Consider the following 55143-nt stretch of genomic DNA (forward strand, 5'->3'; position numbering starts at 1 on the left):
TAGCGCCAAGGAAGGCGGCAAAGGCGGCGACAACCACGGGGCGCGCATTGTCGAAGGCAGGAATGCTGAACTCGATCGCAAAATAAGCCGTGCCGAGCACATAGCCGAACGCCAGCCAGCGTGCCGACACCCGGCCGGCGTCATAGACCGCGATCGTCATGAAGGCCGCCGCCAGCAGCCCGGCAACGAACAGGTTGATCAGCAGGATGAAATTAGCGCTGCCCATGGCGTTTTGGCACTTCCCCCCGAACAGCAAATCACCAACGCGCGAAAAAGACGTTAATTCGAAGCCGCCGCTGACGCTCAGCCAGCACTGGTCCGATTGGGAAGGACGACCGTTTCAGGCCGCGGATAGGACAGGCATACGCTGTCGCGGCCACTCCTTTTGGCTTTGTAGAGCGCTTCGTCGGCGCGGCGCATCAGCGGGTCCAGCCCTTCGTCGCTGGTGCGGGCGGCCACCCCGAAGCTCGCGGTCACTCTCGTGTCGGGCGGAAGTCCGTCGATTCTGCCCGCCGAATAGACCGTGCGAATGGCTTCGGCAAACAGTCTTGCCGCGCCAAGGTCGCTGAGCGGCAACAGCACGGCGAACTCTTCGCCGCCGATACGGCCGGCAACGCCGCGCGTACCTGCAGCCGACAGAAGCTTGGCAGCGAAGTCGGCGATGACGCGATCGCCGGCCGCGTGGCCATGCTGATCGTTGAGCGCCTTGAAATGATCGAGATCGGCAAGCACCAGCGCAACCGGCAATTGCGCCGTGGCACAGTGCTGCAGGACAAGCATGGCGCGCTCCTCGAAGCCGCGGCGGTTGAGCAGGCCCGACAGCGGGTCTGTCAGGGTTTCGGTCTTCAGGGCCTTCATCACATCGAGCGCGGCGGCGCCGAACAGGCAAAGCGCAATAAGCAGCGACAGCAATGCATGCGATAGCAGAGCCGTCGTCCAGTAGGACGAGGAGTAAAGCCCTTCATAGCTGGTGAACGGCCCATGCGCGATGACGACGGCAAGCGTCCGCGCCAGGAAGTTCAGGCCGGAAAGCAGCGACAGCACGAACAGGATCATTTCTGTCGGGCCGTTGTTGCGCACCACGCGCAACTCGGCGGCGACAACCAGGCTGATGCCGCCGAAGCTGAAATTGATGGCAAGGATGCGCCAGGTGAGATCCGGCCGGGCAAAAAGAAACCACGAAAACGCGGCCAGGCCGCCGCAGGCCAGAATGCCGACCGCCGGGTAAGGCACGCGCCGCCCATAGCGCGCAATGACCGCGCCGGCGAGACAGCAGGTGGCGAAGGTGAAGCACAGGATCGAGATGAGCTTGGTCGGTGCCATGCCGACCGGCAGCGTGAAATACTGGAGCAGGAAGCCTGCGGCCGAGGCCGAGTAGCCCGCCGCCAGCACGCCCAGATAGGGACGGTGGCGCTGATAGAACCACAGCACGAGAAATGCCGCGCCGAGTGTGAGGGCGATGCCTGGATTGAGCAGCGCTATGAGCAGGCCGGTGTCCAAGCGCTGTAATTTCCCCTCGCTTCCCCTTGGAGGACCTTAGAGCGGAAGCCCAAACAAGCGGTTAAGCGAAAGCGAATATACGACAGGTGCGTCGACAAAGCCGCTGGGCGGAACCGCGAACGGCGAGCGGCGTTTCACGACGGCAACCAGGAGACGCTCCGATGGCCGACACGATCATGCTGACCGATTACGATGCAATTCGCTCATGGGCCGCGGCACGCGCCGGCTTTCCGGCGATCGTCGACGTGTCGCCCGAAGCCGGAACGCAGCCCATGCTGAGGCTGGTCTTCGGCCAGCATGCCTACCAGGACCAGGATGAGGCCGAACGCCCGGTCAATGCCGGCGGCTACGAACTGGTCGAATGGAACGAATGGTTCAAACTCTTCGACGAGCGCCAACTGGCGCTGGTCGTCGCAAAGGACCAACCCGGCCGCCGTGAGGGATTCCACGAATTCGTCAGGCGGCCCGACTGAAGAATGCCCGAACCGCATTGCGGCTCGGGCTCCTCATATCCGACTGCGCGCGCCTGCCCTATTTCCACTCGCGGATGTCGACGAAATGGCCGGCGATCGCCGCCGCCGCGGCCATTGCCGGCGACACCAGATGCGTCCGGCCCTTGAAGCCTTGGCGCCCCTCGAAATTGCGATTCGAGGTCGAGGCGCAGCGCTCATGCGGCTTCAGCCGGTCGTCGTTCATGGCAAGGCACATCGAGCAGCCCGGCTCACGCCAGTCAAAGCCGGCGGCGACAAAGATCTTGTCGAGGCCTTCGGCCTCTGCCTGTTCCTTGACCAGGCCGGAGCCCGGCACGATCATCGCACTGACCCGCGGATTGACCTTCTTGCCCTCGATCACCTTGGCTGCGGCGCGCAGATCCTCGATGCGGCCATTGGTGCAGGAGCCGATGAAGACGCGATCGAGTTCGATATCGGTGATCTTGGTGCCCGGCTTCAGGCCCATATAGTCGAGTGCGCGCTGCTTGGAGGTGCGCTTGTTCTCATCAGTGATGTCGTCCGGGTTCGGCACGATGCCTTGCACCGAGACCACGTCCTCGGGCGAGGAGCCCCAGGAGACGATCGGCGGCAGCTTTGCCGCGTCGAGCACGACCACCTTGTCGAAATGCGCGCCTTCGTCGGACTGCAGCGTCTTCCAGTAGGCGAGCGCGGCGTCCCAGGCTTCGCCCTTGGGGGCGCGCGGCTTGTCCTTGACATAGGCGAAGGTGGTCTCGTCGGGCGCGATCAGGCCGGCGCGGGCGCCGGCTTCGATCGACATGTTGCAGATCGTCATGCGGCCTTCCATCGACAGCGCACGGATTGCCTCGCCGGCATATTCGATGACATAGCCGGTGCCGCCGGCCGTGCCGATCTCGCCGATAATGGCGAGGATGATGTCCTTGGCGGTGACGCCTTCCGGCAGTGCGCCGTCGACGCGCACCAGCATGTTCTTGGCCTTGCGCTGGATCAGCGTCTGCGTCGCCAGCACATGCTCGACTTCAGAGGTGCCGATGCCATGCGCCAGCGCCCCGAACGCGCCATGCGTCGAGGTGTGGCTGTCGCCGCAGACGATGGTCATGCCGGGCAGCGTAAAGCCTTGCTCCGGCCCGATGATGTGGACGATGCCCTGGCGGATATCCTTCTCGGAATAATATTCGACGCCGAAATCCTTGGCGTTTTTGGCCAGCGCTTCGACCTGGATGCGGCTTTCCTCGTTCTTGATGCCGAACTTTCGCTCCGGCGAAGTCGACACATTGTGGTCGACCACGGCCAGCGTCTTTTCCGGATGCCGAACCTTGCGGCCGGTTATGCGCAGGCCTTCGAAAGCCTGCGGGCTGGTGACTTCGTGGACCAGATGGCGGTCGATATAGAGCAGGCAGGTGCCGTCGTCCTGGCGGTCGACAACATGGTCGTCGAAAATCTTGTCGTAGAGGGTGCGCGGTGCGCTCATTTGCGTAAATCCGTCGATTTAAAAAGGGAAAACGACGCCGGTCGGACCGGCGAAACAGCCTGGCGAGTCTGCCCTAGCTAAGTCGGCTGGTCAGCGCCCCGCAGACGCGCGCGGAAAATCGCGACGGCAGGCGTTTCCTGTCCTGCAGCACGAAACCTTTATAGGCCGGATCGCCAAAAAGCTCTTCCATGGCGCTGCTCATATCAATGTTTTGGCTTTTCAGCAATCGCGTCTGCCTTCGCAGGCGCTTCACAGCACCTCGAACACGAAGGTCTTCACCAGCGCGTCGGGCTCGGCGATTGCGTAGCAGCGGAACCACGGGCTCTCCTCGACCGGCTGCCATTTTTTCGCCTGCTCCAGTTCGCCAAACACGGCTTGAAACCCGCCGCTTTCAAACACCTGGTCGCGAACCGTGAAGATGGCGTGGCCGCCCGTCCTGGTGATGCGTACCAGTTCATGCAGGCCCGACGCCGGTGCGTGGCTGATGGTGAACACGCCGGTCGAGAAAAAGGCGCGGAAATACCCGTCCGCCCAAGGCAATGGCCCGCCGAGCATCGCCTGTTTCAGCTCGCTGTAGGCCTGCCGGCTGCCGGCGATTTTCAGCATGTCCTGCGACAGGTCGAGCGCGAGTGCCTTCAGGGACGGCCCCGACAGGCCGGTGCCGCAACCGGCGTCGAGCAGCGGCCCTTCGCCCGCCGGCACATGGCGCGCCACCCAGGCGGTGATCAGGAACGGCAGGAGATAGCCGAGCGCCGCGGTTTCGCCGTCATAGGTCGCGGCCCATTGCGCATAGGCCTTGGCGAGCGTCTCAGGCGTGTCGGCCGTATAGACCGCTTCCAGCGCCGCATTGGCCTTGTCGATGATCATGGGTCCTCCCCGGTCGCGTCCGCTCGATGGTAGCGCCGTTTTCGCCTGCCTTCTATTCCCCATGCTGGTGGCGGAGCCGCTTCTCCAGCGCCCGCAAGGCCAACGACAGGCCGACGGTCAGGATGAGATAGATATAGGCGACGATCGAATAGGTTTCGAAGAAGCGGAACGAGCCGGCGGCGTAGATCTTGCCCATCTGGGTGATGTCGGCGACGCCGAGCACCGAGACCAGCGAGGAATCCTTGACCATGGCGACGAAATCATTGCCGAGCGGCGGCAGGATGGTGCGGATCGCCTGCGGAAAGATGACCAGCCGGAAGCGCTGGGTGCGCGTCAGCCCGAGCGCCTTGGCCGCCTCGATCTGCCCCTTCTCGACCGCCTGGATACCGGCGCGGAACACCTCCGAGATGAAGGCGGAATAGCCGATGGTCAGCGCCATGACGGCGCGCCAAAGCAACGACACGTCGCGTACCAGCAGCTCACCGAAGAGGCCGGCGCTTTGCAGCGGCGCCGTCAGCGCGTTCCATGCCGCGACGAAGGCCGGCGCCCCGGCAAAGGCGATCCAGAACAACAGCACCAGCATCGGCACGCCGCGGATGATCTCGACGTAGAAGCGGCCGATCTGGCTGAGCCAGCGTGAGCCCGACAGGCCCATCAGCGCGACGCCGAGGCCGATCGCGCAAGCCAGCGCGAAGGCGACCACCGTGACGAAGATGGTGACGCCGATGCCCTTGGCGACGGTTGCGAAGACCTGGGCATAGAGGTCGCTGGCAGCGATGAAGATGGCGGCGGCCAAGGCGATCGCCACGGCCACGGCAAGCCACCACGGGAAGTCGGATTTGGCTGAGGCGGGAGGCGCCGACGGCATCAAGCGGTACCGATAACAGAGTCACGAAGGCAGCGTTCTGTCACACCCCCCTCTGGCCTGCCGGCGATCTCCCCCTCCAGGGGGGAGATCGGCAGCTTTGACCTCGCGGCCCGTTCTGCAACACTGAAAATTGGCGAAAGCCGATGCGAAATCCGATCTCCCCCCTTGAGGGGGAGATGTCCGGCAGGACAGAGGGGGGTGTACGAGCGCAGAGTCAGCGCGAGTTCCCGCGCACAATCGTCATGAAATGCGCGCAACAAGCGGGCCTACTGCCCCATCTTGTAATCAAGGAACCACTTCTTGTTGAGCGCGTCGAGCGTACCGTCGGCCTTGAGCGCGGCGATTGCCGCGTTGACCGGCTTCACCAGGTCGGAGCCCTTGGGGAAGATGAAGCCGAAATCCTCGGTGCCGAGTGGGCCGCCGATCAGCTTAAGGCCGCCATTGGACGCATCGACATAGCCCTTGCCGGCAGTGCCGTCGGTGAGCACGACGTCGACGTCGCCGGCCTTCAGTGCCTGCACCGTCGCGCCGAACGTCTCGAACAGCTTGATGCGCGGGTTCTGCTCGTTGCCGTCGAGCACGCTGTAGACGGCGGTGTAGAAGGGCGTGGTGCCGGCCTGCGCGCCGATCAGCCCGTCCTTGAAGGCGGCGAACGTCTTTGCATCGGTGAAGCGCTTCTCGTCGCCGCGCACCAGCATGAACTGTTCCGAGCGCATATACGGATCGGAGAAATCGACCTTCTGCTTGCGGTCGTCCTTGATGGTGATGCCGGTCATGCCGATGTTGTACTGATTGTCGGAAACCGCCTGGATCATCGCGTCCCAAGAGGTATTCTGGTACTCGACCTTGAAATTCAGCCGTTTGGCGATCTCGTTCATCGCGTCATATTCCCAACCGATCTGCTTGCCGGTCTTGGCATCGATGAACTGCAGCGGCGGATAGGCGTTTTCGGTCACCACCACCACCTTCTTGCCGCCGAGGTCGGGCAGCGCCTGCGCCAGAGCCGCGACCGGCACGAGAAGGCAAGCCAGCAGGCCGGCCAGCAGCAGTTTCGAATTGATCATGACTATGCTCCCCAGGAACTGAACCGCCTCGATCGACCGAGGCATGCAGGAAATCCGGCGCCGACTTTAGCTTTCCGCAGGCGCCTTGCAAGCCGCTCTGATGCGCCGCTCGGCACGAAAATGAATTCCAATGCTTTCAACGGCGGCAATTACAGAACGATCCGTATCGATTGCGGACCGGCAAAATCGAATCCACCTCGTGAAATAAAAAGGCGGCCGAAGCCGCCTTTCCAAAACCATGAGTTTTGAAGACGCCTTATTCGGCGGCAGTTGCTTCCGCGGCCTTGGCGGCCTCGTCGGCGGCCTTCTTCTCGGCGGCGTCCTGCGCGGCCTTCTCGGCGGCCAGCGCCTGGGCGGCGGCCACTTTCTCGGCCTCGATGCGCGCCTTCTCGGCGTTCAGCGCATCGCGCTCTTCGTCGTTGAGCTTGCGGGCGCGCACGCCGGTGTTTTCCGAAATGCGGGCCGATTTGCCGCGACGGTCTCGCAAATAGTACAGCTTGGCGCGACGCACCTTGCCGCGGCGCACGATCTCGACGCCCTCGACCATCGGCGAATAGACCGGGAACACCCGCTCCACGCCTTCGCCGTAGGAGATCTTGCGGACGGTGAAGTTTTCCTGGAAGCCGGCGCCGGCGCGGGCGATGACGACGCCCTCATAGGCCTGGACGCGGGTGCGGGTGCCTTCGGTCACACGGACCTGGACGCGCACGGTATCGCCGGGCTGGAATTCGGGGAGCTTGCGCTTGGCTTCGATCTTGGCGGCCTGCTCGGCCTCGAGCTGACGGAGGATGTCCATCTCAAAAATCCACTTCTTGTTCTTCCGACAGTCAGAGCGCCCGACACTCGCCTTGCAGTCGCATCGACCGCTCGGCTATGCCCTTCGTTCGAGAACGTCTGTTCGAGAACATCGGGCAGGGGCGACTACACCGTCATTGTTGACGGGCCAGAAGATCGCTCTTGGCAGATTTTTCTTCCGGTTCGGCGCGCACATACAGCTATTTCGGCGCTTTGTCACGTCTTCGCCGTTTCTTTTTTGGGCCGTTTCTTTTTTGCGCTGCTTCTTGGGCTGGCGCCCGCTGTGGCAATCCCGTGATCGCTTGTGGTCCAGGGGGTTGCGCCCGCGCGTCAAGCTTCCTAAGCCGGAAGATAAGCATTTTCCTCCAGCGACGACACCCCTCATGCCAATCTTGGACGCGGTCCTGCTCTTTCTCGCCGGCTTTCTATCAGGCGCGGTCAATGCCGTTGCCGGCGGCGGCACGTTCATAACCTTTGGCGCCATGACCCTGGCCGGCCTGCCGCCGATCGTCGCCAATGCGACATCGTCGGTGACGCAGTTCCCCGGCTACATCACCTCGACGCTCGCCTATTGGCACGACATCAAGCATTTCTGGCGCGGCGCACTGCTGCTCAGCCTCATTTCGGCTCTCGGTGCGCTGTCTGGCGCGCTCATCCTTCTAGGGCTCGACAACCCGTCCTTCCGCGCCTTGGTGCCGTGGCTGCTGCTGGCGGCAACCGCATTGTTTGCTGCCGGGCCATGGCTGAAGCCGGCGCCCAAGCCGGAGCATGAGGCCGCGGTGGGTTCTCTGGTCGGGTCGCTGGCGCAGTTCGCCACCGCCGCCTATGGCGGCTTCTTCGGCGCCGGCATGGGCGTCATGATGCTGGCGACGCTCGGTCTCACCCAGTCCGGCGACTATCACCGGCTGAACGCACTGAAGAACATGCTGGCCGTGGTCATCGCTGCGGTTGCCATCCTCGTCTTCGTCTCGGGCGGCGTCATTGCCTGGCTGCAGGCGATCATCATGATCCCGGGTGGCGCGCTGGGCGGCTATGCCGGCGTCTGGATCGCTAGGCGCGTGCCGCAGAACGCGGTGCGCGGCTTCGTCATCGCCGTCGGCCTGTTCCTGGCTTTCTACTATTTCGACAAGGGCTGAGCGGCTGAAGATCCGGCCGTCGCTCCTTCGTCAGCCTCTCCGCTTCGGCCCGCCGCCAAGCCGCGATCTTCCTGTGATTGCCCGAAATCAGCACTTCGGGAATCGGCCGGCCCTCGAACTCCTGCGGCCGCGTATAATGCGGATGTTCGAGCAGGCCGTTTTCAAAGCTCTCTTCCTCGCCCGATACCGCATTGCCCATGACGCCGGGCAGCAGGCGCACCACGGCGTCGAGCAGCACGAGTGCCGCCGGCTCGCCGCCGGACAGGATGAAGTCGCCGATCGAAACTTCCTCGAGGCCGCGCGATTCAATGACCCGCTGGTCGACGCCTTCGAAGCGGCCGCAGACGATCACCGCACCCGGCCCGCCGGCGAGCTCGCGCACCCGTGCCTGCGTCAGCGGCTTGCCGCGCGGGCTCATCAGCAGGCGCGGACGTGGATCGGCTGCCGGCGAGGCATGGTCGATGGCGCTGGCCAGCACGTCTGCCCGCATCACCATGCCGGCGCCGCCGCCGGCCGGCGTGTCATCGACGGTACGGTGACGATCGCTGGCAAAGTCGCGGATCTGGATCGTTTCGAGCGACCAAATGCCGGTCTCGAGCGCGCGGCCGGCCAGCGACAGGCCAAGCGCGCCGGGAAACATCTCGGGATAGAGCGTCAGCACCGAAGCCGAAAAACTCACCGGTTGCCTCCGGCGTCCCTAGGCCCGCGCGGCCTGCCCTTGGGGTCGAAACCGTCGTCAGCGGGAGGCTCGCCGTCCTCGTCCTCGACCAACCCTGCGGCGGCTGGATCAACGCGGACAAAGCCGCCGGCGATCGACACTTCCGGAACAGCGGCCTGCGTGAACGGGATGAGCACGCCTTTGCGCCCCGCCAGCGTCACGTCGAGAATGTCGCCGCCGCCGAAATTATGCACGGCGACGACCTTGCCGATGATGGCACCGATGTCATCCTTGACCTCCAGTCCGACGAGGTCGGCATGGTAGAATTCATCCTCTTCGCCCTCATCGGGCAACACCGAACGGTCGACGAACAATTCGGTGCCGGCCAGCGCCTCGGCGGCATTGCGGTCGTTGACGCCTTTGAACCGCACCACCACCACGGTGTTGGCGGGCCTGATGTCGACGATCTGGAAGGCGCGGCCATCCCTGGCGTAGAGCGGACCGTAATCGGCCAGCGCCAGCGGGTCGCCGGTAAAGCTCTTGACGCGCAATTCGCCCTTGATGCCATGCGCGGCACCGATCACGGCCATCTGGACGGGGTTTTGCGGCTTGATCATCTGCGGAAAATCCTTTGCCTTGCTCTAACCCCAGCCCGTCGTCATTTCAATGACGCCGCTCTTCACCGCTTCCTAACCCGCGTGCCGGAAGATGGCGGGGAACTGGAAGAGTGCAATGCAGGAATTCCTCATACCGGCAAAACCCGACCTGCAGGCGGCGCGCGAGGCCTGGCTGAAGATGCTGGCGCGCGAACGCCGGCTATCGCCCGAAACCGTCGAGGCCTATGAGCGCGACACGCGCCAGTTCCTGCATTTCCTGACCGGCCATTGCGGCGGCTCGCCCGGCATTTCCGACATCGCCGATCTGCGCCCCGCCGATCTGCGCGGCTTTCTCGCTGCCCGCCGTGCCGAGGGCGCCGGCGCCCGCACGCTCGGGCGCGGGCTGGCCGGCATCCGCTCGCTGCTGCGTTTCCTGGAACGGCGCGGCCTCGCCAATGCGGCAGGTGCGACAGCCTTGCGCGCGCCGCGGCAGCCGAAATCGCTGCCCAAGCCGCTGACCGCAAGCGATGCAAAACACGTCGTCTCGGTGGAAGGCCAACTGGCGGAGGAGCCGTGGATTGCCGCGCGCAACGCCGCCGTGCTGACCCTGCTCTATGGGTCCGGCTTGCGGATCTCCGAGGCGCTCGGCCTGTCGGGCGCCGATCTTTCCTCACCTGGTGATACCGTGCTGCGCGTCACCGGCAAGGGTGGCAAGACCCGGCTGGTGCCGGTGCTGCCGGTGGCACTGCGGGCGATTGCCGAATACCGCCGCTTGTGTCCCTGGCATCTCGATCCCAAGGGCCTGCTGTTTCGCGGTGCCCGCGGCGGCCCGCTCAACCCGGCAATCGTCCAGCGCGACATGGCCAAGCTGCGCTCGGCGCTCAACCTGCCCGACACGGCGACGCCGCATGCGCTGCGCCATTCCTTCGCCACGCATCTGCTAGGGCGCGGCGGCGACCTGCGCACCATCCAGGAGTTGCTCGGCCACGCCAGCCTGTCGACAACCCAGATATACACCGGCGTCGACACCGCCAGGCTGCTCGAGATTTACGAAGCAGCTCATCCTCGTGCGTGATCGATGCATGTGTCGGTGGCCATCTCGCAACAATTTTGATGCGCCGGTTAACCGTTTTGCCGCTTTTTGCGCCTAGAAGCGCAGCATGAAACGCCTCATCGCCATCGCCGACCGCGCGACCCATATGTCGCTGAAGCTGCTCGTCGCGCTCAACGCCCTGTTTTTCCTCTCTTTCCTCATCGTCGCGCTGCTCGCCGCGGGCAAGGCACGCGCCGAGACTTCGGCCTGCGGCGGTAGCGATATGCTGAGCGCGCTGCAAAAGGACGACCCGGCTGCCTACCGCAAGATCGAGGCAGACGCGGCAGCGACGCCGAACGGCAAGGGCCTGCTGTGGAAGCTCGAAAAATCGGGCGAAAAACCGTCCTTCCTGTTCGGCACCATGCACGTTACCGACCCGCGCGTCACCACGCTGCCACCCGCCGCGCAGAAGGCATTCGATGCGGCTGGCACCGTCATCATCGAGACCACCGAAGTGCTCGACAAGCAGAAGATGATGGCAGCACTGCTGAAAGAGCCGGATCTGATGATGTTCACCGACAAGACGACGCTTTCGTCGCTGCTGTCGCCGGAGGATGCGGCGGTGGTCAACAAGGCGCTCGATGCGCGTGGCATCCCGCCAGCGACCGTCGCCAAGATGAAACCTTGGTTGCTGTCGGCGATGGTGGCGCTACCTGTATGCGAAGTCGCCCGCCAGGCTGGCGGTGCGCCGGTGCTCGACGTCAAGCTTGCCAAGGAGGCCGAGGCTTCGGGCAAATCGGTCGAGGGGCTGGAGACAATCGCCGACCAGCTGCGCGCCATGGCTTCGCTGCCGATCGCCTTTCACCTGAAGGGGCTGGTCGATACGCTGAAGCTTGGCGACAAGGTGAACGACGTCAACGAAACCATGATCGTGCTTTACCGGCGTGGCGACACTGGCATGTATGTACCGCTGTTTCGGGCCGTCATCCCCGAACAGGTCGACGACCAATCGGGTTACGCCGAATTCGAGCAGACCATGATCACCAGCCGCAACAAGGTGATGGTCGATCGTGCAGCGCCGATCCTCGCCCACGGCAATGTCTTCATGGCGGTCGGCGCCATGCACCTTCCCGGAGCGCAAGGCTTGGTCGAGGGTTTCCGCAAGACCGGCTATACGGTGACCGCCGTCAACTGAACGACACGGCGGAGTTGCACACCGAATCATTGCCGAGGCGGGACCAGCCCTTACTCGTGGCGCGACGGCGGACCAGCCGCGCTTCGTGCCAAGAAACCGAAAAAGGTTCGGTTTGGCTCGATCGAACCCATTTTGCGGTGGAAATGCATGCCTGCGAGCGATTCCAGATCAGAATTGCCCTGTTTTCGGCGTTTTCAACGCCTAATGTGAAACCGATTCAACGATTGTACGTTGATGGCTATTACTTGATGTTTTTCATCCACGGAGGACACTTTTATGGCGAACACACCCAATCCGAACGACCCATTCACCTCACCGGGTACCGCACGGCCACGCGGCGGCGGCAGCGGCTGGCTGATTGCACTGGTCGTCGTTATCCTGGCAATTGTCGCCTATTATGTTTTTGGAAGACGTAGCGAGGCACCTGCGCCTGCCGAACCGCCCGCAGCCAGCACACCGGCTCCGGCCCCAGCACCTGCCGAGCCGATGAAGCCAGCCGAACCGGCTCCTGCGCCAGCTCCGGCAACGCCCGCTCCGGCTCCCGCTCCGGCAGAGCCAGCACCCGCTCCGGCCCCTGCGCCAGCCCCGGCACCAGCACCAGCACCAGCGCCGGCGCCGGCTCAGTGATCAGACTGCTGATTTAATATATGAACGGCCCGCTGAAAGGCGGGCCGTTTCGTTTTTGGGAGCAGCAGTCGATGCTCTGAGCTGCGATTAGCCATGGGCTAACTTCATCTTCGTCATCCAGCGCGGAGCAGGAGCGAAGCGACATCGCGGAGACCCTGGAATCCATCTGCGTTCAGAATGGAAGCCGTCTGTGGTGATCCTTCGCGCCCCTCTCTGTCCTGCCGGACATCTCCCCCACTTGGGGGAGATTGGCTACCAGCCCGCTTTCGCCAATCGCCACCGTCGCCTGCGATTCAACCGCTCAGATATGGATCGGCTTGAAGAACGTCGCCAGTGCCGCCTCCTTCACCGCTTCCGACATTGTCGGATGGGCGTGGCAGGTGCGGGCAAGGTCTTCCGACGAGCCGCCGAACTCCATCAGCACCGCCGCCTCGTGGATCATCTCGCCGGCGCCGAAGCCGACGATGTGGACGCCGAGCACACGGTCGCTGGCCTTGTCGGCCAGGATTTTCACAAAGCCGTCGGTGTGCAGCATGGCGCGCGCGCGGCCATTGGCGCTGAACGGGAATTTTCCGGCCTTGTAGTCGACGCCGGCCTTTTTCAATTCTTCTTCGGTCTTGCCGATCGAGGCGATTTCCGGCGTGGTGTAGACGACGCTCGGAATCACGTCATAGTTCACATGACCGGCCTGCCCGGCGATGGTTTCGGCCACCGCCACGCCCTCGTCCTCAGCCTTGTGTGCAAGCATCGGCCCGGCGATGACATCGCCGATGGCATAGATGCCAGGCACGTTGGTCCTGAGATGGCCGTCGGTCTTGACCCGGCCGCGCTCATCGACGTCGACGCCGGTCTCCTTCAGCCCGAGAGCGTCCGAATAGGCCCGTCGTCCCGTCGAAATCAGCACCGCGTCCGCCTCGATCGTCTCGGCCGCACCGCCTTTGACCGGCTCGAAGGTGACCGTCGCCCCCTTCTTGGCCTTGGCGACGCCGGTCACCTTGGCGCCCAGCCTGAATTCAAAGCCCTGCTTCGACAGCAGGCGCTGGAATTGCTTGGAGACCTCGCCATCCATGCCGCCCAGGATGGTGTCAAGGAACTCAACCACGGTGACTTTGGCGCCGAGCCGCGCCCATACCGAGCCGAGTTCCAGACCGATGACACCGCCGCCGACCACCACCAGATGGCCCGGCACCTTGTCCAGCGACAGCGCGCCGGTCGACGATATGATCACCTTCTCGTCGAAATCGACCTTGACGCCGGGAATGCCGGCAACGTCGGAGCCGGTGGCGATGACGATGTTCTTGGTCTCGATCTCCTCGACCTTGCCGTCATCGGAGGTCACCGACACCTTGCCGGCCGCAACCACCTTGCCGGTGCCACGAAAACTGTCGATCTTGTTCTTCTTGAACAGGAAGGCGACGCCATTGACATTGGCCGTCACCGTCGCATCCTTGTGTGCCATCATCTTCCCAAGATTGAGCTTGGGCGCGCCGATCTCGACGCCGAGCGCGTCGAAGGAATGGCCGGCCTCGGCAAACATCTCGGACGCATGCAGCAGCGCCTTTGACGGGATGCAGCCGATGTTGAGGCAGGTACCGCCGAAGGTCGGGTTCTTTTCGACTACCGCCGTCTTCAGACCGAGCTGCGCCGCCTTGATGGCGCAGACGTAGCCGCCTGGTCCCGATCCGATGATAACGACGTCATAGGCCATGATACTGTCCCTTTTGCTTTAGCGGCCGCCGCCGATTTCCAGATTGGCGCCTGTTGTGTAGGACGCCTCGTCCGACAGCAGCCAGAGAATTGCGGCTGCGACTTCCTCGGCGGTGCCGACGCGCTGCATGGGCACCACCTTGCGCATTCTCTCGACGCGATCCGGCTGCCCGCCGGAGGCATGAATTTCGGTGTCGATGATGCCCGGGCTGACCGCGTTGACACGAATGCCTTCGCCGGCCACTTCGCGGGCAAGCCCGATGGTGAAGGAATCGACCGCGCCCTTCGAGGCGGCATAGTCGACATATTGACCCGGCCCGCCAAGCCTTGCCGCGATCGAAGAAACATTGGCGATGGCGCCGCCCTTGCCGCCATGCCTGGTCGACATCCGCTTCACCGCCTCGCGGGCGCAAAGCATCGGCGCGATCACATTGATGCGCATCATGCGCTCCAGCCTTGCAGCGCTAAGCTCGTCGACGCGCGCGCTCTGGTCGACCACGCCGGCATTGTTGACGAGCGCGTCGAGTCGACCGAAACGGCCATCGACAGCCTCGAACATGGCCAATACGTCCGTCTCGCTGCCGACATCGGCCTTGACTGTGAAGGCTTCTCCGCCAGCAGCCTCGATGTCGGCGACCACCGTTTCGGCGGCTTTTGCATTCGACGCGTAATTGACCGCAATGCGATAGCCGGCCTTGGCGGCAAGCCTGCATGTAGCGGCGCCAATGCCGCGGCTGCCGCCGGTCACCAGCAGGATCTTTCCGCTCGCGCTCATTCCTGACATCCCTTCAGGGCAAAGACGTCCCAGGGCACCTGGGAAAAGCCGTTGGCGCCATAGGCGGCCGACATCTGCAACGACGCTCCCAAGTCAGGCAAGATCAGCTTCTTCGGCGCATCCTTTCCTTCGCCCGGCAGCAACGCGATATTGCCCTGGTCGTCGGCAGTGTAGATGACGCCCTCCCACACGGTGCAGGCGGCGAGCTCGTCGCCGGTGACGTCGCCGGCCGGGCATTTGTACATCAGCGAGCCATGCGGCCGCGCCGCGCCCTCGGTCCACATGACGATGCCGTCGAGCACGACGCCCTTGTCGAGCACCATCTTGAAGCTGTTGGTGACGGCGGCCGACTCGCCGGTCGGCCTGAAATCGATCTCGGCGGCGTTTTCAGGATCGCCATAGACGGCGAGCTCGAGCGGGCAGGCGGCGAGGGCCGCGGAGACCGTCTGCACGCCGAGTGCGCAGATTGTGACAAACAAACCGGACCGGAAACGAGACGAACTCATCCGGCGGCGCAGATCCATGCTCCGGCTCACGTCGGCCGCCCCTAGAGGTCGAGCACCAGCCGCTCAGGATCCTCCAGGCTTTCCTTGACCCGCACCAGAAACGTCACCGCTTCCTTGCCGTCGACGATGCGGTGGTCGTAGGACAGCGCCAGATACATCATCGGCCGGATGACGATCTGGCCGCCGACCACCACCGGCCGCTCCTGGATCTTGTGCATACCCAGAATGCCGGACTGCGGCGCATTGAGGATCGGCGTCGACATCAGCGACCCGTAAACGCCACCGTTGGAAATCGTAAACGTGCCGCCTTGCATATCCGCAACCGACAGCTTGCCGTCGCGCGCCGCAAGCCCCAGCCTGCCGATGTCCTTCTCGATTTCGGCGATCGACATCTGGTCGGCATTGCGCACAACCGGCACGACAAGGCCTTTCTCTGTACCGACGGCAACGCCGATATGAGCGTAGTTCTTGAAGATGATATCGGTGCCGTCGATCTCGGCATTGACCGACGGGATCTCCTTCAGCGCATGGGTGACCGCCTTGGTGAAGAAGCCCATGAAGCCGAGCTTCACGCCGTGCTTCTTCTCGAACACGTCCTTGTATTTGCTCCTCAGCGCCATCACCGCGCTCATGTCGACCTCGTTGAAGGTGGTCAGCATGGCGGCGGTCGATTGCGCTTCCTTGAGGCGGCGCGCGATGGTCTGGCGCAGCTTGGTCATGCGCACGCGCTCCTCGCGCGACGCATCGTCGGCCGGGGACGGCGCGCGCGCGGCAACGGGTGCCGGTACAGGCGCTGCCTTCGGCATTTCGGCCGGCTGCGACGGCGCGCCCCTGGCGATAAGGTCGAGCACGTCGCCTTTCAGCACCTGGCCGCGCTTGCCCGAGCCCGACACCTGGTCGACTGCGAGATTGTGCTCGGCCAGCAGCTTTGCCGCCGACGGCGCCGGCGGCATGGTGCGCGTCTCGATCGCGCCGGCGTCGCCGGCGATCTTGGCCGTCTCGGCAGCGGCCTGCCTGACGCTCGAGGCCGCAGTCGGAGCCGAGGCCTGCGACACCGCCTCCTGCTTCGTTGCCGGAGCGGCGGCATTGGCTGCCGCGCCGGCGCCTGCCGAAATCGTGCCGAGCAGTGCGCCGACGCCGACCGTCTCGCCTTCCTTGACGGCGATCTCGGCGAGCGTGCCCGCGGCGGCGGCCGGCACTTCCACCGTCACCTTGTCGGTTTCGAGCTCGACCAGCGGCTCATCGGCGGCGATCGCGTCGCCGACCTTCTTGAACCATTTGCCGATGGTCGCCTCGGTGACGGATTCACCAAGTGTCGGGACGCGGATTTCGGTTGCCATTGTGCCTGTCCGTTTCTTTCGGTTCTGTTCTATTCACCAAGCGCGTCGTCGAGCAAGGCGGCAAGCTGGGCGAGATGCTTCGACATCAATCCGGTCGCCGGCGAGGCGGCCGCCGGCCGGCCGGTATAGCGCACCCGCTGATGCTTGGCGTCGATATGCGCCAGCACCCATTCGAGATACGGATCGATGAACGACCAGGCGCCCATGTTCTTGGGCTCCTCCTGGCACCACACCATCTCGGCATTGCGGAAGCGCGACAGTTCGGTGATCAGCGCCTTGGCCGGGAACGGATAGAGCTGCTCGACGCGCAGCAAATAGATGTCGTTGATGCCGCGCTTCTCGCGCTCCTCGTAGAGGTCGTAATAGACCTTGCCCGAACAGAGCACGACACGGCGGATCTTCGAATCCTTGGTGAGCTTGATGGCCTGGCCCGACAGCAGCTGGGCATCGTCCCACAGCAGCCGGTGAAAGGCGCTTTCGCCCGACATCTCCGGCAGCGTCGATACCGCCCGCTTATGGCGCAGCAGCGACTTCGGCGTCATCAGGATCAGCGGCTTGCGGAAGTCCCGCTTCAACTGCCGGCGCAGTATGTGGAAATAGTTGGCTGGCGTCGTGACGTTGGCGACCTGCATATTGTCTTCGGCGCAAAGCTGAAGGAAGCGCTCGAGCCGGGCCGACGAATGCTCCGGCCCCTGGCCTTCATAGCCGTGCGGCAGCAGGCAGACGAGGCCCGACATTCTGAGCCATTTGCGCTCGCCCGACGAGATGAACTGGTCGAAGACCACCTGGGCGCCGTTGGCGAAGTCGCCGAACTGCGCTTCCCACAGCGTCAGCGCCTTCGGCTCGGCCAGCGAGTAGCCATATTCGAAGCCGAGCACGGCCTCTTCCGACAGCATCGAGTTGATGACCTCGAAGCCGGCCTGCGCCGCCGACAGATTGTTAAGCGGTATGTAGCGTGTCTCGTCGCGCTGGTCGTAGAGCACGGAATGGCGTTGCGAGAACGTGCCGCGCTCCGAATCCTGGCCGGACAGCCGGATCGGATTGCCGTCGAGCAGGATGGCGCCGAAGGCCAGCGCCTCGGCCGTAGACCAGTCGATGCCTTCGCCCGACTCGATCGCCTGGCGGCGGTTGTCGAGGAAGCGGATGATCGTCCTGTGCGCCTCGAAATCCTTCGGCACCTCGGTTAGCTTCTTGCCGATCTCCTTCAGCGTCTTGACCGGCACCGCGGTCTTGCCGCGCCGCTGTTCGTCCTGGTTGTCGGCCGAGCGCAGGCCGGACCAGGCGCCATCCAGCCAATCCGCCTTGTTCGGCTTGTAGTGCTGGCCGACCTCGAATTCCTGCTCGAGATGCGCCCGCCAATCGGCCTTCACCTTTTCGAGCTCGGCCTGGGTGATGTGGCCTTCCGCGATCAGCCGGTCGGCATAGATCTGCATGGTCGTCTTCTGGTTGCGGATCTTGCGATACATGATCGGCTGGGTGAAGGCCGGCTCGTCGCCCTCATTATGGCCGAAGCGGCGATAGCAGAACATGTCCACCACCACCGGCTTGTGGAACTTCATGCGGAATTCGATCGCCACCTTGGTGGCATGGACCACCGCTTCCGGATCGTCGCCGTTGACGTGGAAGATCGGCGCCTCGATCATCTTGGCCACATCCGACGGATAAGGCGACGAGCGCGAGAAGCGCGGGTTGGTGGTGAAGCCGATCTGGTTGTTGATGATGAAATGCAGCGTGCCGGCGACGCGGTGACCGCGCAGGCCCGACAGGCCGAGGATTTCGGCAATCACGCCCTGGCCGGCAAAAGCGGCATCGCCATGCAACAGCAGCGGCAGCACCTTGGCGCGCTCTTCCAGCGGCACGATCTCCTCGCGGCTGCGGCCGAACAGATAGTCCTGCTTGGCGCGCGCCTTGCCCATCACCACCGGGTCGACGATTTCCAGATGCGAAGGATTGGCGGTCAGCGACAGATGCACCTTGTTGCCGTCGAACTCGCGATCCGACGAGGCACCGAGATGGTACTTCACGTCGCCCGAGCCCTCGACCTCGTCGGGCGCGGCCGAGCCGCCCTTGAACTCGTGGAAAATGGCGCGGTGCGGCTTGGCCATCACCTGCGACAGCACGTTCAGCCGGCCGCGATGCGCCATGCCGAGCACGATCTCCTTCATGCCGAGCTGGCCGCCGCGCTTGATGATCTGCTCCAGCGCCGGGATCAGCGACTCGCCGCCATCGAGGCCGAAGCGCTTGGTGCCCTTGTACTTGACGTCGATGAATTGCTCGAAGCCTTCCGCCTCGACCAGCTTCTGCAGGATCGCCTTCTTGCCGGCGGCGGTGAAGGAGATCTCCTTGTCGGTGCCCTCGATGCGCGCCTGGATCCAGGCCTTCTCCTCGGGATCGGAAATATGCATGAATTCGACACCGAGCGTCGAGCAATAGGTCCGGGTCAGGATGTCGAGCATCTGCCGGATGGTGCCGAATTCCAGCCCGAGCACATTGTCGAGGAAGATCGGCCGGTCGTAGTCGGCTTCGGTGAAGCCGTAATTCTCCGGCGACAGCTCGTTATAATCCTCGAGCGGCTTGGCAATGCCAAGCGGATCGAGATTGGCGTGCAGGTGGCCGCGCATGCGGAAGGCGCGGATCATCATGATGGCGCGGACGGAATCGCGCGTCGCCTGATGCACGTCGGCGTCGGAAAGGGCTGCGCCGTTGCCGGCTGCCCTGTCCTTGACCTTCTTTTCGATGTGCTTTTCGATGAGGCCCCAATTGCCGTCCAGCGCCGAGACAAGCTCGCCATTAGCCTGCATCGGCCAGGAGGGCTTGGCCCATGACGCGCCCTTGGCATTCCTGCGTACGTCGCCGGCGTCGTCCTTCAGCGCCGCGAAGAAGTCCTGCCATTCGGGATCGACCGACGCGGGATCGTCCTCATAGGCGGCATAGAGCGCGTCGATGTAATCTGCATTGCCGCCATAGAGGAAAGAGGTAAGCGAAAACTGGTCGTTGGCCTGATCTTGTCTTGCCATGTCACTGTCGAAGCCTTTGCTTCGTCTCCTTTGTTGGAGGGGAGTAAGGGAATAGGGGAGTAAGGGAGTAGGGCAAATGCCCTCGTCTTGTTCCTTACTCCCCTATTCCCGTACTCCCTTACTCCCCTATTCCCTTGATCGCCTCGACCAGCGTCGTACCCAGCCGGGCCGGCGATGGCGAAACCTTGATGCCGGCCGATTCCATCGCCGCGATCTTGTCTTCCGCGCCGCCCTTGCCGCCGGAGATGACCGCGCCCGCATGGCCCATGGTGCGGCCCGCCGGCGCGGTGCGCCCGGCGATGAAGCCGGCCATCGGCTTGCTGCGGCCGCGCTTTGCCTCGTCCTTGAGGAACTGCGCGGCGTCTTCCTCGGCCGAACCGCCGATTTCACCGATCATGATGATCGACTTGGTCTCGTCGTCGGCGAGGAACATCTCCAGCACGTCGATGAACTCGGTGCCTTTGACCGGATCGCCGCCGATGCCGACGGCGGTGGTCTGGCCGAGGCCGACATTGGTGGTCTGGAACACCGCCTCATAGGTAAGCGTTCCCGAGCGGGAAACAACGCCGACCGAGCCCTTGCGGAAGATGTTGCCGGGCATGATGCCTATCTTGCATTCGTCGGGGGTCAGCACGCCGGGGCAGTTCGGCCCGATCAGCCGCGACGTCGAACGGTCGAGCCTCGCCTTGACCTTGATCATGTCCATCACCGGTATGCCCTCGGTGATGCAGACGATCAGCGGGATCTCGGCCTCGATCGCTTCCAGGATCGCTTCGGCAGCACCCGCCGGCGGCACGTAGACGACCGAAGCGTTGGCGCCGGTCCTGGCCTTGCCTTCGGCTACGGTGGCGAAGATCGGCAGTGCCTCGCCCTTGGCGCCGGTCCAGGTTTCGCCGCCCTTCTTGGGGTGGATGCCGCCGACCATTTTCGTGCCGTGATAGGCCAGCGCCTGTTCAGTGTGGAACGTGCCGGTCTTGCCGGTCAGGCCCTGCACCAGCACCTTGGTGTTCTTATCGACGAGAATGGACATGGTGGTCCTTTTCAAAAACCGTTGATCGGGGAAGGCCGCGCGCTCATGGTCACAACCGCTTCAGCTCGGCGACGGTAAGGTCGCTTTTGGCATTGCCGGTGTTGAGCGTCGTTGCCGGCTCGAACATCAGCACCACCGGCTCCTCGCTTAGCGAGCGCGGCCGGTGCTCGACGGCGCGCGGCACGACAATGAACTCGCCGCTGGAAAGCTCCACCGTGCCGTCGCGGAAATCGATGGCGATGCGCCCGCGCAGCACCAGGAACGCCTCGTCCTCATTGTCATGCGCGTGCCAGTCGAAGACGTCGCCGAACTTGGCGATCTTGACCTGGCTGTCGTTCACGTCGCCGGCGATATGCGGATCGAAGACCTTCTTGATCTTCTGATCCGCCGCCTCGACGAGGTTTATCTTGTGCGGAGGCATCACCTATCGACCTTGACCCTGAAGTTCTGTTTTCAAGCTGGGCATTTTTGGTTTCCGTGAACGACAGCACCGATCCATCGGCCCCCGGCGCGCCGGATCGTCACGATCTGCACCGATAAATTGCCGTTAGATGTTCTCAATTCACCAAGGGACTTGGGGTCATCATCGGCTTGGAAACTGCTGCCATATTTGGTCAGAAGCCTTTTCAGGATCATGTTGGCGGCCAGCTTCGGATCGTTGGTGCCGAAGGAGACCAGGCAGTCGCAGCGACCGTTCGAACTCTTGATTGAGGCAACGATTTCCGTAGCCTTGTAGACTTGCAGCCCGTCGGATCCGGCCTTGAACCCGCTTTGCCGGGCAACCGCGTTGAACCGGCCGAAGCTGGGCGCCGTTGCCGGACATAAGTTCATGAAGAGATTGACCCTCTTGCCGATCCAGGCGGGCGACTTCGAACTATCCGCGGCCGCAGCAGCGCTGGCCCAAAAAGCCATGCCGCAGAGCGCTATGGCCAGCAACCGATGCATCAGTCGCCCTTCACCGCCGCGACAATCTTCTTGGCTGCGTCATCGAGGTCATCGGCCGACACCACGTTCAGCCCGCTGTCGTTGATGATCTTCTTGCCGAGCTCGGCATTGGTGCCTTCCAGCCGCACCACCAGCGGCACTTGCAGGCCGACCTCCTTGACTGCTGCGATGACGCCCTCGGCGATGATGTCGCACTTCATGATACCGCCGAAGATGTTGATCAGGATGCCTTTGACCGCCGGATCCTTGGTGATGATCTTGAACGCCGCCGTCACCTTTTCTTTCGACGCACCGCCGCCGACGTCGAGGAAATTGGCGGGCTCGGCGCCATAGAGCTTGATGATGTCCATCGTTGCCATGGCAAGGCCGGCGCCGTTGACCATGCAGCCGATATTGCCGTCGAGCGCGACATAGGCGAGGTCGTATTTCGACGCCTCGATCTCTTTCTCGTCCTCTTCGGTGGTGTCGCGCAATTCGAGCACGTCCGGGTGACGGAACAGCGCATTGTTGTCGAACGACACTTTTGCGTCGAGCACGCGCAGCCGGCCGTTCTTCATGACGATCAAAGGGTTGACCTCGAGCAGGCTCATGTCCTTCTCGACAAACGCCTTGTAGAGGATCGGAAACAGCGTCGCGCCATCCTTGGCGGCGTCGCCGTCGAGTCTCAGTGCGGCGTTGAGCTTCTTCACATCGTCGGCCGTCACGCCCTTTTCCGGGTCGATGGCGACGGTAATGATCTTTTCCGGCGTGTCGTGGGCGACCGCCTCGATGTCCATGCCGCCCTCGGTCGAGACGACGAAGGCGACGCGCCCGACCGAGCGGTCGACCAGGATCGACAGATAGAGCTCGCGCTCGATGTCGGCGCCGTCCTCGATATAGAGCCGGTTGACCTGCTTGCCGGCCGGGCCGGTCTGCTTGGTGACCAGCGTATGGCCGAGCATCTCCTTGGCGTTGGCGACGACCTCGGCCACCGACTTCGCCAGCCTGACACCGCCCTTGGCATCGGGCCCGAGATCCTTGAACTTGCCCTTGCCGCGGCCGCCGGCATGGATCTGGCTCTTGACCACATAGAGTGGGCCGGGCAGCGCCTTGGCGGCAGCTTCCGCCTCGCTCGCCTTGAACACCGGCACGCCCTCGGCCACGGGTGCGCCAAAGCCTTTCAGCAGCGCCTTGCCCTGATACTCATGGATGTTCATGCGCTATGTCTCCAGCTTGCTTGGCGGGCTTGGTTACCGGCTTACTTGGCCGCGAGATGCGGAGCGATCTTGACGCAGGCGTCGCACAGGCCCTGCACCGCCGCGACCGAATTGTCGAACATCTTCTGCTCGTTCTTCGCGAGCTCGATCTCGATGATCCGCTCGACGCCGCCGGCGCCGATCACCACGGGAACGCCGACATAGGTGTTCTTGACGCCATATTGGCCGGAGAGATAGGCAGCACAGGGCAGCACCCGCTTCTTGTCCTTGAGATAGGCTTCGGCCATGGCAATGGCCGAAGCTGCCGGCGCATAAAAGGCAGAGCCGGTCTTGAGCAGGCCGACGATCTCGGCGCCGCCGTCGCGGGTGCGCTGCACGATCTGGTCGAGCCGCTCCCTCGAGGTCCAGCCCATCTTGATGAGGTCGGGCAGCGGGATGCCGGCAACCGTCGAATAGCGGATCATCGGCACCATGGAATCGCCGTGGCCGCCGAGCACGAAGGCAGTGACGTCCTCGACCGAGACCTTGAATTCCTCGGCCAGGAAATAACGGAAGCGCGAACTGTCGAGCACGCCGGCCATGCCGACGACATGGCTCTTGGGCAGGCCGGAAAACTTCTGCAGCGCCCAGACCATGGCGTCGAGCGGATTGGTGATGCAGATGACGAAGGCTTTCGGCGCGTATTTCTTGAGGCCGGCGCCGACCTGCTCCATCACCTTCAGATTGATGCCTAGAAGATCGTCGCGGCTCATGCCGGGCTTGCGCGGCACGCCGGCGGTGACGATGCAGACATCGGCGCCCTCGATGCCGGCATAGTCGTTGACGCCGGTCAGCCTGGAGTCGAACCCATCGACTGGCGACGACTGCGCGATGTCCAGCCCCTTGCCTTGCGGGATGCCTTCGGCGATATCGAACAGCACGACGTCGCCGAGATCCTTGAGGCCGACCATGTGGGCGAGGGTGCCGCCGATCATGCCCGAGCCGATGAGCGCTATCTTGTTGCGTGCCATGTCAGGATATTTTCCCTTTGACTATGACGGCGCCCAAATCCTTGACGATTTGATGACGGCGTCGGAGGAAGAGGCCGGAATGCTGCGGAACCGCGAAATTCGCCGCACGCAATAGCCCCGGCCGCACAAAAATTCAAACGATTATTTTGGAGTGAGTAATTTCAATCGGTTAGAAACAATGGGAATTACGTAAACGTCAAAATTCTGAAGCCGGCTAGAGGAATTCTACACAATGGCACTGGAAATCAGAAGGCTGTTTCCTGACGATGACGCCCTTGTGATGCGGGTTGCCGATGAAGTCTTCGACGAGCCGGTCAGGCCGGATCGGCTCTCCGCCTTATCTCGCGGAGCCCTGTCATTTCATGGTCGTGGCCCTCGCCGACGGCATCGTCGTTGGCCAATGCGCAGCCGTCATCCACCGCCACCCGGACAAGGTGAGCGAACTCTACATAGACGAGGTCGGCGTGGCGCCGGCCTTTCAACGCCAGGGCATTGCGACGAGGATGCTCGGCGCCATGTTCGCACTCGGTCGCGAGCATGGCTGTGAGGAGGCGTGGGTCGGCACCGAGCCGGACAATGTTGCTGCTCGCGCACTTTACGAGTCGCGAAAAGAGCCGCATGGGCCGGCGGAGGGGTTCGTCATGTATGTTTATCGGTTATAGGCGCCGGCGGCAGCGGCCCCTTCTGTACTATCCCTCACGCCTGAGCCTGCCGTGCCTCGGTCGATGATCCCTGCGCCCTCTGCCTCTCCGCCCAGTCCTCCAGCCAGTCGTGGCTCTGCATCTCGATCAGCCGCGATGCGGTGCGCTCGAACTCGAAGACTTCGTTGCCGCGCTTGGCCGTATAGAGCTGCGCCGGCGGTGCCGCGGCGCTCATCACCAGCCGTACATGATGATCGTAGAGCGTATCGACCAGCAGGATGAAGCGCTTGGCTTCGTTGCGCTTGCCTTCGCCGAGCACCGGCACATGGTCGATGAAGATGGTCGAGAAACGGCTGGCAATGGCAAGATAGTCGCGGGCGCCGAGCGGCCTCTCGCAGAGATCGGCGAAGGAAAAACGCGCCGCCTCGCCGGCAGCACGCGGCACTACGACGTGCCGGCCCTTCACCGTCAGCATCGTCTCGGCCGTCGGCCTGCCATGCGTCATCACCGCCCACGCGTCGTCGAGCGCATGGTCGGCGGCGGCATCGGCCGGGGTGACGTAGACCGGCATGCGGCTGAGCTTGTCGAGGCGGTAATCCTTGTCGGCGTCAAGCGCCAGCACCTGCGCGTGGCGCTCCAGGATAGCGACAAACGGCAAAAACAACTGACGGTTCAGGCCGTCGCGGTAGAGATCCTGCGGCGCGACGTTGGAAGTGGCAACCAGCACCACGCCATTGGCAAACAACGCCGAAAACAACCTTGACAGGATCATCGCATCGGCGATGTCGGTGACGGAGAACTCGTCGAAGCATAGCACCCAGGCTTCCTCGGCCAGCGCGCGCGCCACCGGCGGGATCGGGTCGTCCTCCTTGGCCGTGCCGTTCTTGCGAGCCTGCCGGTGCTTCTGGATGCGGTCCTGCACGTCGGCCATGAAGTCGTTGAAATGCACCCGGCGCTTGCGCCGCACCGGCAGCAGCTCGAAAAACATGTCCATCAGCATGGTCTTGCCGCGGCCGACGCCGCCATGGATATAAAGGCCCTTGACCGCCTCGTGCACCTCGCGCTTGCGAGCGAACAACCACCCCAGCGCGCTTGATTTCTGCGCCAGCCGCTTTGCCGATATCTCTTCGATCAGCCGGTCGAGCGCAGCGGCGATCCGCTCCTGCGCCGGATCGCGCCCGATGGCGCCCGTCTCGACCAGATGGTCATAGCGCTGCTTGACGGTCGCATGGGTCTGGAGGCCGTCACGCAGATGCATTGGTCACGTCGTTCCGGAGCAATTCCAAGAAAAGTGTGTAGCGGTTTTCTGTCCGGAATTGCGTAAAAAACAAAAGAGGCAATTCCAGGAAAAGTGTGTAACGGTTTTCCGTCCGGAATTGCGTAACAATGGGGGGCCGTTCACTTACCTTGTAAGCGAGATCGGCAGGCCGTTGGAAGTCTGGCCGTCGAATTTCTCGCCGCCCGAAGAATAGAGCCGTGCCAGCGTGCCGCCATTCTCGTCAAAGAGCGTCAGCTGTTTGCCGGCGACGTTCCAGGATTTGATGCCATCGAGCGGCGCCGGGCAATGCAGCGGTCCGGCGCGGTAGCCCGAACCGAATTTGGTCTGCGGCGTCGCCACCTGACAGCTCTGGCCGGACACGCTTGCCTTCCACACGCCGGCGACGCTGGACGCGGTAAGGTCGGCCGCACCGGCCGGCGCCGTCCCGTCCGGCGGCAGCGAGGCGACCTGGGTGTTCTGCGGCGCGGTAGGAAATTTCGACGGGTCGGCCGGGCCGGGTGTCGCCGGTGGCGGCAGCTGGTTTGCAGTCACCTTGCCGGCGGGCGCAGCTTCCAGCGGCGCCGGCTGCTGCTCGTCCATTGATGTGAACCGTGAGGTTGAACAGCCGCTCGCAACGAGCGCGGCCAGCGATACGGCCAGCAGGCCGGTTTTCGAAATTTTCATTCTTCAACCTCCGTCGGATCGGGCTGGGGGTGCCGTCCGCGCAATGTCCCCCTCACCAAGATGGCGAAGGTGGCGAAATTTCAACCCGATATGGTTAAAATACGGTTTGCGCCGGTAATGTTGCAAATTTGTCGCAAAATGCACATTGCCTGAATTGCGTTACGCCTTGGCCGTTTGGCCGACACCTCCGGTTGATTCGATACGGCGCGCTGGCGCCAAATCCTTGGCGTTCACCTCAAATGCTTGTGCGGGCCGGCTCCGGCATTATCTCTTGGGATCAGCAAACTGCAGGGAGCCGATTTCTTGGCCGCGAGAAAGAGAGCCGCCAACCGCTATTACAGCGGGCCGCCCAGCGATCATTTCGACGGCACCTTGTTCTTCAATCCCAACGGACGGCCGCCGGGTCGCTTTGCCGATCTGTTGAAATGGCAATTGAGCCGCGAGCGCTCGAAATGGCCGGCGGCGGATCCGAGCCCGTTTCCACCGGCAAGACCGGTCGAGCGCATCGATGGTGCGGCGCTCCGCCTCACCATGGTCGGTCATTCCTCGCTGCTCGTCCAGACAGCCGGCCTGAACATCCTGACCGACCCGGTCTGGTCGCGGCGTGTCTCGCCGCTCTCCTTCGCCGGTCCGAAACGCGTCAATCCGCCGGGCATCGCCTTTTCGCATTTGCCGCCGATCGACCTCGTGCTGGTCAGCCACAACCATTACGACCATCTCGACCTCGCCACGCTGAAGCGCCTGAAGACAAGACACGACCCGCTGCTGCTGACGCCGCTCGGCAACGACACGATCATCGGCGCTGCCGTGCCCCGTATGCGGCTTTCCGCGCATGACTGGGGCGACCGGGTCGATATCGGCGATGGCGTCGCCGTCTATGTCGAGCCGGTGCACCACTGGTCGGCCCGCGGTACTCGCGACCGGCGGATGGCGCTGTGGGCGGGTTTCGTCGTCGAGACACCCGACGCAAAGATCTATTTCGCCGGCGATACCGGCTTCCACGGTGGCATCAATTACCGGCTGATGGCGCAAAAGCACGGCGGGTTCCGCCTCGCCATCCTGCCGATCGGCGCCTACGAGCCGCGCTGGTTCATGGCGCCACATCACCAGGATCCGGAGGAGGCGGTGCAAGGCATGCTTTTGTGCAACGCCGCCTATGCCGCCGGCTGTCACTGGGGCACGTTCCGGCTCACCAACGAGCCGATCGACGAGCCGCCCAGAAAGCTCGGCGAAGCGCTCGATGCTGCCGGCCTGCCGCGGCAACGTTTTCGCGCCTTGCGGCCGGGCGAAGTCTGGGACGTGCCGGCGGTCTAGCGCGGCGGAACCTGAGGCATCACATAGACGTTTGTAGGTGTTCAAACCTGTCGGCTTCGAGGTGTCTCTCATGATCAGGTGGATCATCATTCTTTTGATTATCGCGGCCGCGGCGAGCCTGCTCGGCATGCCGGCACTGGCCGGAGCCGCCGCCACCGGCGCCCGCATCCTCATCGGCATCGTGCTGATCATCTTCCTGCTGATCGTGCTTGGCGTCTTCGCGGTGACTTGAAAATCACGCCGCGCTGGTAATTTCTGCCGCTATCCGCCATATAGGCGCCAAACCGGCAAGAGACCTTTCGATCGATGGCAAGCGCGGCCCCTTTCGCCAAGATGAACGGCATCGGCAACGAAATCATCGTTGCCGATATGCGTGGCCGTGCCGATCGCGTGACGCCTGCGGCAGCCGTCGCGCTTAATGCCGATGCGGCGACCAGGTTCGACCAGATCATGGCGATCCACGACCCCAGGACGCCGGGCACCGCCTTTTTCATCGACATCTTGAATTCCGACGGCACCAGGGCGCAAGCCTGCGGCAACGGCATGCGTTGTGTCGTCCAGGCGCTCGCCGCCGAGACCGGCCAGAAGACATTTGCCTTTGAAACAGTCGCCGGCATCCTCAATGCCGAGGAACATGCCGACGGAATGATCTCGGTCGACATGGGCAGGCCGCGCTTTGGCTGGCAGGACATCCCGCTGGCCGAGGAATTCCGCGACACCCGCATGATCGAGCTGCAGATCGGTCCGATCGATTCCCCGGTGCTGCATTCGCCGTCGGTCGTCTCGATGGGCAATCCGCACGCCATCTTCTGGGTCGACCGCGACGTCTGGTCGTACGAGCTCGAGCGCTTCGGCCCGTTGCTCGAAAACCACCCGATCTTCCCCGAGCGCGCCAACATCACCATCGCGCAGGTGACCTCGCCGGAGACCATGGTCATCCGCACCTGGGAGCGCGGCGCCGGCCTGACCAAGGCCTGCGGCACGGCTGCTTGCGCCGCTGTGGTCGCCGCGTCCCGCACCCGGCGTACCGGCCGCGGCGTCACGCTGATGACGCCCGGCGGCGGCTCGCTGCATGTTTTGTGGCGCGACGACGACCACGTCATCCTGACCGGTGCCGCCGAATGGGAATTTTCCGGCAGCTTCGATCCGTCGACCGGGGCGTGGGCGCGCGACACCGAAAGCGCCGCCTGATGGCTCCTCTTGGCAACAAGGGTATCGAGGTCGTCACCTTCGGCTGCCGGCTGAACACCTATGAATCCGAGGTGATGCGGCGTGAAGCCGAAAGTGCGGGCCTCGGCGGGCTCGAAGGCGGTGCCATCATCTTCAACACCTGCGCCGTCACCGGCGAGGCTGTACGCCAGGCCAAGCAGTCGATCAGAAAAGCCCGCCGTGAGAACCCGGCTGCCCGCATCATCGTTACCGGCTGCGCCGCGCAGACCGGCCCGCAGGATTTCGTCGCCATGGACGAGGTCGATCTCGTCCTCGGCAATGAGGAAAAGCTGAAGGCGCATTCCTATCGCGCGCTGCCGGATTTCGGCGTCAACGACACTGAGAAGGCGCGCGTCAACGATATCTTTTCGGTGCGCGAGACGGCCGCCCACATGGTCGACGCCATCGAGGGCCGGGCGCGCGCTTTTGTCCAGGTGCAGAACGGCTGCGACCACCGCTGCACCTTCTGCATCATTCCCTACGGTCGCGGCAATTCGCGCTCGGTGCCGATGGGCGCCGTGGTCGAGCAGATCAAGCGACTCGTCGGCAATGGTTATGCCGAGATCGTGCTGACCGGTGTCGATATGACCAGTTTTGGCGCCGATCTGCCGGGCGCACCGAAGCTCGGCAAATTGGTCAAAACCATCCTGAAGCAGGTGCCAGACGTGAAACGCCTGCGGCTTTCCTCCATCGACTCGATCGAAGCCGACGACGATCTGCTGGACGCCATCGCCACCGAGCCGAGGCTGATGCCGCATCTGCATCTGTCGCTGCAATCGGGTGACGACATGATCCTGAAGCGGATGAAGCGCCGGCACAGCCGCGACCAGTCGATCCGCTTTTGCGAGGATGTGCGCAAACTGCGCCCCGGCATTGTTTTCGGCGCCGACATCATCGCCGGCTTCCCGACCGAGACGGACGCCATGTTCGAAAACTCGCTGGAGATCGTCGAGGAATGCGGCCTGACGCATCTCCACGTCTTCCCGTTTTCGCCGCGCCAGGGCACGCCCGCCGCGCGCATGCCGCAGCTCCGCCGCGACGTCGTCAAGCAACGCGCGGCACGCCTGCGCGCCGCCGGCGAGGCCGCCTATCGCCGCCATCTTGCCTCGCTCGCTGGAACGCATCAGTCGATCCTGGTCGAGCGTGACGGCCTTGGCCGCACCGAAGGGTTTACGCTGGCCGCGGTCTCTGCCGGCGCTCCGGGCGACATCGTCGAGGCTGATATCGCCGGCCATGACGGTATCCGACTGATCGCCGCGCCGCTTGCCGCCCGCGCCGCCTGAGAACGCAAGACATGGCTGGTTTTTTCAAGAAGATATTTTCGTTCGGCAAGAAGGAAGTCGTCGAGGAGCGGCCCGACGAGACCGCACCGCTGCCGCCGATCAAATGGGACGAACTGGAGGCGCTGAAACCGGCCGCCGAGCAGGCCGTCCCGGAGTTTTTGAAACGCGACGAGTCGCGACCCGAAGTCGAAGCCGTACCTCCACCGCCAGTCGAACCAGAGTTGCCTCCGGCACCCCAACCGGCGCCGGAATCGCAGAAGCCTGAGCCGCCGCCGACCATTCCACCCGAGCCGGAAACGCCTGCTGAGGAACCGGAGGAGATCCGGGCCGAGCCGCAGCAGCCAGAAATCGTCCCCTCCCAGCCAGAACCTGCACCCGTCGAAGTGCCGGTAGTGCCCACCGAGGCTCCCTCAGCAGCGCCAGCGCGCGAAGTCCCTCCCGCCGAAATACCGCCCCCGATCCGCCAGCCAGCGCCGGCCGAGACGAAACCGATCTTGACCGAGATCGCGCCCGAACCGGAGGTCGTGCCGGCGCCCCACCCTCCCATCGAGGGGGAGGTAAAGCCCGAGCCAGAAGCCGTTCCGCAACCATCGCCGGAGCCAAAGCCCGCCCCCGGCAAAGTCACCGTAACCAAGAAGGTCGAGCAGAAAGCCGAGCCGCAGAAGGCGCCCGAACCGGCGCCGAGGCGTTCCTGGTTCCAGCGCATGCGAGACGGGCTTGCCCGCTCTTCCAAGGAGTTGTCGGGCAACATCGCCGGCGTCTTCACCAAGCGGAAACTTGACGAGGACACGCTGCAGGACCTGGAGGATGTGCTGATCCGCGCCGATCTCGGCATGGAGACGGCTTTGCGCGTTACCGACGCGCTCTCCGCCAGCCGCTACGGCAAGGACGTCTCCGACACCGAAGTCCGGGCCATCATGGCGGCCGAGGTTGAGAAAGTGCTGACCCACGTCGCCATGCCGTTGGAGCTCGACCTCAGCCACAAGCCGCATGTCATCCTGGTGGTCGGCGTCAACGGCACCGGGAAGACCACGACCATCGGCAAGCTCGCCGCAAAGCTCACCGATGGCGGCCTCTCGGTGATGCTCGCCGCCGGCGACACCTTTCGCGCAGCCGCGATCGAGCAGCTGAAGATCTGGGGCGAGCGTACCAACTCGCCGGTCATTGCCTCGAAGCTCGGCGCCGATGCCGCCGGCCTCGCCTACGATGCATTCGAGCGCGCGAAGGAGGCCGGCTCCGACGTGCTGATCATCGACACCGCCGGGCGGCTGCAGAACAAGACCGAACTAATGGCGGAACTGGAAAAGATCGTCCGGGTGCTGGGCAAGCTCGATCCGGAAGCGCCGCACACCGTGCTGCAGACGGTCGATGCCACCACCGGCCAGAATGCGCTCAACCAGGTCGAGATCTTCCGCAATGTCGCCGGCGTCAACGGCCTGGTGATGACCAAGCTGGACGGCACGGCGCGCGGCGGTATTCTGGTGGCGATCGCGGCAAAGCACAAATTGCCGGTCTATTTCATCGGCGTCGGCGAACAGGTCGACGACCTCGAACCCTTTTCCGCAAGCGAATTCGCCAGGGCGATCGCTGGCGTGGCTTGACGAGCATGATCCCAAAAAGTTGCAGGCTTTTTGGATTGAATCATGCGTAAGAAGGACCCTATGAGCCCACCCATCCTCGAACGCGACCTGTCCGATCCGCGCCGCAAGGCATTGAACCCCGGCCTGAAATTCCTGCTCGAACTCGGGCCTGGCCTGGTGTTCTTTTTCACCACCATCCGCGGCGCGTGGCTTGTCGGGAAGTTTCCGATCCTCGGCCATATCGGCGAGCCTATCCTGATTGCCACAGCGTTCTTTATGGTGGCGACGGCGCTATCGCTCAGCGTTTCGTGGATTTTGACGCGCAGCTGGCCGATCATGCCATTGGTCTCGGCCATCGTGGTGTTTGTGTTTGGCGCGCTGGCGCTGTGGCTGCAGGACAAGACCTTCGCTTTCATGAAGCCGACAATCATCAACAGCCTGTTCGGCATCACGTTGCTTGGCGGGTTGGCGTTTGGCAGATCGCTGTTGGGCTATGTCTTTGATTCCGCCTTCAATCTCGACGCCGAAGGCTGGCGCAAGCTCACTTTCCGATGGGGGCTCTTCTTCCTTTTTCTGGCTGCGCTGAACGAGGTCGTGTGGCGCAACTTTTCTGAGGAAGCCTGGCTTTATTTCAAGGTCTGGGGCACGATTCCCATTACCCTTGTCTTCACGTTAAGCCAAATGCCGTTGATCCTGCGCCATTCGCTCGAGGACAAGACCGGCAAGGAAGAGAAGGCCGGCAAATAGAGCAATTCCAGGAAAGTGTGTAGCGGTTTTCCCGGGAAAAGCGCGTAGCGCTTTCCCTAGGGAATTGCGTCAGAATAAGAGGAGAGGGGCATGGAATTCATCACCACACGCGACGAGTTGAGGACGATCTACAAGACGCCTCGGCCGACTGACGGCTCGATCCGCAAGGAACTGAAGGCATTGGACGGCCACTGCCGTTCCTTCATCGGCAAGAGCCCTTTCGTGCTGATCGGCTCGTCCGACGGCGCCGGCAATGCCGATGTGACGCCCAAGGGCGACAGGCCGGGCTTCGTAACAGTGCTCGACGAGAAGACCATCGCCATCCCCGACCGTCCCGGCAACAACCGGCTCGACACGCTGGAGAACATCCTTCTCAATCCCTCGATCGGGCTGCTCTTCCTCATTCCCGGCATGAACGAAACGCTGCGTGTCAATGGCGATGCCCGCATCACCGTCGATGCGGCATTGCGTGAGCGGCTGGCGGTCGACGGCAAGGCACCGCAAAGCGTCGTCGTGGTGACGGTCAAGGCCGCCTACATGCATTGCGCCAAGGCCTTCATGCGCTCCGAATTGTGGAAGCCGGAGAGCTGGTACGACCGCGCGACGCTGCCGACGCTCGGCCAGATCCTGCGCGACCAGTTGGCGCTCGCCGATTCGGCCGAGGCGACCGACCGCTGGCTGGACGAGGAATACAGGGAGACCATGTGGTAGCGTGATCGGCAACGAATCGTCCAAGCCGGTCTCCATTCCTTTGCTCAACATCCTCGCCATCTCCGGCAGCCTGCGCGCCGCCTCGACCAATTCGGCCCTGCTCGCGGCACTCGCGCAAAACGCGCCGCCGGACTGTCACGTCTCCGTCTACGATGGGCTTGGCCGGCTGCCGATTTTCAACCCCGACGAGGAAGGCGAGCGGACGCCGCTGCAAGCAGCAGTGCTGATCGATGCGGTCACCGCCGCTGACGGCGTCATCGTCTCCTGCCCGGAATATGCCCACGGTGTGCCAGGCGGCCTGAAGAACGCGCTTGACTGGCTGGTGTCGCGCGATGCCGCCGTCGGCAAGCCGGCCACGCTGGTCCACGCCTCGCCGCGCTCGCTGTTTGCCCGCGCCGCACTGGCCGAGGTCATGCGGACAATGTCTTTCGCGCTCCATGGGGAAGCAGCGCTCGAAATCGCGCTGCTCGGCAAGAGGCCGCCGGAGGTGGAGGATATCTTATCGCAGCCGGAAAACCGGCTGACGATGCGCCGCGCCGTTTCGGCCTTCGCGGGCTTCATCCGCTCGCGGTGAACGCCGGACCGTGCTTTCGTCATCCCAGGGTCTCCGCGACGGAGCTTCGCTCCTGCTCCGCCCTGGGATGACGACGCTAGGAGCTGCGGCCAATCTGTGCCGAGAACTATCCGTTGCCCCTCCGCGTCTCGACGTCGGTCTCGCCGACGAACCAGTCGCGTGCAGCGACCTCCTCGAAGACTATCCAGACATCATTGTTGGTCAGGCCGGTGACGCCGGTGATGGCCGCCGTCACCTGGGCGGCGATCGCGGCCTTTTTGCCGGCCGGGTCATCGGCAATCACCTCCTTGACCAGGCGGATATTCACGAATGGCATGGTTCCCTCCCTTGCATATGCTTGGCGGCCGCTCAGTAGGTTTTGGCGCCGTTGACCATGAGCCGGACCATGTAGAGGGATGTGGTGCCGGCGATGTAGAGGCAGTTCAGCTTGTTGCCGCCGAACACGCAATTGGCGACGACTTCCGGTACCTTGACCTTGCCGATCAGCGTCCCGTCCGGATCGTAGCAATGGACCCCGTCGGCGGCACTGGTCCAGATGCGGCCGTCCGCATCCAGCCTGAAACCGTCGAACAGGCCGGCGGTGCAGTCGGCAAAGACCTTTTCGCCTGAGACCGTCTTGCCGCCCTGGTCGACATTGAACACCCGGATGTGCGCCGGGTTTTGGGCGCCATGGGTGCGGCCGGTGTCGGCGACATAGAGCTTGCTTTCGTCGAGCGAGAAGGCGAGCCCGTTGGGCCTGACCATGTCGGTGATCACCGCCTCGGTCTCGCCGGTGCCGGGATCGACCCGGTAGACATGGCAGGCGCCGATCTCGCTTTCGGCCTTGTCGCCCTCGTAATCGGTATCGATGCCGTAGCTCGGGTCGGTGAACCAGATCGAGCCGTCGGACTTGACCACCGCGTCATTGGGCGAGTTCAGCCGCTTGCCGCGCCATTTGTCGGCGATGGTGACTACCGACCCGTCATGCTCGGTGCGGCTGACGCGGCGGCCGGAATGCTCGCAAGTAACCAGCCGGCCTTGCCGGTCGACCGTGTTGCCGTTGGAATTGCCGGACGGCTGACGGAACACGCTGACGCTGCCGTCGGTCTCGTCGTAACGCAGCATGCGATTGTTCGGGATGTCGGACCAGACCACATAGCGCCCGGCCGCGAACCAGGCCGGTCCTTCCGCCCATCGGCAGCCGGTAAACAGCCTGTCGACCTGTGCATTGCCGTTGAACAGCCGCGAAAAGCGCGGATCGAGAACTTCGTAGAATTCGCTGGCCATGGTTCCTCCCGGTAGCAGTCGCTTGGCAAGGCGCGATCAAGCCAGCCCACGATCGATATGGCAAGATCGATGATGCGTCAGAAGCATTATGGAAGCGAATGCTGGCCCGGACGGCAGGTCACATCCCGTTAACCGGCTATGCGCCCAGCGCAATGGTGCATTGCAACATCTTATTTTTGCAATGCACCATAACTATGTCATGCTCCGTATCGATCAAGGGAGGAACAACTGGCCGCGAAACGCGGCGCAAAAAGGAAACTCGCTATGATCATCGACAGCCTCATGAGCCGCGCTCGCGCCAGCATCGCCAAGCGCCGGCATTACAACCGCCTCGTCGCCGAAATCGACAGCTTCAGCAGCCGTGACCTCGCCGACATGCGCGCCGACCGCAGCGAAATGCTCTACCAGGTCCACAAGCAGATCTACGGCTGAGTCTTCGGTCGACCTATCACGTGGTCGACCTGTCACGTTCGTCATCCTTGGGCGTAGCGACGCAAAGCGGAGCAAAGACCCTAGCATGACGAAACGACGGGCCATCAGCCCGGCATGGCCAGCGCCTTCTCGATTTCGGGTAACAGCAGCGTCCGCGCCGAGTCCGGCGTCAGCGGCCCTACATGCTTATAGGCGATCTTGCCATCCTTGCCGATGACGAAGGTCTCCGGCACGCCGTAGACACCCCAGTCGATCGCCGTGCGTCCGGCCTCGTCGACGCCGATCGCCTGGAATGGGTTGCCGAGATCGCCAAGGAACCGACGGGCGTTTTCCGGCTGGTCCTTGTAGTTCAGCGCCGCCATGACGAAGCGTCTGTCCTGCGACAGCGCCAGCAGCACCGGATGCTCTTCGCGGCACGGCGCGCACCAGGACGCGAAGACGTTGACCAGCGTCACCTTGCCGGCGAACTGTTTTGAATCGAGGCCCGGCAAATTGGTGCCTTCGAGCGCCGGCAGGTTGGTCTGCGGCGCCGGCAGGCCGATCAGCGCTGACGGCACTTCCGACACGTCGCGCCCGGACAAAAGCTGCGCCAGGAACAATCCCGCCAGCCCGAGAAAGACCAGCAGCGGCAGCAGCACGATCAGGCGGCGGCGCGCCGGTGTTTGGGTTTCCGTGCTCATGATTTTACTGCCTTATCGGAGCGCCGGCGCACGCCGGATGCCTCCAGCTCGGCAAGCTCTCGCTTGCGGCCGCGCTGGTCGAGCAGAATCCAGCCGATCAGCCCGCCCAGCACCACGGCCGTGATCGCATAGGCGGCGGTGACATAAAGCGCATGTACGCTCATGCTTTTCGCTCCGCGGCGCTTTCCAACCGGTCCGTCTCACGCCGTTCCAACATGTCTTCTCTTAACGCTGCGCCATCGGCTCCGCAATTGTTCGCCGCGCCGCAGGCATGAGCTGAAGCCAACACATCAATCCGTTCCGTGCCGCAGCGCCAGCGCCGCCGCCACAGGGCCGAGCACGGCAAGAAACAAGGTCAGCGCGGCAAGAATGAGGAAGGGCTGCAGGAATGGATCGGGGTCCGCCACCGCGCCATAGCTTGCCGATACGCCGAAGATCAGCACGGGAATGGTCAGCGGCAGCACGAGCACCGAGATCAGCAGCCCGCCACGCGGCAACGCCACTGCCACCGCTGCACCGGCAGCACCGATGAAGGTGATCGCCGGCGTGCCTACCAGAAGCGTCAGCGCCGTCGCACCGATGCCGATGGGCTCCATGTTCATGAACAGGCCGAGCAAGGGAGCGGCGATGACCAGCGGCAGCACGCTTCCCGCCCAATGCGCCAGGCATTTCGTCAGAACGGTCAAGGCCAGCATGTGCCGGTCGTTGCCAAGCACCAGAAGATCGAGCGAGCCGTCCTCGCGGTCGGCCTGGAACAGCCGGTCGAGGCCGAGCAGGCAGGCCAGCAAGGCGGCGATCCACAGGATCGCCGGGCCGATGCGGGCCAGCAGCTTCAGCTCGGGACCGACGCCGAAGGGGATGGTCGCGATAACGGCGAGAAAGAAAATCACGCCGGTAAGCGCCCCGCCGCCGGCGCGGATACTCAGGCGGATGTCGCGTAGGAAGATGGCTAGCATGATGTGAGATGCTTTCGCCTGGGCACCCCCCTCTGTCCTGCCGGACATCTCCCCCTCAAGGGGGGAGATTGGCTGTCAGGACAGAGGGGGGCGTGAAGGAATGCCAACATCAGCCGGTCATCCTCAATTCCTTTCCCTCGATCCCAAGCGGCAAATGCGTCGCCGCAACCACGATCCCCCCACTCTCGAGGTGTTTCCCCATCAATTCGCCGAATCTCTCCTCCGAAGCCTTGTCCAGTCCTGCCGTCGGCTCATCGAGCAGCCACAATGGCCGGTGGCTTACCAGCAGTTTTGCAATCGCCGCGCGGCGGCGTTGCCCGGTCGAGAGATAGCCGAACGGCAGATGGCCGATGCCGCCCAGCCCGACGGTTTCCAGCGCCTCTTCAACACCCGCGGAACCGGCGCCCGAAAAATCGCGCCAGAAGCACAGGTTTTCCGTAACGCTCAGCGCCGTCTTCATCGCGTTGAGGTGGCCGAGATAGTGACAGGCCGAGGCGGCCGACGGAAAGTCCTCGCCACCACCTTCGAACCGCACACGGCCTGCCGCCACTGGCAACAGTCCGGCGACGATCCTGAGCAGCGTCGATTTGCCGGCGCCGTTCGGCCCGGTGACGACCAGCGCCTGGCCATCCCCCAGCGCGAATTCGATGCCGGAAAATACCGTCTCGCCGCCGCGTTCGCCGCCCAGATTTTCGGCGATCAGCCGCATCCGTCCCCCTTCGCCGAAAGTTCAGGTGCGGCTTCGGTGCGCCGCAGCAAAAATGGCGAATCCGTGTCTAGAACTATTCCAGAAAATTCTCTATATCCGCATCATCCGTGCCAGCGGTCGGCACGGGAACCGAATTTGCGCCGAACCAGCGCGCGTGCCGCCTTGAACGGCCCGGACGCTTGGGAACGGATAGCGGAAATGGCCGTACCCGCACCTTTGCGCGTGATTTGCATGCCCACTGGCGTCCGTTCCCTTCCGGCAACCGACAGTTAGGGATCGCACGTGTCCAAATCACTCGACAGCTTCAATTGCCGCCGCACGCTGACCGCCGGCGGCGCCGAGTACATCTACTATGACCTTGTCGAGGCCGAAAAGAACGGCCTCACCGGCATCGCCCAATTGCCCTATTCGATGAAGGTGCTGCTGGAGAATCTGCTGCGCAACGAGGACGGCCGTTCCGTCACCAAGGAGAGCATCCAGGCGGTCGCCGGCTGGCTGACTGACCGGGGCACCGCCGGCGTCGAGATCGCCTATCGCCCGGCTCGCGTGCTGATGCAGGATTTCACCGGCGTTCCAGCCGTGGTCGACCTTGCCGCCATGCGCGACGCCATGGCCTCGCTCGGCGGCGACCCGCAAAAGATCAATCCGCTGGTGCCGGTCGATCTAGTCATCGACCACTCGGTCATCGTCGACGAATTCGGCACGCCACTGGCTTTCGCCCGCAATGTCGAGCTTGAATATGAGCGCAACGAGGAACGCTACAAATTCCTGAAATGGGGCCAGCAGGCGTTCCGCAATTTCCGCGTCGTGCCGCCCGGCACCGGCATCTGCCATCAGGTCAATCTTGAGTATCTCGGCCAGGTCGTGTGGACCAACAGCGAAGATGGCGAGACCACCGCTTATCCCGACACCTGCGTCGGCACCGATTCGCACACCACGATGATCAACGGCCTTGGCGTGCTCGGCTGGGGCGTCGGCGGTATCGAGGCGGAGGCCGCGATGCTCGGCCAGCCGGTCTCCATGCTGCTGCCGGAAGTCATCGGCTTTCACCTCACCGGCAGGTTGAGGGAAGGCGTGACCGCCACCGACCTGGTGCTCACCGTCACGCAGATGCTGCGCAAGAAGGGCGTCGTCGGCAAGTTCGTCGAATTCTTCGGGCCGGGCCTGTCCAACATGACGCTGGCCGATCGCGCCACCATCGGCAACATGGCGCCAGAATATGGCGCCACCTGCGGCTTCTTCCCGGTCGACAGCGAAACCATCCGCTATCTCACAATGTCCGGTCGCGACGAAAGCCGCATCGCCCTGGTCGAGGCTTATTCGAAGGCGCAAGGCTTGTGGCGCGATGCCGGCTCTGCCGATCCGCTCTTCACCGACCTGCTGGAGCTCGATCTCGGCAGTGTCGTCCCGTCGATGGCCGGCCCGAAGCGGCCTGAAGGCCGGGTCGCACTTGAAGACATTCCGGCCGGCTTCGCCAAGGCCATGGAGACCGAATACAGGAAGGCCGCCGAAATCGACAAGCGCTATGCCGTCGAGAGCACGGACTACGATCTTGGCCATGGCGATGTGGTCATCGCCGCCATCACCTCCTGCACCAACACCTCGAACCCGAGCGTGCTGATCGGCGCCGGGCTGTTGGCGCGCAACGCCAACCGGCTCGGCCTCAAGCAGAAGCCGTGGGTCAAGACCTCATTGGCGCCGGGCAGCCAGGTCGTCGCCGAATATCTCGAGAAATCCGGCCTGCAGAAGGAGCTCGACCAGATCGGCTTCAACCTGGTCGGCTTCGGCTGCACCACCTGCATCGGCAATTCCGGCCCGTTGCCGGCGCCGATCTCCAAGACCATCAACGATAAGGGCTTGATTGCTGCGGCAGTCTTGTCCGGCAACCGCAATTTCGAAGGCCGCGTCTCGCCCGACGTGCAGGCGAACTATCTCGCCTCGCCGCCGCTGGTCGTCGCCCACGCGCTGGCCGGGACCGTGACCAAAGATCTGACCACCGAGCCGCTCGGCGACGATCGCAACGGCAGTCCGGTCTATCTCAAAGACATCTGGCCAAGTTCGGTCGAGATCCAGGAATTCATCGAGAAGAACGTCACGCGCGAATTGTTCGCCCGCAAGTATGCCGACGTCTTCAAGGGCGACGAGTACTGGCAGAATGTCAAGGCGCCGGAAGGCCAGACCTATGCCTGGGACGACAATTCGACCTATGTGCAGAACCCACCCTATTTCGCCGGCATGAAGTCAGGCTTCGGCAAGATCGGCGATATCAAGGGCGCGCGTGTGCTCGGCCTGTTCGGCGACAAGATCACCACCGACCACATTTCGCCGGCCGGTTCGATCAAGGCGGCCTCGCCGGCCGGCAAGTATCTCACCGACCACGGCGTCGGCGTCGCCGATTTCAACCAGTACGGCACACGCCGCGGCAATCATGAGGTAATGATGCGCGGCACCTTCGCCAATATCCGCATCCGCAACCATATGCTGGGCGAGAACGGCCGCGAGGGCGGCTACACCATCCATTACCCCTCGAAAGAAGAGGAATCGATCTACGACGCCGCGATGCGCTACAAGAAGGAAGGCGTGCCGCTGGTCATTTTCGCCGGCGTCGAATATGGCAACGGCTCGTCGCGTGACTGGGCGGCCAAGGGCACCAATTTGCTGGGCGTCCGCGCGGTCATCGCCCAGTCCTTCGAGCGCATCCACCGCTCCAATTTGGTCGGCATGGGCGTGATCCCCTTCGTCTTCGAGGAAGGCACCTCATGGGCCTCGCTCAACCTCAAGGGCGACGAACTGGTCGAGATCGACGGACTGAGCAACATCAAGCCGCGGCAGAAGATGATCGCCAGGATCACCTACGGCGACGGCAGCGTCAAAGAGGTTCCGATCATCTGCCGCATCGATACGCTGGACGAGCTCGACTACTTCAAGAATGGCGGCATCCTGCAATACGTGCTGCGCGATCTGGCCGCTTAAGGGAGTAGGGCAATAAGGGAGTAGGGCAGTAGGGTGAAGCAAGGAGAAGCGACTTATTCCCCTACTGCCCTATTCCCCCAATTCCCGGCTTTCCAAACCGCGCTGTCGCCGCCAGCAGCACGCCGAGCATCAGCCCGTTGAATATGTGCCACAGGAAATGCGTGCCGAGCGGAAAGCCGCCGCAGACCAGCGGATCGATCATCCTGCAGATGACCGACACGACGAAGATCGCCGAACCCGCCAGATTGTACCAGCCGGCGCGATTGCCGCTGGCCGCCACCCAGGCGCCGAAGAAGGCGAGCGCCAGAAACGGCGGCAGATAGCCGGTCGTCCCGTTCGACGCCTGGCGCAGCCAGTCCGGCACGGCAAAGGTCACCAGCCCGGCAACGGCGTAAAAGGCAATGAAAATGGCGATCGCCTTGCCCCATTTCATGCCGAGAAAACGTCGCAGGTTGAACAGCGTGTAGGCCAGCGTGAACCCTGCAATGGGCAGCACGTCGGCCAGGATCATTGCCCTTGTGGCAAAGGTGTGGAACAGCGACGAGCCGACGCCGATCGCCACCACCCACCAGGCCAGCACTTCGGCGAAGGTGCCGGTGCCGCGCTTGCGCACCTGCCAGACACCCCATAGCCCGGCGGCAAAAAAAGCCAGATTGCTCAGCGCATTGAGCGGTTCGGCCCAGAATTCCGGCCCCGTCCGTTCGCAATAGAGGTCGACCGGCGCCAGGAGAGATTGCCACATGCTGATTGCCGCCCGAATCGCTTCCATCGTGAAGTGCAAGTCCACCTATTGCGCCCTTGCCAGCGGTTGCAACGGCAAAATTTCACCGCAACGTGACTTCCCGTTGACTGCCGCTTCTGCCACATATTTCGACAACCAGAACAAAGCCGGCGTCACCGGCGGGATCGGAACGGCCATGCCATCTCGAAGACCATTGCGGCTTGCGGCCCTTGCGCTGGCCCTCTCGGCGTTTGCCGGCACGGCCCTTGCCGAGCCAGCTGACAAGCCATTAGGCGTCGTCGAGCTCTTCACCAGCCAGGGATGCAACTCCTGTCCGCCGGCCGACGAACTCTTCGCCGAGCTTGCCGCCAAGGAGGACATCGTCGCGCTCGCCTATCATGTCGATTATTGGGATTACCTCGGCTGGCAGGACACGCTGAGCCGCAAGGAAAATACCGAGCGGCAATACGAGTATATGCGCGCCTTCGGCAGTCGTTCCGTCTACACCCCGCAAGCCGTCATAAACGGCCGCAGCCATGTCAACGGCGCCAGCCGCGAGGAAGTCGACGGCGCGCTGGCCCGCATGGAGAGGGTCGGCGAAGGCATGCGCGTCGGCATCAAGGTCAGCCGGACCAGCGATCGCGTCATGATCGATGCCGGCGACGCCGTGACCGGCCCCACCGACGCGCATGTCGTCATCGTCTATTTCAACCCGCCACAGACGATAAAGATCGGCAAGGGCGAAAACAGCGGCCGCAGCATGACCTACTGGAACGCCGTCTCCACCATCCAGACCGCCGGCATGTGGCACGGCAAGGCGCAGCGCTACGAACTGCCGATGAGCGAGATCGCCAAGAAGGGCGGCTGCGCCGTGCTGCTGCAGTCGGTCGGCAAGGACGGCATGCCCGGGCCGATCCTGGGTGCAGCCTTTATCCGCAAGCCTTAAGCGGGGACCTCTCCTTCTCCCCTTGTGGGAGAAGGTGGATCGGCGCGCAGCGCCGAGACGGTTGAGGGGTGCTGGAAGAATTGAGGCGGCGGCGATTTCAAGGAAATTGCCAAGCTGGAACACCCTCATCCGTCGCCTTCGGCGACACCTTCTCCCACAAGGGGAGAAGGGAGAACCGCGCTCAACCTTCTGATGGCAGCCAATCCGGACGGATCGCACCGCCACGGCTCCGGCCAATAAAAAACCGGCGTCAGCTTGCTTCTGACGCCGGTCATTTAGGTTTTGGGATCGTCGCACCCGATCTTTCCAAGGAAAAACCGAGGTTGGTTCGATCCGACGCAGACCCGTGGGCGGGGGGCTTGGGGTTTACGAGCCGGTGCCGGACCGAACCGTCTCAGGCAACACCGTTAAATTCGTCGGACATTGGGGCATGAGCACGGATAAAAAAAGGCAGGATTGTGGCGAAGCATCACCAATTCCAACAGGCGTTTCGCAAACGTGACTGGACGCTGGAGAAACCGCGCGGTGCTGGCCTTGCCCGGCCGGGCCTTGCAATTCGGCAACGAAAGCGCCAACTTTGGTCGGCGTACGATTCATTGCGAGGATCCAGGCATGACTGATCGCAGCAGCGGGACGGAGGATGGGGACGCATCCGCAATATTGATCCCGCTGCATGAGGCAAGACGCGAACGCCTCGACCAGCCGGTGCGGTTCGACCGGCGCGAACTGGACCAGATCCTCAGGCTCTACGGCCGTATGGTTGCCGCCAACGAGTGGCGCGACTATGCCATCGACCATCTCGCCGACCGCGCCGTTTTTTCCGTCTTCCGCCGCACCAGCGAAGTGCCGCTTTTCCAGATCGTCAAGGATCCGAAGCTGGCGCGACGGCAAGGCGCGTTCGCCGTCATCGCCGCCGGCGGGCGCATCCTCAAGCGCGGCCAGGAACTCGGCCGGGTGCTTGGCGTGTTCGACCGAACACTGAAGCTGGTCGAGGCGTAACCCTTTATTTTTGCTGGCGGAACTTCCGCTCGGGCAGCGATTGCGGATCAGGCGGGATGGACGCCCCGCCATTGATCGGCAGTTGCATGAACACCGTGTCCAGCCAGCGTCCGTGCTTGTAGCCTGAGCCTTCCAGGCGGCCGGAATGACGAAAGCCGAGCTTCTCGTGCAGCCGTACCGAGGCGCTGTCGGGCCGGCCGTCGCCGATCACCGCGATGATCTGGCGAAAACCCGCCGCCTTGGCCGCCTCGATCAGCCCTTGCATCAAGAGCAGCCCGACGCCTTGCCCTTTGGCCTCGGGCGCGACATAGACGGAATCCTCAACGACGAAGCGGTACGCCGGGCGCGGCCGGAACGCTCCGGCATAGGCATAGCCGAGCACGCCGCCGGCCTTTTCTGCAACGAGATAGGGAAAGCCGCCCGCCATCAGGTTGTCGAAGCGCACGCCCATCTCGGTGCGGCTTGGTGGCTCGAGTTCATAGCTCGCCGTGCCATTCGTTACCGCGTCGGCATAGATTTCCGTGATCCGGTCGAGATCGGCCGACGTCGCGGCCCGCAAGGTGATGCTGCTCATAATTTAGGCACGTCGTTCATCTGCCCTATATCACAGCAAAAGCCGGCACAAAAGAAAAGGGCGGCCATTGGGCCGCCCTTTCCAAACTCGCTGGTCCAGGAAAACCGTATTTAGCGACGGTCGCCCATGAACTGCAGCAGAAACATAAATAGGTTGATGAAGTCGAGATAGAGCCTCAATGCGCCCATAATCGCCTTGCGGCCGGCGACATCAGTCTCGTCGCCCTCGAAGTACATCTCCTTGATGTTCTGCGTGTCGTAGGCGGTGAGGCCCGCGAAGATCAGCACGCCGATCGCCGAAACGGCGAAGGAAAGCGCCGACGACTGCAGGAAGATGTTGATCACCATCGCGATGATCAGGCCGACCAGGCCCATGACCAGGAACGACCCGAACGCCGAGAGATCGCGCTTGGTCGTGTAGCCGTAGAGCGACAGCCCGCCAAAGGCGGCGGCGGTGGCGAAGAAGGTCTGCGAGATACTGGCGGTGGTGTAGACCAGGAAGATCGACGACAGCGACAGGCCGACGAGGCCGGCGTAGACCCAGAACGTCGTCTGCGCGGCCGAAACGCTCATCGACTGGACTCGGAACGACAGGAACATCACCGCTGCCAGAGGGGCGAAGATCACCAGCCATTTCAGCGGCGAACCAAAGATCGCGTAGCCGAACGAGGTCAGCATCTCGCCGCTTGGCAACGTCGCGACCGCCGAGGCGGGATCGCTGGTGGTGGCCAGCATGATTGTGCCGACCGCGGCAAGGCCGGTGATGAGGAGGCCAAGCCCCATCAGATTGTAGACTTTGATCATGTAGGCCCGCAGGCCCTGGTCGATGGCAGCATCGACGCCAGCGCCGGGCACGGCGCGCGTCTGATAATTGCGAACGGGATCAGCCATGGAAATCCTCATATTGCTTCTGCCCCGTCCGGTGTCAGGTCCATTTAAACCCAGGCGCCGCTGGCGGGGCTCCAGCATGCCTGCGCCGAAATATGATGGTTCTTGGCGTAAAGGACAAGACCGTAACCAAGCGTAATGCTCCGTGAAGTGCCAGAGATACGGTTTTATTGGCCTTCCCGCCCGGAACATTACCGAGATTTAATCAAAACCGGCTCTGGCTCAAAGATTTCGGAGCACCGGCGCCGCCTTGTGGCCCAGCACCCGCCACGTGCCGGCAAGGCCGATGCCGACCGTGACCACCAGCGAAAAGCCGATGGTCGCCACCGCCACTTCGGGCATGAAATGCGATGGCAGCGTCATGATGCGCGCGACGACGAACCATGCCGCCACACCGCCCGCCGCCAGCGCGAAGATCGCGGTAGCAAGGCCGATCAGCATGTATTCCAGCGAAAACGCGGCGATCAGCGTTTTCCTGGTCGCACCCAGGGTCTTCAGCACCACCGCGTCGTGAATGCGAGCCCGGTTGCCGGCGGCGAGCGCCCCGGCCAGCACCAGCACCGAGGCGATCAACGCCACGCCCGCTGCTGCCCTGATTGCTGTGCCGAGCTGCGCCACCAGCCGGTTGACGATTTCGAGCGCGTCCTTGACCCTGACCGTCGTCACCGCGGGAAAGGCACGCGTGACGGCGTTGAGAAGATGCGCATCGTCGGCTGCCGACGCATTCGTCTCGGTCAGCGTCGCCAACCAGCCATGCGGCGCACCGGCGAATGTGTTGGGCGAGAACACCATGACGAAATTGATGCCCATGGTTTCCCATTCGACCTGGCGGAAATTGGCGATCTTGGCCGTGATGTTGCGGCCGAGCACGTTGACGGTGATGGTATCGCCGAGCTTCAGCCCGATCTCTTTGCCTTCCTCGGCGGAAAACGAGACCAGCGGCTCGCCGGCATAGTTCTCCGGCCACCAGCTGCCCTCGGTCAGCGTCGCATTCTCCGGCAGCTTTGCGTCATAGGTCAGGCCGCGATCGCCGCGCAGTACCCAGGCGCCTTCGGCCGGAACCTTGACCTTGTCGACATCGACGCCGTTGAGCGCCATCACCCGGCCGCGCAGCATCGGCACCTTGATCAGCTTGCCTTGCGGTGCCTCTTTGCCGACCAGCGCAGAGAAGGCATCGACGTCACCGCTCTGGATATCGACGTAGAAGAAGTTCGGTGCCCTTTCCGGCAGGCTGCCCGAGATCTGCCGCCTGAGATTGCCGTCGATCAGCGCCAGCGTCACCAGCAGCGTCAGCCCGAGTCCCAACGACAGCACCACGGACGGCGTCAAGGCGCCAGGCCGATGGATGTTGCCGATGGCGAGCCTGAGCGCGGTCGAGCGCACGCGCGGGCTTTTCTTCGCCGCCCACTGCACCAGCGAGCCGACCACACGCAGCACCAGGAACGAAAAGATCGTGGCGCCGACGAAGATCGAGGCAATACGGCGGTCGCCGGAAAACAGGATCGCCAGTACCGCGAGCAGCAGCGCGATGCCCAATGCCGCGGCGATATAGAGCGGGCGGGGAAAACCGCGGCCCTCGAAACCCATTTCGCGAAACAGCGCCGTTGCCGGCACGTCGCGGGCGCGGCCGAGCGGCAGCAAGGCGAAAGCCAGCGTCACCAGCAGCCCGAACAGCGCTGCCATGCCGAGGGCGCCGGGATAGAACCCACCTTCCGCCGGCACTGGAATGACCGATTGGAGTGCCGCGCTGGCCGCGAACGGCATCAGCGCGCCAAGCACAAGGCCTAGCGTGATGCCGAGTGCTGCGATCATCAGGATCTGCACCAGATAGACGGCAAAGACGAACCCGCCCGAAGCCCCCAGGCTCTTGAAGGTGGCGATGACGCCGCGCTTGCCGTCGAGATAGGCACGCACGGCATTGGCCACGCCGACGCCGCCGACCACCAGCGCCGTCAACCCAACCAGCGTCAGGAATTGCGAAAACCGCTCGATATTCGAGGACAGCGCCGGCGCTGCGTTGCTGCGGGTGCGGATCGACCAGCCGGCCTGCGGGAACTGGTTTGCCGCCTGCTCCTGGATCGCCTTGATCTGTGCCTCAGTGGTGCCGCCGGGCAGGCGGACCTTATAGGCGTTCTCGACCAGGCTGCCCGGCTGGATCAGGCCGGAAGCGGCAAGCCCGTCGGTCGACACCATCAGCCGCGGCGCAAAACCGAAGCCATCCGACACTGCATCCGGCTCGTTGACCAGCCTGGCGCGCAGCTCGAATGTCGCGCTGCCGAGCTTTAGCCGGTCACCGATGCCAAGGTTCAGCCGCTCGAACAAGAGGTCCGGGGCGGCGGCGCCGAAGACGCCGGATTTTTCGCCGAACAGATCCTCTCGCGACAGCACCGGCTCGGTCTCCAGCGCACCATAGAGCGGATAGGCGCCGTCGACCGCCTTGGCCTCGACCAGCGCCTGGTCGGAGCCGTCCTCGAGCCTCGCCATCGAGCGCATATTGGCGCTGTGCGAAACCGTGCCAAGCCGGTCGAGGAAGCTGCGTTCGGCTCTGGTCGGATCGCGCTGGTTGAGCTGGAAGCGGAGATCACCGCCGAGCAGCGTCTGGCCCTGGTCGGCAACACCGGCGGAAATAGCCTGCGCCACCGAATTGACGCCGCCGATCGCAGCGACGCCGAGCGCGATGCAGGCAAGGAAGATCAGGAAGCCGGACAGCCCGCCACGCATTTCGCGCAGCGAAAACCGAAAGGCGAGCCTCAGCGTTTGCGCCAGCGGCATCACGCGGTCACCTTGCCAGCCCTGGTGGCCGGCTTAGGCGCGTCTTCGATCAGCCCCGACCGCATCGACACCTGGCGCGAGCAGCGCGCCGCGAGTAGCGGGTCATGCGTGACCAGCACCAGCGTCATGCCGCGTTCGGCCGCCTTGGCAAACAGCAGGTCGGCGACGTGCCGCCCCGTTGCCTGGTCGAGATTGCCGGTCGGCTCGTCGGCGATCAGGATGCGCGGCGACGGCGCCAGTGCCCGGGCGATGGCCACGCGCTGTTGCTCGCCGCCAGACAATTCGCCGGGGTAATGGGTGACGCGATCGCTGAGACCGACCGCCGCCAGCTCGCGCGCCGCCACGCCGAATGGATCGACATGGCCGGCAAGCTCCAGCGGGACCGCAACGTTTTCCAGCGCCGTCATATTTGGGATGAGATGGAAAGACTGGAACACGATGCCGATGTTTCGTCCCCGAAACGATGCGATCTGATCTTCGCTTTTGCCGTTGAGCAGCTCGCCGGCAATTCGGACCGTGCCCGAATCGACCCTTTCAAGTCCGGCCAAAACCATCAGCAATGTCGACTTTCCCGAACCTGAAGGTCCAACGATGCCTGTCGCTTCGCCGCCCGCCACATCGAGGCTGACGCCCTTCAGCACATGGACCGAGGATGCACCTTCGCCGAGCGTCAGCGATACGTCTTTCAGCGAAATGACGGCTTCTTCCAAAATCAAATCGTCCTATATGGGGGATGAAGGCTAGTGCATCCGATGCTCGACAAAGACGAAAACCTGCCTTCGCCAACAGATGTTCCTGGTCATATGGGGCCTGCCGCATGGCTTTCAAACACACCTTTGCCGCAGCCTTCGCCCTTTTCCTCGCCATTTGCGGCGCCATTTCGTCGGCGCGCGCCGAACCGTTCACCATTGTCGGTTTCGGCGACAGCTTGATGGCGGGTTATGGCCTCGGGCCAGGTCAGGGCTTCACCGAGAAGCTGCAGGCGGCGCTGCGCGCCAAGGGCTACGATGTCACGGTCGCCAACGCCGGCGTCTCCGGCGATACGACGAGCGGCGGCCTGTCGCGGCTCGACTGGTCGGTGCCGGACGGCACGCAGCTGGTCATCCTGGAGCTCGGCGCCAACGACATGCTGCGCGGCGTTTCGCCCGCCATAGCGGAAAAGAACCTGGACGCCATGCTGGCAAAGCTGCAGCAGCGCAAGATCGCCGTTTTGCTTGCCGGAATGCGCGCGGCGCCCAATCTCGGCGCCGACTACCAGAACGCCTTCGACGCGACCTTTCCGAGACTGGCTGAAAAATATGGCGTGCCGCTCTATCCTTTCTTTCTCGAGGGCATCGCCGGTCAATCCGTCCTGCAACTCGAGGACGGCCTTCATCCAAACGCCCGAGGCGTCGACCGCATCGTCGAGGGTATCCTGCCCAGTGTGGAGAAGACCATTGAAGCGGTCCGGGGCAATTCCTGAAGGCGAGGGTTCGCCGTCGCAACACCTTCCGCAGGGGAAGCTTTTAGGCAGGCCTGCGACCAACAAACCCCTTGCCCTGTTTGAATATCGATGATTCGCTAGGGGCAAGAGTTCGATTCGAGGACAGGAGGCTTGCCATGCCGCGTCTTTTTACCGCCCTCGAGATACCGCGTGATGCCGCTCTTTCGCTGTCCCTGCTCAGGGGCGGCCTGCCCGGAGCCCGCTGGATCGACGTCGAAAACTATCATCTGACGCTGCGCTTCATCGGCGATGTCGAGGGCCATGTCGCCGACGAAATCGCCAATGCGCTTGACCGTGTTCACCGCCCGTCCTTCCCGCTGACGCTGTCCGGCGTCGGCGCCTTCGGCCAGAAGAAGCCGCATGCGGTGTGGGCCGGGGTCGCCGCTTCGCCCGATCTTTCCGCATTGCAGGCCGAGATCGAGCGCATCTGCCAGCGGCTCGGCATCCCGGCCGACCCGCGCAAGTTCATGCCGCATGTGACGCTGGCCCGCCTGCGCAATTCGAGCCCGCTCGATGTCGCCCAGTATCTGTCGGCGCGCGGCAATTTTTCGACGCTGCCGTTCCGGATCGGCCGCTTCGTGCTGATGTCGTCGCGCGATTCGGTCGGCGGCGGGCCTTACGTCGTCGAGGAGGCCTGGCCGCTTTCAGGTGCTGACAACCGCGTCGCCAGCCGTTTGGTCGGCGCCGCCGACGCTTCGCGGATCATGCGGTAGACGGACATGGCCAGGGAGAAACTAGCAAAAGAGGCGATCCGCGCCGAACTTGCCGGCCTCGACGGCTGGTCGCTGGCCAAGGATGGTGGCTCGATCACCCGCAGCTTCACCTTCAAGAATTTCTCCGAAGCCTTTGCCTTCATGACCCGCGTTGCCCTGGCCGCGGAGAAGATGGACCACCATCCCGACTGGTCGAACGTCTATAAGACTGTAAACGTGACCCTCAACACGCACGACGCCGGCGGCCTGACCGCGCTGGATTTCGATCTGGCCAGGAAAATGAACCGCTATTTCGGCGGCTGAGCCTATCTGCACCTTGCAGCGAGGTTCGGCTTTCACCACATTTTGCCTCGCGGTCACGCGTGAAGTCACGCGACGGCCGCAAGGAGAGGTTGATGGCGCAAAAATCCGGTTTTGATTTCTTCGGCCTCGGCAGCAAGCCGGGCAACGAGAGCGAAGTGCGCGAAAAGTTCTGGCGTACGGCGAAGAAGGCCGCCCGGCAGATCCCGTTCATGGAAGAGGTGGTCGCCGCCTATTACTGTGCCATGGACAAGAAGACGCCGCTTCGCGCCAAGGGCACCTTGCTTGCTGCGCTCGGCTATTTCGTGCTGCCGACAGACGTCATCCCCGATTTCATCCTTGGGCTAGGCTTCACCGACGACATCGCCGTGCTGACCGCCGCGATTACCGCCGTCAGCGCCCACATCACGCCGGCGCACCGGCTCGCCGCCAGGCAGGCCATCGCCGACAAGAGCTGAGCCGGTGCGGCGCAAAAAATCGCGTGAGAACCGACTTTCCGGCCGTCAAGCCCACCGCCGCACCCGCGCCTTGTAGGCGCGATAGGCATCTCCGAACTTCCGCTCGAGATAGCGCTCTTCCGGCGCGATGACGCCGGTATTGATCACCCACAGCAGCGGGACCACGAGCGCAATAGCCCAAAGACTTCCGGCCGCGACGCCGAGGCCCAGATAGACGAGGGTCGTTCCCAGATAGAACGGATTCCTGGTCCGCCGATAGATGCCGTCGACGACCAGCGCCGTCGTCGGCAAGGTCGGTGGTATGTTGGTGCCAGCGGCCTGAAAGCGCCCCGCCGCCATAAAGATGAACACGAAGCCGCACACCGCGAGCACAGCGCCAGCCAGATAGCGGGCGAGCGCCTGCCCGGCCATGACCGGGAGCGGAACGAGCACCTCGAGCACGGTTGCCGCCACCAGGAAACCGAGAAAGATCAAAGGCGGCAGCGCAATGACCCCGGGCACGTCGGGCGCGCCCGATCCGCCCGCCGTCTCCCCGGCATCCGACCGGCGCACCGCGCCACCGGCCGCCCGCCGCATGGCGACACGAATGCCGAACACAATCGCCAGGACGGCTGTGCCGCCCGCGAGGATCAGAACTGTCTCGGAAATGGCCATGGCCAAATCTCCCGTAAGCCGCCAGGGAGGGCACCCTGGCCGAGCGCCGTGGCGGCGAACGCAGACATGGTACCGCCTGCAGGGAAATTCGTCACGCACCTCAAAAAGCGAGAATCGCCGCAAGACCTAGCTGCTTGAAAAGTCAAACTCTTGCCGTTTTCGTGGCCTCCAAGTCGCGGCAGGGAAGTGCGCCAGCCGCTTTTTCGAGCGGCAGCGCGAAGACGGCGGCGGTTTCCTGGCGTGAACATCCTTTTCTCAGGGACATTCACCGTTTGGTAACCCAGATTAAATCAAAATGAAGCGACGGGCAGGACGCCGAGCCGGCCTGCCGCCGCACCAGTGGAATACGGGAAAAGCGATGCGCGGATTGATTGCTATAGTTTCCAGCCTGGCCCTGGTGGCCTTGACGGCGCCCGCGCTGGCGCAGTCGGCAACCAAGATCGGCCAGCATAATGCCTGGGGCACCTACAGTTATCAGGCGTCGGGCGGCGGCAAGGTCTGCTATGTCCTGACGGTGCCAACCGACAAGCAGCCGCCGACGCTCGATCACGGCGACATGTTCTTCTTCGTTAGCCAGCGGCCGGGGCAGCAAGTGTCCTACGAGCCGCAATTCATCGCCGGCTATACCTTCCAGGAAGGTTCCAAGGCCACCGTCACCATCGACAAGAAGTCTTTTTCGATGTTCACGCGCGGCAAGTCGGCCTGGGTCGAGAACGCCGCCGAGGAGCCGGTGCTGATCGCCGCGATGAAGACCGGCACCGACATGAAGGTGTCGGCCAAGTCCGGCCGCGGCAACACCACCACCTACGTCTTCTCGCTGAAGGGCATCTCAGCGGCGCTGGCCTCGATCGCCAAGTGCAAGTAAGTCCTCGTCCGTGACGTTCACCACCTAACACAGCGACGTAAAGAACCAGCGTTCGTGCGGTCTTTCCTTCTCCCCTTGTGGGAGAAGGTGGATTGGCGCGCAGCGCCAAGACGGTTGAGGGGTGCTGGACGGAGTGCAGGTGATGCCAAGCTGGAACACCCCTCATCCGACCGAGCTTCGCTCGGCCACCTTCTCCCACAAGGGGAGAAGGAAGAACCCCGGCATGACTCCGCCGCTAACCTGTGCTATGCGCCGCGCTTCATTTCGGGCACGATGCTGTATTCGGCCGCAAATCGCTTATATTGGCGCAACAATGACCCTTTCATTCGATCTTACCGCCGAAGGCGCGCGTGACGCGTTGCGCACCCGCACGCTGCCCGAAAAGCCGTCGCTGATCGGCTTGACGCGCGCCGAACTCGGGGGCGCCCTCGTCGCCGCCGGCATTGTGCCGGAGCGCCAGGCGAAAATGCGCGCCCAACAGCTCTGGCATTGGGTCTATGTGCGCGGCGTTTCCGACTTTGCCGGCATGTTCAACATCTCCAAGGATCTGCGCGCCGCCCTCGACACGCATTTCACCGTTGCCAGGCCCGAGATCGTCGAGGAGCAGATTTCCTCCGACGGCACGCGCAAATGGCTGTTCCGCTTTCCGCCGCGCGGCGCTGGCCGGCCGGTCGAGATCGAGACCGTCTACATTCCCGAAGAAGGCCGCGGCACGCTCTGCATCTCTTCGCAGGTCGGCTGCACCCTGACCTGCTCCTTCTGCCACACCGGCACGCAGAAGCTGGTGCGCAACCTGACGGCGGAGGAAATCCTCGCCCAGCTCTTGACCGCCCGCGACCGGCTTGGCGACTTCCCCGACCGCGATACGCCCGACGGCGCCATCGTGCCGGCCGAGGGCAGGAAAGTGTCCAACGTCGTCATGATGGGCATGGGCGAGCCGCTCTACAATTTCGAGGCGGTGAAAAAGGCCCTGCTGATCGCATCCGACGGCGACGGGCTTTCCCTGTCCAAGCGCCGCATCACGCTGTCGACCTCCGGCGTCGTGCCCGAAATCTTCCGCACCGGCGAGGAGATCGGCGTCATGCTGGCGATCTCGCTGCACGCCACCAATGACGATCTGCGCGACCTTTTGGTGCCGATCAACAAGAAGTATCCGCTCAACGAACTGATCGCTGCCTGCCGTGCCTATCCCGGCCTGTCCAACGCCAAGCGGATCACCTTCGAATATGTGATGCTGAAGGACGTCAATGATTCGATCGAGGACGCCAAGACGCTGATCAGGCTGCTCAAAGGCATCCCGGCCAAGATCAATCTGATCCCGTTCAATCCGTGGCCTGGTACCAACTATCAATGCTCGGACTGGGAGACGATCGAGAAATTCGCCGACTACATCAACAATGCCGGCTATGCCTCGCCGATCCGCACGCCGCGCGGCCGCGACATCCTGGCCGCCTGCGGCCAGCTCAAGTCGGAGTCCGAGCGCATGCGCAAGGTCGACCGGCTGGCGCTGGAAGCGATGATGATCGCAGGGCATGGCGAGGCGTGAATCGCGTCGTCGCCTATCTGATCCGCTTCGCCGTCATCCTTGTCGGCTACGGCGTGGCTTCGCTGGCGGCAAGCGCCTTCCTTAACATCATGTTCCTGGCGTCTCTTGGGCTGATAACGGACGAGACGCAACCGGCGGCGCAGGCGTCGCTGTGGTTTTCAATCCCCTTCGTCGCGCTGTTCGTCGCCTATTTCGCCTTCATGCCGGCCGCCATCGCCATCCTCGTCTCCGAGATCCTTGGCCGGCGTGACTGGCTGTTCTATGCGCTGGCGGGTGCTGTGGTCTCGGCGGTCTTCCTTGGCTTCGTCCACCAGACGGCCGATGCCAATTTCGAGGTTACCAATACCAGCGTCATGCTGGCGGTGATCGGCTGCGGTATGGTCGGCGGTATTTTCTACTGGCTGAGCGCCGGGCGCTCGGCCGGAAGCTGGCGTCAGATCGGACGCCCTATTTCGCCTGGGCCGTCAGGATCTTGAGCGCGAAGGCCGAAAAAACTCCGGCAAACAGATAGTCGACGACGCGGGTGACGCGCGGGCTGGATTTCATCGCGGCCGAGAATTTTTCCGCCGCCAGCACCATCGGCGCCGTCACTGGGATCGCCAGCACGACGAACATCGCGCCGAGGAAGAACAGCTTTCCCGGCGCGTCGGGATCATGCGCGGAGACGAATTGCGGCAGGAAGGTCATGAAGAACAGGATGATCTTCGGGTTGAGCAGATTGACCCCGAGCCCCGCCGCCCAGCTACGGAACAGCGAGATCTGCGGCCCGCTCTTCTTCTCCGGTGAAAACGCCGACCCTTTTGTGATCGCCTGCCATGCCAGGAAGACCAGGTAGCCGGCGCCAAAAATCTTCAGCACGAAGAACGCCATCGGCGAGGCGACGATCAGCGCCGAGACGCCGACCACCACCAGCGTGGTGTGAATCAGCGTGCCGCACAAGGCGCCGGCCATCGAGGCAAAGCCGGTGGCACGGCCCTGACTCAGCGTGCGCGAGACGAACAGCGTCATGTCAGGCCCGGGCGTGATCGCCAGGATGAAGGTGGCGATGGAGAACTGGATAAGCGTCGTACTGTCGGGGATGAAGGACATGGCTCGTCTCGTAGGGGCAAAAGACGGCGCAGCCATAGCGCAAGAGCCGTGTCCTCGCCAGCCTCTTGGAGATGAAGCATCTGGTCCAGGCATCGTTCGTCCCTTGCGCTGGCCTAAAACGCCGTGATACCTCGCCCGCGAAGAACCCCTGTCGCGGAACTGCCCACCATGTCGAAAGCAAAAGCCGTCAAGAAAGTCGTGCTCGCCTATTCCGGCGGCCTTGATACCTCGATCATCCTGAAATGGCTGCAGACCGAGCTCGGCGCCGAGGTCGTCACCTTCACCGCCGATCTCGGCCAGGGTGGCGAACTGG

60 protein-coding genes (2 of these 60 only partly in view) are annotated in these 55143 nt (G+C 63.4%); 25 read left to right on the forward strand and 35 right to left on the reverse strand.

Going from position 1 to position 55143, the window contains the following annotated elements; genetic code table 11:
• Together NKI25_RS09390 and NKI25_RS09395 are read right to left on the reverse strand one after the other, a co-directional pair.
• Window positions 1-226, reverse strand: partial view of a GGDEF domain-containing protein gene (locus tag NKI25_RS09390; RefSeq protein WP_023679771.1) — the start only. It extends 995 nt beyond the left edge of the window; 226 of the gene's 1221 nt are visible here — the first part of the coding sequence; the start codon lies at window positions 224-226; its stop codon lies beyond the left edge, outside the window.
• Window positions 227-303: 77 nt separating this feature from the next.
• Window positions 304-1500, reverse strand: a complete 1197-nt coding sequence (locus NKI25_RS09395) for a GGDEF domain-containing protein (protein ID WP_023679772.1) — start codon at window positions 1498-1500, stop codon at window positions 304-306.
• Window positions 1501-1661: 161 nt separating this feature from the next.
• Between NKI25_RS09395 and NKI25_RS09400 the strand changes: the two genes are divergently transcribed.
• Complete coding sequence (locus NKI25_RS09400; RefSeq protein ID WP_352998378.1) at window positions 1662-1973, forward strand: hypothetical protein; 312 nt, start codon at window positions 1662-1664, stop codon at window positions 1971-1973.
• Between the two features lie 58 nt (window positions 1974-2031).
• Here NKI25_RS09400 and leuC read toward each other — a convergent pair whose 3' ends face one another.
• From leuC to rplS, 6 genes are all read right to left on the reverse strand, one after another.
• On the reverse strand, window positions 2032-3441 hold the full coding sequence (leuC, locus tag NKI25_RS09405; RefSeq protein WP_023679774.1) for a 3-isopropylmalate dehydratase large subunit: 1410 nt from the start codon (window positions 3439-3441) through the stop codon (window positions 2032-2034).
• A 73-nt stretch (window positions 3442-3514) separates the two neighbouring features.
• The gene (locus NKI25_RS09410) at window positions 3515-3667 is read right to left on the reverse strand and encodes a hypothetical protein (RefSeq protein ID WP_198023639.1); all 153 of its coding nucleotides are present in this window, start codon (window positions 3665-3667) and stop codon (window positions 3515-3517) included.
• Window positions 3668-3690: 23 nt separating this feature from the next.
• Complete coding sequence (locus NKI25_RS09415; protein ID WP_352998379.1) at window positions 3691-4308, reverse strand: class I SAM-dependent DNA methyltransferase; 618 nt, start codon at window positions 4306-4308, stop codon at window positions 3691-3693.
• A 52-nt stretch (window positions 4309-4360) separates the two neighbouring features.
• On the reverse strand, window positions 4361-5176 hold the full coding sequence (locus NKI25_RS09420) for an amino acid ABC transporter permease (RefSeq protein ID WP_352572232.1): 816 nt from the start codon (window positions 5174-5176) through the stop codon (window positions 4361-4363).
• A gap of 266 nt (window positions 5177-5442) precedes the next feature.
• Window positions 5443-6240: a transporter substrate-binding domain-containing protein gene (locus NKI25_RS09425; protein ID WP_031212709.1), complete on the reverse strand. Its 798-nt coding sequence runs from the start codon at window positions 6238-6240 to the stop codon at window positions 5443-5445.
• Window positions 6241-6496: 256 nt separating this feature from the next.
• Window positions 6497-7036, reverse strand: coding sequence for a 50S ribosomal protein L19 (gene rplS, locus NKI25_RS09430; protein WP_023679779.1), 540 nt, complete (start codon window positions 7034-7036; stop codon window positions 6497-6499).
• Window positions 7037-7418: 382 nt separating this feature from the next.
• Here rplS and NKI25_RS09435 point away from each other — a divergent pair, with 382 nt between their 5' ends.
• Window positions 7419-8171: a sulfite exporter TauE/SafE family protein gene (locus tag NKI25_RS09435; protein WP_352572230.1), complete on the forward strand. Its 753-nt coding sequence runs from the start codon at window positions 7419-7421 to the stop codon at window positions 8169-8171.
• On the opposite strand, the gene trmD is transcribed toward NKI25_RS09435, so the two are convergent.
• Both trmD and rimM read right to left on the reverse strand, forming a co-directional pair.
• Complete coding sequence (gene trmD / locus NKI25_RS09440; protein ID WP_352998380.1) at window positions 8122-8850, reverse strand: tRNA (guanosine(37)-N1)-methyltransferase TrmD; 729 nt, start codon at window positions 8848-8850, stop codon at window positions 8122-8124. The genes NKI25_RS09435 and trmD overlap by 50 nt on opposite strands.
• Entirely contained in the window at window positions 8847-9446 is a 600-nt protein-coding gene (rimM, locus tag NKI25_RS09445) for a ribosome maturation factor RimM (RefSeq protein ID WP_352593784.1), read from the reverse strand. The genes trmD and rimM overlap by 4 nt, the downstream gene beginning before the upstream one ends.
• 115 nt (window positions 9447-9561) lie before the next feature.
• Here rimM and NKI25_RS09450 point away from each other — a divergent pair, with 115 nt between their 5' ends.
• Together NKI25_RS09450 and NKI25_RS09455 are read left to right on the forward strand one after the other, a co-directional pair.
• Window positions 9562-10500, forward strand: coding sequence for a tyrosine recombinase XerC (locus tag NKI25_RS09450; RefSeq protein WP_352456326.1), 939 nt, complete (start codon window positions 9562-9564; stop codon window positions 10498-10500).
• 85 nt (window positions 10501-10585) lie between these two features.
• A complete protein-coding gene (locus NKI25_RS09455; RefSeq protein ID WP_352998381.1) occupies window positions 10586-11653 on the forward strand; it encodes a TraB/GumN family protein in 1068 nt (355 codons plus the stop codon).
• Between the two features lie 928 nt (window positions 11654-12581).
• On the opposite strand, the gene lpdA is transcribed toward NKI25_RS09455, so the two are convergent.
• The 10 genes from lpdA to mdh all read right to left on the reverse strand — a co-directional run bounded on the left by lpdA (window position 12582) and on the right by mdh (window position 23806).
• Window positions 12582-13988, reverse strand: coding sequence for a dihydrolipoyl dehydrogenase (gene lpdA, locus NKI25_RS09460; RefSeq protein ID WP_023679787.1), 1407 nt, complete (start codon window positions 13986-13988; stop codon window positions 12582-12584).
• Window positions 13989-14006: 18 nt separating this feature from the next.
• On the reverse strand, window positions 14007-14762 hold the full coding sequence (locus tag NKI25_RS09465) for an SDR family oxidoreductase (RefSeq protein ID WP_023679788.1): 756 nt from the start codon (window positions 14760-14762) through the stop codon (window positions 14007-14009).
• Window positions 14759-15286, reverse strand: a complete 528-nt coding sequence (locus tag NKI25_RS09470) for a hypothetical protein (protein ID WP_245274823.1) — start codon at window positions 15284-15286, stop codon at window positions 14759-14761. Before NKI25_RS09470 ends, NKI25_RS09465 begins: the two co-directional genes overlap by 4 nt.
• Before the next feature lie 23 nt (window positions 15287-15309).
• On the reverse strand, window positions 15310-16608 hold the full coding sequence (gene odhB, locus NKI25_RS09475) for a 2-oxoglutarate dehydrogenase complex dihydrolipoyllysine-residue succinyltransferase (RefSeq protein ID WP_352593782.1): 1299 nt from the start codon (window positions 16606-16608) through the stop codon (window positions 15310-15312).
• A gap of 29 nt (window positions 16609-16637) precedes the next feature.
• On the reverse strand, window positions 16638-19625 hold the full coding sequence (locus tag NKI25_RS09480; protein ID WP_023679791.1) for a 2-oxoglutarate dehydrogenase E1 component: 2988 nt from the start codon (window positions 19623-19625) through the stop codon (window positions 16638-16640).
• Between the two features lie 118 nt (window positions 19626-19743).
• Window positions 19744-20655 carry a succinate--CoA ligase subunit alpha gene (gene sucD / locus NKI25_RS09485; protein ID WP_023679792.1) on the reverse strand — a complete coding sequence of 304 codons (912 nt, stop codon included), beginning with the start codon at window positions 20653-20655 and terminating at the stop codon, window positions 19744-19746.
• Between the two features lie 49 nt (window positions 20656-20704).
• Window positions 20705-21076, reverse strand: coding sequence for a cupin domain-containing protein (locus tag NKI25_RS09490; protein ID WP_023679793.1), 372 nt, complete (start codon window positions 21074-21076; stop codon window positions 20705-20707).
• A gap of 32 nt (window positions 21077-21108) precedes the next feature.
• Entirely contained in the window at window positions 21109-21600 is a 492-nt protein-coding gene (locus NKI25_RS09495; protein WP_352593781.1) for a hypothetical protein, read from the reverse strand.
• Window positions 21600-22796, reverse strand: coding sequence for an ADP-forming succinate--CoA ligase subunit beta (gene sucC / locus NKI25_RS09500; RefSeq protein WP_352998382.1), 1197 nt, complete (start codon window positions 22794-22796; stop codon window positions 21600-21602). The genes NKI25_RS09495 and sucC overlap by 1 nt, the downstream gene beginning before the upstream one ends.
• Before the next feature lie 41 nt (window positions 22797-22837).
• Entirely contained in the window at window positions 22838-23806 is a 969-nt protein-coding gene (mdh, locus tag NKI25_RS09505) for a malate dehydrogenase (RefSeq protein ID WP_023679796.1), read from the reverse strand.
• Between the two features lie 362 nt (window positions 23807-24168).
• Here mdh and NKI25_RS09510 point away from each other — a divergent pair, with 362 nt between their 5' ends.
• Window positions 24169-24468, forward strand: coding sequence for a GNAT family N-acetyltransferase (locus NKI25_RS09510; protein WP_352593780.1), 300 nt, complete (start codon window positions 24169-24171; stop codon window positions 24466-24468).
• A 34-nt stretch (window positions 24469-24502) separates the two neighbouring features.
• Here the strand turns inward: NKI25_RS09510 and zapE are convergent, their stop codons facing one another.
• Window positions 24503-25705: a cell division protein ZapE gene (gene zapE, locus NKI25_RS09515; RefSeq protein WP_352593779.1), complete on the reverse strand. Its 1203-nt coding sequence runs from the start codon at window positions 25703-25705 to the stop codon at window positions 24503-24505.
• Window positions 25706-25849: 144 nt separating this feature from the next.
• Window positions 25850-26389, reverse strand: a complete 540-nt coding sequence (locus tag NKI25_RS09520; RefSeq protein ID WP_352593778.1) for a protease inhibitor Inh/omp19 family protein — start codon at window positions 26387-26389, stop codon at window positions 25850-25852.
• Window positions 26390-26692: 303 nt separating this feature from the next.
• Between NKI25_RS09520 and NKI25_RS09525 the strand changes: the two genes are divergently transcribed.
• The 8 genes from NKI25_RS09525 to NKI25_RS09560 all read left to right on the forward strand — a co-directional run bounded on the left by NKI25_RS09525 (window position 26693) and on the right by NKI25_RS09560 (window position 33807).
• Window positions 26693-27703 carry an MBL fold metallo-hydrolase gene (locus NKI25_RS09525; RefSeq protein WP_352593777.1) on the forward strand — a complete coding sequence of 337 codons (1011 nt, stop codon included), beginning with the start codon at window positions 26693-26695 and terminating at the stop codon, window positions 27701-27703.
• Window positions 27704-27773: 70 nt separating this feature from the next.
• Window positions 27774-27935, forward strand: a complete 162-nt coding sequence (locus NKI25_RS09530) for a DUF1328 family protein (RefSeq protein ID WP_031195454.1) — start codon at window positions 27774-27776, stop codon at window positions 27933-27935.
• Window positions 27936-28009: 74 nt separating this feature from the next.
• Entirely contained in the window at window positions 28010-28894 is an 885-nt protein-coding gene (gene dapF, locus NKI25_RS09535; RefSeq protein WP_352593776.1) for a diaminopimelate epimerase, read from the forward strand.
• Complete coding sequence (gene mtaB / locus NKI25_RS09540) at window positions 28894-30195, forward strand: tRNA (N(6)-L-threonylcarbamoyladenosine(37)-C(2))-methylthiotransferase MtaB (RefSeq protein WP_031212717.1); 1302 nt, start codon at window positions 28894-28896, stop codon at window positions 30193-30195. The genes dapF and mtaB overlap by 1 nt, the downstream gene beginning before the upstream one ends.
• Before the next feature lie 11 nt (window positions 30196-30206).
• Entirely contained in the window at window positions 30207-31796 is a 1590-nt protein-coding gene (gene ftsY, locus NKI25_RS09545; RefSeq protein WP_352998383.1) for a signal recognition particle-docking protein FtsY, read from the forward strand.
• Between the two features lie 60 nt (window positions 31797-31856).
• Window positions 31857-32522, forward strand: a complete 666-nt coding sequence (locus tag NKI25_RS09550; RefSeq protein ID WP_023679806.1) for a septation protein A — start codon at window positions 31857-31859, stop codon at window positions 32520-32522.
• Window positions 32523-32612: 90 nt separating this feature from the next.
• On the forward strand, window positions 32613-33233 hold the full coding sequence (locus tag NKI25_RS09555) for a pyridoxamine 5'-phosphate oxidase family protein (RefSeq protein ID WP_352456344.1): 621 nt from the start codon (window positions 32613-32615) through the stop codon (window positions 33231-33233).
• A 40-nt stretch (window positions 33234-33273) separates the two neighbouring features.
• Complete coding sequence (locus tag NKI25_RS09560; RefSeq protein ID WP_352998394.1) at window positions 33274-33807, forward strand: NADPH-dependent FMN reductase; 534 nt, start codon at window positions 33274-33276, stop codon at window positions 33805-33807.
• Window positions 33808-33913: 106 nt separating this feature from the next.
• Here the strand turns inward: NKI25_RS09560 and NKI25_RS09565 are convergent, their stop codons facing one another.
• Both NKI25_RS09565 and NKI25_RS09570 read right to left on the reverse strand, forming a co-directional pair.
• Complete coding sequence (locus NKI25_RS09565; protein WP_352782809.1) at window positions 33914-34123, reverse strand: tautomerase family protein; 210 nt, start codon at window positions 34121-34123, stop codon at window positions 33914-33916.
• A 32-nt stretch (window positions 34124-34155) separates the two neighbouring features.
• Window positions 34156-35073: an SMP-30/gluconolactonase/LRE family protein gene (locus tag NKI25_RS09570; RefSeq protein WP_352782807.1), complete on the reverse strand. Its 918-nt coding sequence runs from the start codon at window positions 35071-35073 to the stop codon at window positions 34156-34158.
• Window positions 35074-35337: 264 nt separating this feature from the next.
• On the opposite strand from NKI25_RS09570, the gene NKI25_RS09575 reads away from it, so the two are divergent.
• Window positions 35338-35505, forward strand: coding sequence for a hypothetical protein (locus NKI25_RS09575; protein WP_023721879.1), 168 nt, complete (start codon window positions 35338-35340; stop codon window positions 35503-35505).
• 104 nt (window positions 35506-35609) lie between these two features.
• Here NKI25_RS09575 and NKI25_RS09580 read toward each other — a convergent pair whose 3' ends face one another.
• The 4 genes from NKI25_RS09580 to ccmA form a co-directional block, all read right to left on the reverse strand.
• Window positions 35610-36185 carry a DsbE family thiol:disulfide interchange protein gene (locus tag NKI25_RS09580; protein WP_352622350.1) on the reverse strand — a complete coding sequence of 192 codons (576 nt, stop codon included), beginning with the start codon at window positions 36183-36185 and terminating at the stop codon, window positions 35610-35612.
• Window positions 36182-36349, reverse strand: a complete 168-nt coding sequence (gene ccmD / locus NKI25_RS09585; RefSeq protein WP_352456348.1) for a heme exporter protein CcmD — start codon at window positions 36347-36349, stop codon at window positions 36182-36184. The genes NKI25_RS09580 and ccmD overlap by 4 nt, the downstream gene beginning before the upstream one ends.
• Before the next feature lie 126 nt (window positions 36350-36475).
• Window positions 36476-37141: a heme exporter protein CcmB gene (ccmB, locus tag NKI25_RS09590; protein WP_352622368.1), complete on the reverse strand. Its 666-nt coding sequence runs from the start codon at window positions 37139-37141 to the stop codon at window positions 36476-36478.
• A gap of 109 nt (window positions 37142-37250) precedes the next feature.
• On the reverse strand, window positions 37251-37850 hold the full coding sequence (gene ccmA / locus NKI25_RS09595) for a heme ABC exporter ATP-binding protein CcmA (protein WP_352456349.1): 600 nt from the start codon (window positions 37848-37850) through the stop codon (window positions 37251-37253).
• A gap of 282 nt (window positions 37851-38132) precedes the next feature.
• Here ccmA and acnA point away from each other — a divergent pair, with 282 nt between their 5' ends.
• Entirely contained in the window at window positions 38133-40823 is a 2691-nt protein-coding gene (gene acnA, locus NKI25_RS09600) for an aconitate hydratase AcnA (protein WP_352998384.1), read from the forward strand.
• A 61-nt stretch (window positions 40824-40884) separates the two neighbouring features.
• Here the strand turns inward: acnA and NKI25_RS09605 are convergent, their stop codons facing one another.
• Window positions 40885-41565 carry a ceramidase domain-containing protein gene (locus tag NKI25_RS09605; protein WP_352998385.1) on the reverse strand — a complete coding sequence of 227 codons (681 nt, stop codon included), beginning with the start codon at window positions 41563-41565 and terminating at the stop codon, window positions 40885-40887.
• A 175-nt stretch (window positions 41566-41740) separates the two neighbouring features.
• Here NKI25_RS09605 and NKI25_RS09610 point away from each other — a divergent pair, with 175 nt between their 5' ends.
• Both NKI25_RS09610 and NKI25_RS09615 read left to right on the forward strand, forming a co-directional pair.
• Window positions 41741-42490, forward strand: coding sequence for a DUF1223 domain-containing protein (locus NKI25_RS09610; protein ID WP_031212721.1), 750 nt, complete (start codon window positions 41741-41743; stop codon window positions 42488-42490).
• Between the two features lie 612 nt (window positions 42491-43102).
• Window positions 43103-43489: a DUF2794 domain-containing protein gene (locus NKI25_RS09615; RefSeq protein ID WP_031212724.1), complete on the forward strand. Its 387-nt coding sequence runs from the start codon at window positions 43103-43105 to the stop codon at window positions 43487-43489.
• A gap of 4 nt (window positions 43490-43493) precedes the next feature.
• On the opposite strand, the gene NKI25_RS09620 is transcribed toward NKI25_RS09615, so the two are convergent.
• The 4 genes from NKI25_RS09620 to NKI25_RS09635 all read right to left on the reverse strand — a co-directional run bounded on the left by NKI25_RS09620 (window position 43494) and on the right by NKI25_RS09635 (window position 48432).
• Complete coding sequence (locus NKI25_RS09620) at window positions 43494-44063, reverse strand: GNAT family N-acetyltransferase (RefSeq protein WP_352998386.1); 570 nt, start codon at window positions 44061-44063, stop codon at window positions 43494-43496.
• A gap of 110 nt (window positions 44064-44173) precedes the next feature.
• Complete coding sequence (locus NKI25_RS09625; RefSeq protein ID WP_254817871.1) at window positions 44174-44953, reverse strand: Bax inhibitor-1/YccA family protein; 780 nt, start codon at window positions 44951-44953, stop codon at window positions 44174-44176.
• Between the two features lie 219 nt (window positions 44954-45172).
• On the reverse strand, window positions 45173-47722 hold the full coding sequence (locus NKI25_RS09630; protein WP_023679822.1) for an ABC transporter permease: 2550 nt from the start codon (window positions 47720-47722) through the stop codon (window positions 45173-45175).
• The gene (locus tag NKI25_RS09635) at window positions 47722-48432 is read right to left on the reverse strand and encodes an ABC transporter ATP-binding protein (RefSeq protein ID WP_031212726.1); all 711 of its coding nucleotides are present in this window, start codon (window positions 48430-48432) and stop codon (window positions 47722-47724) included. Before NKI25_RS09635 ends, NKI25_RS09630 begins: the two co-directional genes overlap by 1 nt.
• A gap of 107 nt (window positions 48433-48539) precedes the next feature.
• Between NKI25_RS09635 and NKI25_RS09640 the strand changes: the two genes are divergently transcribed.
• From NKI25_RS09640 to NKI25_RS09655, 4 genes are all read left to right on the forward strand, one after another.
• Window positions 48540-49184 carry an arylesterase gene (locus tag NKI25_RS09640; RefSeq protein WP_352593769.1) on the forward strand — a complete coding sequence of 215 codons (645 nt, stop codon included), beginning with the start codon at window positions 48540-48542 and terminating at the stop codon, window positions 49182-49184.
• A gap of 137 nt (window positions 49185-49321) precedes the next feature.
• Entirely contained in the window at window positions 49322-49918 is a 597-nt protein-coding gene (gene thpR / locus NKI25_RS09645; protein WP_352456356.1) for an RNA 2',3'-cyclic phosphodiesterase, read from the forward strand.
• Between the two features lie 6 nt (window positions 49919-49924).
• The gene (locus tag NKI25_RS09650; protein WP_023679826.1) at window positions 49925-50221 is read left to right on the forward strand and encodes a 4a-hydroxytetrahydrobiopterin dehydratase; all 297 of its coding nucleotides are present in this window, start codon (window positions 49925-49927) and stop codon (window positions 50219-50221) included.
• A gap of 92 nt (window positions 50222-50313) precedes the next feature.
• Entirely contained in the window at window positions 50314-50676 is a 363-nt protein-coding gene (locus tag NKI25_RS09655; RefSeq protein ID WP_031212728.1) for a YkvA family protein, read from the forward strand.
• A 45-nt stretch (window positions 50677-50721) separates the two neighbouring features.
• Here NKI25_RS09655 and NKI25_RS09660 read toward each other — a convergent pair whose 3' ends face one another.
• Window positions 50722-51330, reverse strand: a complete 609-nt coding sequence (locus NKI25_RS09660) for a methyltransferase family protein (RefSeq protein ID WP_352593768.1) — start codon at window positions 51328-51330, stop codon at window positions 50722-50724.
• Window positions 51331-51688: 358 nt separating this feature from the next.
• On the opposite strand from NKI25_RS09660, the gene NKI25_RS09665 reads away from it, so the two are divergent.
• The 3 genes from NKI25_RS09665 (at window position 51689) to NKI25_RS09675 (ending at window position 54217) form a co-directional block, all read left to right on the forward strand.
• Window positions 51689-52195 (forward strand): invasion associated locus B family protein, encoded by a 507-nt coding sequence (locus NKI25_RS09665; protein WP_023721899.1) that lies wholly within the window; start codon window positions 51689-51691, stop codon window positions 52193-52195.
• Between the two features lie 313 nt (window positions 52196-52508).
• Window positions 52509-53741 carry a dual-specificity RNA methyltransferase RlmN gene (rlmN, locus tag NKI25_RS09670; protein ID WP_352624831.1) on the forward strand — a complete coding sequence of 411 codons (1233 nt, stop codon included), beginning with the start codon at window positions 52509-52511 and terminating at the stop codon, window positions 53739-53741.
• A complete protein-coding gene (locus NKI25_RS09675; protein ID WP_352624829.1) occupies window positions 53738-54217 on the forward strand; it encodes a hypothetical protein in 480 nt (159 codons plus the stop codon). Before rlmN ends, NKI25_RS09675 begins: the two co-directional genes overlap by 4 nt.
• Here NKI25_RS09675 and NKI25_RS09680 read toward each other — a convergent pair.
• Window positions 54189-54830, reverse strand: a complete 642-nt coding sequence (locus NKI25_RS09680) for a LysE family translocator (RefSeq protein WP_023679833.1) — start codon at window positions 54828-54830, stop codon at window positions 54189-54191. The two genes, NKI25_RS09675 and NKI25_RS09680, sit on opposite strands and share 29 nt — an antisense overlap.
• Before the next feature lie 168 nt (window positions 54831-54998).
• Here NKI25_RS09680 and NKI25_RS09685 point away from each other — a divergent pair, with 168 nt between their 5' ends.
• Window positions 54999-55143 carry the beginning of an argininosuccinate synthase gene (locus NKI25_RS09685; RefSeq protein WP_352998387.1) on the forward strand. 1079 nt of this gene lie beyond the right edge of the window, so 145 of the gene's 1224 nt are visible here — the first part of the coding sequence; the start codon lies at window positions 54999-55001; its stop codon lies beyond the right edge, outside the window.

This window comes from Mesorhizobium sp. M0808 (assembly GCF_040320025.1).
In the GTDB taxonomy this organism is placed as follows: domain Bacteria; phylum Pseudomonadota; class Alphaproteobacteria; order Rhizobiales; family Rhizobiaceae; genus Mesorhizobium.

Coding starts and splice junctions, on each gene's coding strand:
- NKI25_RS09400 (WP_352998378.1), top strand. CDS start 1,662: ATGGCCGACACGATCATGCTGACCGATTACGATGCAATTCGCTCATGG.
- leuC (WP_023679774.1), bottom strand. CDS start 3,441: ATGAGCGCACCGCGCACCCTCTACGACAAGATTTTCGACGACCATGTT.
- NKI25_RS09415 (WP_352998379.1), bottom strand. CDS start 4,308: ATGATCATCGACAAGGCCAATGCGGCGCTGGAAGCGGTCTATACGGCC.
- NKI25_RS09420 (WP_352572232.1), bottom strand. CDS start 5,176: ATGCCGTCGGCGCCTCCCGCCTCAGCCAAATCCGACTTCCCGTGGTGG.
- NKI25_RS09425 (WP_031212709.1), bottom strand. CDS start 6,240: ATGATCAATTCGAAACTGCTGCTGGCCGGCCTGCTGGCTTGCCTTCTC.
- rplS (WP_023679779.1), bottom strand. CDS start 7,036: ATGGACATCCTCCGTCAGCTCGAGGCCGAGCAGGCCGCCAAGATCGAA.
- NKI25_RS09435 (WP_352572230.1), top strand. CDS start 7,419: ATGCCAATCTTGGACGCGGTCCTGCTCTTTCTCGCCGGCTTTCTATCA.
- rimM (WP_352593784.1), bottom strand. CDS start 9,446: ATGATCAAGCCGCAAAACCCCGTCCAGATGGCCGTGATCGGTGCCGCG.
- NKI25_RS09450 (WP_352456326.1), top strand. CDS start 9,562: ATGCAGGAATTCCTCATACCGGCAAAACCCGACCTGCAGGCGGCGCGC.
- NKI25_RS09455 (WP_352998381.1), top strand. CDS start 10,586: ATGAAACGCCTCATCGCCATCGCCGACCGCGCGACCCATATGTCGCTG.
- lpdA (WP_023679787.1), bottom strand. CDS start 13,988: ATGGCCTATGACGTCGTTATCATCGGATCGGGACCAGGCGGCTACGTC.
- NKI25_RS09465 (WP_023679788.1), bottom strand. CDS start 14,762: ATGAGCGCGAGCGGAAAGATCCTGCTGGTGACCGGCGGCAGCCGCGGC.
- NKI25_RS09470 (WP_245274823.1), bottom strand. CDS start 15,286: ATGGATCTGCGCCGCCGGATGAGTTCGTCTCGTTTCCGGTCCGGTTTG.
- odhB (WP_352593782.1), bottom strand. CDS start 16,608: ATGGCAACCGAAATCCGCGTCCCGACACTTGGTGAATCCGTCACCGAG.
- NKI25_RS09480 (WP_023679791.1), bottom strand. CDS start 19,625: ATGGCAAGACAAGATCAGGCCAACGACCAGTTTTCGCTTACCTCTTTC.
- sucD (WP_023679792.1), bottom strand. CDS start 20,655: ATGTCCATTCTCGTCGATAAGAACACCAAGGTGCTGGTGCAGGGCCTG.
- NKI25_RS09490 (WP_023679793.1), bottom strand. CDS start 21,076: ATGCCTCCGCACAAGATAAACCTCGTCGAGGCGGCGGATCAGAAGATC.
- NKI25_RS09495 (WP_352593781.1), bottom strand. CDS start 21,600: ATGCATCGGTTGCTGGCCATAGCGCTCTGCGGCATGGCTTTTTGGGCC.
- sucC (WP_352998382.1), bottom strand. CDS start 22,796: ATGAACATCCATGAGTATCAGGGCAAGGCGCTGCTGAAAGGCTTTGGC.
- mdh (WP_023679796.1), bottom strand. CDS start 23,806: ATGGCACGCAACAAGATAGCGCTCATCGGCTCGGGCATGATCGGCGGC.
- NKI25_RS09510 (WP_352593780.1), top strand. CDS start 24,169: ATGGTCGTGGCCCTCGCCGACGGCATCGTCGTTGGCCAATGCGCAGCC.
- zapE (WP_352593779.1), bottom strand. CDS start 25,705: ATGCATCTGCGTGACGGCCTCCAGACCCATGCGACCGTCAAGCAGCGC.
- NKI25_RS09520 (WP_352593778.1), bottom strand. CDS start 26,389: ATGAAAATTTCGAAAACCGGCCTGCTGGCCGTATCGCTGGCCGCGCTC.
- NKI25_RS09530 (WP_031195454.1), top strand. CDS start 27,774: ATGATCAGGTGGATCATCATTCTTTTGATTATCGCGGCCGCGGCGAGC.
- dapF (WP_352593776.1), top strand. CDS start 28,010: ATGGCAAGCGCGGCCCCTTTCGCCAAGATGAACGGCATCGGCAACGAA.
- mtaB (WP_031212717.1), top strand. CDS start 28,894: ATGGCTCCTCTTGGCAACAAGGGTATCGAGGTCGTCACCTTCGGCTGC.
- ftsY (WP_352998383.1), top strand. CDS start 30,207: ATGGCTGGTTTTTTCAAGAAGATATTTTCGTTCGGCAAGAAGGAAGTC.
- NKI25_RS09550 (WP_023679806.1), top strand. CDS start 31,857: ATGAGCCCACCCATCCTCGAACGCGACCTGTCCGATCCGCGCCGCAAG.
- NKI25_RS09555 (WP_352456344.1), top strand. CDS start 32,613: ATGGAATTCATCACCACACGCGACGAGTTGAGGACGATCTACAAGACG.
- NKI25_RS09565 (WP_352782809.1), bottom strand. CDS start 34,123: ATGCCATTCGTGAATATCCGCCTGGTCAAGGAGGTGATTGCCGATGAC.
- NKI25_RS09570 (WP_352782807.1), bottom strand. CDS start 35,073: ATGGCCAGCGAATTCTACGAAGTTCTCGATCCGCGCTTTTCGCGGCTG.
- NKI25_RS09575 (WP_023721879.1), top strand. CDS start 35,338: ATGATCATCGACAGCCTCATGAGCCGCGCTCGCGCCAGCATCGCCAAG.
- NKI25_RS09580 (WP_352622350.1), bottom strand. CDS start 36,185: ATGAGCACGGAAACCCAAACACCGGCGCGCCGCCGCCTGATCGTGCTG.
- ccmD (WP_352456348.1), bottom strand. CDS start 36,349: ATGAGCGTACATGCGCTTTATGTCACCGCCGCCTATGCGATCACGGCC.
- ccmB (WP_352622368.1), bottom strand. CDS start 37,141: ATGCTAGCCATCTTCCTACGCGACATCCGCCTGAGTATCCGCGCCGGC.
- ccmA (WP_352456349.1), bottom strand. CDS start 37,850: ATGCGGCTGATCGCCGAAAATCTGGGCGGCGAACGCGGCGGCGAGACG.
- NKI25_RS09605 (WP_352998385.1), bottom strand. CDS start 41,565: ATGTGGCAATCTCTCCTGGCGCCGGTCGACCTCTATTGCGAACGGACG.
- NKI25_RS09610 (WP_031212721.1), top strand. CDS start 41,741: ATGCCATCTCGAAGACCATTGCGGCTTGCGGCCCTTGCGCTGGCCCTC.
- NKI25_RS09615 (WP_031212724.1), top strand. CDS start 43,103: ATGACTGATCGCAGCAGCGGGACGGAGGATGGGGACGCATCCGCAATA.
- NKI25_RS09620 (WP_352998386.1), bottom strand. CDS start 44,063: ATGAGCAGCATCACCTTGCGGGCCGCGACGTCGGCCGATCTCGACCGG.
- NKI25_RS09625 (WP_254817871.1), bottom strand. CDS start 44,953: ATGGCTGATCCCGTTCGCAATTATCAGACGCGCGCCGTGCCCGGCGCT.
- NKI25_RS09630 (WP_023679822.1), bottom strand. CDS start 47,722: ATGCCGCTGGCGCAAACGCTGAGGCTCGCCTTTCGGTTTTCGCTGCGC.
- NKI25_RS09640 (WP_352593769.1), top strand. CDS start 48,540: ATGGCTTTCAAACACACCTTTGCCGCAGCCTTCGCCCTTTTCCTCGCC.
- thpR (WP_352456356.1), top strand. CDS start 49,322: ATGCCGCGTCTTTTTACCGCCCTCGAGATACCGCGTGATGCCGCTCTT.
- NKI25_RS09650 (WP_023679826.1), top strand. CDS start 49,925: ATGGCCAGGGAGAAACTAGCAAAAGAGGCGATCCGCGCCGAACTTGCC.
- NKI25_RS09655 (WP_031212728.1), top strand. CDS start 50,314: ATGGCGCAAAAATCCGGTTTTGATTTCTTCGGCCTCGGCAGCAAGCCG.
- NKI25_RS09660 (WP_352593768.1), bottom strand. CDS start 51,330: ATGGCCATTTCCGAGACAGTTCTGATCCTCGCGGGCGGCACAGCCGTC.
- NKI25_RS09665 (WP_023721899.1), top strand. CDS start 51,689: ATGCGCGGATTGATTGCTATAGTTTCCAGCCTGGCCCTGGTGGCCTTG.
- rlmN (WP_352624831.1), top strand. CDS start 52,509: ATGACCCTTTCATTCGATCTTACCGCCGAAGGCGCGCGTGACGCGTTG.
- NKI25_RS09680 (WP_023679833.1), bottom strand. CDS start 54,830: ATGTCCTTCATCCCCGACAGTACGACGCTTATCCAGTTCTCCATCGCC.